The 57671-nt window shown below is 51.1% G+C and carries 44 protein-coding genes and 1 CRISPR repeat array (1 of these 45 running past the window's edge); of the genes, 19 read left to right on the plus strand and 25 right to left on the minus strand.

What is annotated here, in order from left to right:
• The first annotated feature begins 157 nt into the window (after window positions 1-157).
• A complete protein-coding gene (locus tag AC0IM9_RS18230; protein WP_482804931.1) occupies window positions 158-1177 on the plus strand; it encodes a hypothetical protein in 1020 nt (339 codons plus the stop codon).
• Between the two features lie 5 nt (window positions 1178-1182).
• A complete protein-coding gene (locus tag AC0IM9_RS18235; RefSeq protein ID WP_482804932.1) occupies window positions 1183-2133 on the plus strand; it encodes a S49 family peptidase in 951 nt (316 codons plus the stop codon).
• Window positions 2134-2266: 133 nt separating this feature from the next.
• On the opposite strand, the gene AC0IM9_RS18240 is transcribed toward AC0IM9_RS18235, so the two are convergent.
• Entirely contained in the window at window positions 2267-2794 is a 528-nt protein-coding gene (locus AC0IM9_RS18240) for a hypothetical protein (RefSeq protein ID WP_319961004.1), read from the minus strand.
• A 108-nt stretch (window positions 2795-2902) separates the two neighbouring features.
• Here AC0IM9_RS18240 and traF point away from each other — a divergent pair, with 108 nt between their 5' ends.
• Genes traF through AC0IM9_RS18255 form a run of 3 tightly spaced genes read left to right on the plus strand, consistent with a single transcriptional unit; the run spans window position 2903 to window position 8975 of the window.
• On the plus strand, window positions 2903-3850 hold the full coding sequence (gene traF, locus AC0IM9_RS18245; RefSeq protein WP_445369995.1) for a conjugal transfer protein TraF: 948 nt from the start codon (window positions 2903-2905) through the stop codon (window positions 3848-3850).
• Between the two features lie 32 nt (window positions 3851-3882).
• Complete coding sequence (locus AC0IM9_RS18250) at window positions 3883-5331, plus strand: conjugal transfer protein TraH (RefSeq protein WP_445369996.1); 1449 nt, start codon at window positions 3883-3885, stop codon at window positions 5329-5331.
• Window positions 5328-8975 carry a conjugal transfer protein TraG N-terminal domain-containing protein gene (locus AC0IM9_RS18255; protein ID WP_482804933.1) on the plus strand — a complete coding sequence of 1216 codons (3648 nt, stop codon included), beginning with the start codon at window positions 5328-5330 and terminating at the stop codon, window positions 8973-8975. Before AC0IM9_RS18250 ends, AC0IM9_RS18255 begins: the two co-directional genes overlap by 4 nt.
• A gap of 553 nt (window positions 8976-9528) precedes the next feature.
• Window positions 9529-9976: direct repeats of the CRISPR family, unit length 28 nt; unit sequence TTTCTAAGCCGCCTGTGCGGCGGCGGAC.
• A gap of 130 nt (window positions 9977-10106) precedes the next feature.
• On the opposite strand, the gene cas6f is transcribed toward AC0IM9_RS18255, so the two are convergent.
• The 4 genes from cas6f to csy1 are packed head-to-tail and all read right to left on the minus strand — an operon-like array spanning window position 10107 to window position 13884.
• Window positions 10107-10745: a type I-F CRISPR-associated endoribonuclease Cas6/Csy4 gene (cas6f, locus tag AC0IM9_RS18260; protein ID WP_482804934.1), complete on the minus strand. Its 639-nt coding sequence runs from the start codon at window positions 10743-10745 to the stop codon at window positions 10107-10109.
• Window positions 10746-10748: 3 nt separating this feature from the next.
• Window positions 10749-11786: a type I-F CRISPR-associated protein Csy3 gene (csy3, locus tag AC0IM9_RS18265; RefSeq protein ID WP_482804935.1), complete on the minus strand. Its 1038-nt coding sequence runs from the start codon at window positions 11784-11786 to the stop codon at window positions 10749-10751.
• A 17-nt stretch (window positions 11787-11803) separates the two neighbouring features.
• Entirely contained in the window at window positions 11804-12682 is an 879-nt protein-coding gene (gene csy2 / locus AC0IM9_RS18270; protein WP_482804936.1) for a type I-F CRISPR-associated protein Csy2, read from the minus strand.
• Window positions 12679-13884: a type I-F CRISPR-associated protein Csy1 gene (gene csy1 / locus AC0IM9_RS18275; RefSeq protein ID WP_482804937.1), complete on the minus strand. Its 1206-nt coding sequence runs from the start codon at window positions 13882-13884 to the stop codon at window positions 12679-12681. Before csy1 ends, csy2 begins: the two co-directional genes overlap by 4 nt.
• A 121-nt stretch (window positions 13885-14005) precedes the next feature.
• Between csy1 and AC0IM9_RS18280 the strand changes: the two genes are divergently transcribed.
• Both AC0IM9_RS18280 and AC0IM9_RS18285 read left to right on the plus strand, forming a co-directional pair.
• A complete protein-coding gene (locus tag AC0IM9_RS18280) occupies window positions 14006-14293 on the plus strand; it encodes a type II toxin-antitoxin system TacA family antitoxin (RefSeq protein ID WP_054759603.1) in 288 nt (95 codons plus the stop codon).
• Complete coding sequence (locus tag AC0IM9_RS18285; RefSeq protein WP_054759605.1) at window positions 14283-14768, plus strand: GNAT family N-acetyltransferase; 486 nt, start codon at window positions 14283-14285, stop codon at window positions 14766-14768. Before AC0IM9_RS18280 ends, AC0IM9_RS18285 begins: the two co-directional genes overlap by 11 nt.
• On the opposite strand, the gene cas3f is transcribed toward AC0IM9_RS18285, so the two are convergent.
• From cas3f to AC0IM9_RS18315, 6 genes are all read right to left on the minus strand, one after another.
• Window positions 14765-18049 carry a type I-F CRISPR-associated helicase Cas3f gene (cas3f, locus tag AC0IM9_RS18290; RefSeq protein ID WP_482804938.1) on the minus strand — a complete coding sequence of 1095 codons (3285 nt, stop codon included), beginning with the start codon at window positions 18047-18049 and terminating at the stop codon, window positions 14765-14767. The two genes, AC0IM9_RS18285 and cas3f, sit on opposite strands and share 4 nt — an antisense overlap.
• Window positions 18046-18984: a type I-F CRISPR-associated endonuclease Cas1f gene (gene cas1f, locus AC0IM9_RS18295; RefSeq protein WP_482804939.1), complete on the minus strand. Its 939-nt coding sequence runs from the start codon at window positions 18982-18984 to the stop codon at window positions 18046-18048. Before cas1f ends, cas3f begins: the two co-directional genes overlap by 4 nt.
• A gap of 597 nt (window positions 18985-19581) precedes the next feature.
• Window positions 19582-20085 (minus strand): FlhC family transcriptional regulator, encoded by a 504-nt coding sequence (locus tag AC0IM9_RS18300; RefSeq protein ID WP_082409681.1) that lies wholly within the window; start codon window positions 20083-20085, stop codon window positions 19582-19584.
• 6 nt (window positions 20086-20091) lie between these two features.
• Window positions 20092-20370 carry a flagellar transcriptional regulator FlhD gene (locus tag AC0IM9_RS18305; protein WP_444512417.1) on the minus strand — a complete coding sequence of 93 codons (279 nt, stop codon included), beginning with the start codon at window positions 20368-20370 and terminating at the stop codon, window positions 20092-20094.
• A 2-nt stretch (window positions 20371-20372) separates the two neighbouring features.
• Entirely contained in the window at window positions 20373-20924 is a 552-nt protein-coding gene (locus AC0IM9_RS18310) for a transglycosylase SLT domain-containing protein (protein WP_221054687.1), read from the minus strand.
• A 294-nt stretch (window positions 20925-21218) separates the two neighbouring features.
• A complete protein-coding gene (locus AC0IM9_RS18315) occupies window positions 21219-22187 on the minus strand; it encodes a ParM/StbA family protein (protein ID WP_482804940.1) in 969 nt (322 codons plus the stop codon).
• Between the two features lie 147 nt (window positions 22188-22334).
• On the opposite strand from AC0IM9_RS18315, the gene mobI reads away from it, so the two are divergent.
• Window positions 22335-23342: a conjugative transfer protein MobI(A/C) gene (gene mobI / locus AC0IM9_RS18320; RefSeq protein WP_482804941.1), complete on the plus strand. Its 1008-nt coding sequence runs from the start codon at window positions 22335-22337 to the stop codon at window positions 23340-23342.
• 246 nt (window positions 23343-23588) lie between these two features.
• On the opposite strand, the gene AC0IM9_RS18325 is transcribed toward mobI, so the two are convergent.
• The 7 genes from AC0IM9_RS18325 to AC0IM9_RS18355 form a co-directional block, all read right to left on the minus strand.
• Window positions 23589-24524 (minus strand): hypothetical protein, encoded by a 936-nt coding sequence (locus AC0IM9_RS18325; protein ID WP_482804942.1) that lies wholly within the window; start codon window positions 24522-24524, stop codon window positions 23589-23591.
• A 47-nt stretch (window positions 24525-24571) separates the two neighbouring features.
• Window positions 24572-24739: a four helix bundle protein gene (locus tag AC0IM9_RS18330; protein ID WP_482804943.1), complete on the minus strand. Its 168-nt coding sequence runs from the start codon at window positions 24737-24739 to the stop codon at window positions 24572-24574.
• Window positions 24740-24812: 73 nt separating this feature from the next.
• Entirely contained in the window at window positions 24813-27104 is a 2292-nt protein-coding gene (locus AC0IM9_RS18335) for a formylglycine-generating enzyme family protein (RefSeq protein WP_482804944.1), read from the minus strand.
• A 35-nt stretch (window positions 27105-27139) separates the two neighbouring features.
• Window positions 27140-27484 (minus strand): hypothetical protein, encoded by a 345-nt coding sequence (locus AC0IM9_RS18340; protein ID WP_482804946.1) that lies wholly within the window; start codon window positions 27482-27484, stop codon window positions 27140-27142.
• Window positions 27485-27549: 65 nt separating this feature from the next.
• Window positions 27550-28134 (minus strand): hypothetical protein, encoded by a 585-nt coding sequence (locus tag AC0IM9_RS18345; protein WP_482804947.1) that lies wholly within the window; start codon window positions 28132-28134, stop codon window positions 27550-27552.
• Window positions 28135-28602: 468 nt separating this feature from the next.
• Window positions 28603-29004, minus strand: coding sequence for an HNH endonuclease (locus AC0IM9_RS18350; RefSeq protein WP_482804948.1), 402 nt, complete (start codon window positions 29002-29004; stop codon window positions 28603-28605).
• A 93-nt stretch (window positions 29005-29097) separates the two neighbouring features.
• Window positions 29098-29841, minus strand: a complete 744-nt coding sequence (locus AC0IM9_RS18355) for a TraB/GumN family protein (RefSeq protein WP_444512299.1) — start codon at window positions 29839-29841, stop codon at window positions 29098-29100.
• A gap of 749 nt (window positions 29842-30590) precedes the next feature.
• On the opposite strand from AC0IM9_RS18355, the gene AC0IM9_RS18360 reads away from it, so the two are divergent.
• The 10 genes from AC0IM9_RS18360 (at window position 30591) to AC0IM9_RS18405 (ending at window position 41196) form a co-directional block, all read left to right on the plus strand.
• Window positions 30591-31292 carry a hypothetical protein gene (locus tag AC0IM9_RS18360; RefSeq protein WP_482804949.1) on the plus strand — a complete coding sequence of 234 codons (702 nt, stop codon included), beginning with the start codon at window positions 30591-30593 and terminating at the stop codon, window positions 31290-31292.
• 1196 nt (window positions 31293-32488) lie between these two features.
• Window positions 32489-32938 (plus strand): hypothetical protein, encoded by a 450-nt coding sequence (locus tag AC0IM9_RS18365; RefSeq protein WP_482804950.1) that lies wholly within the window; start codon window positions 32489-32491, stop codon window positions 32936-32938.
• Window positions 32939-32953: 15 nt separating this feature from the next.
• Entirely contained in the window at window positions 32954-35038 is a 2085-nt protein-coding gene (gene mobH, locus AC0IM9_RS18370) for a MobH family relaxase (protein ID WP_482804951.1), read from the plus strand.
• A gap of 158 nt (window positions 35039-35196) precedes the next feature.
• The gene (gene traD, locus AC0IM9_RS18375) at window positions 35197-36882 is read left to right on the plus strand and encodes a conjugative transfer system coupling protein TraD (RefSeq protein ID WP_482804952.1); all 1686 of its coding nucleotides are present in this window, start codon (window positions 35197-35199) and stop codon (window positions 36880-36882) included.
• Window positions 36860-37258, plus strand: a complete 399-nt coding sequence (locus tag AC0IM9_RS18380; protein ID WP_157199239.1) for a hypothetical protein — start codon at window positions 36860-36862, stop codon at window positions 37256-37258. The genes traD and AC0IM9_RS18380 overlap by 23 nt, the downstream gene beginning before the upstream one ends.
• A 2-nt stretch (window positions 37259-37260) precedes the next feature.
• Entirely contained in the window at window positions 37261-37893 is a 633-nt protein-coding gene (locus AC0IM9_RS18385; protein WP_444512304.1) for an IncC plasmid conjugative DNA transfer DtrJ family protein, read from the plus strand.
• 14 nt (window positions 37894-37907) lie between these two features.
• Window positions 37908-38399: a thermonuclease family protein gene (locus tag AC0IM9_RS18390; protein WP_482804953.1), complete on the plus strand. Its 492-nt coding sequence runs from the start codon at window positions 37908-37910 to the stop codon at window positions 38397-38399.
• A complete protein-coding gene (locus AC0IM9_RS18395) occupies window positions 38396-38758 on the plus strand; it encodes a hypothetical protein (RefSeq protein ID WP_482804954.1) in 363 nt (120 codons plus the stop codon). The genes AC0IM9_RS18390 and AC0IM9_RS18395 overlap by 4 nt, the downstream gene beginning before the upstream one ends.
• 16 nt (window positions 38759-38774) lie before the next feature.
• A complete protein-coding gene (locus AC0IM9_RS18400) occupies window positions 38775-40187 on the plus strand; it encodes an MBOAT family O-acyltransferase (protein ID WP_482804955.1) in 1413 nt (470 codons plus the stop codon).
• Window positions 40159-41196 (plus strand): hypothetical protein, encoded by a 1038-nt coding sequence (locus AC0IM9_RS18405; RefSeq protein ID WP_482804956.1) that lies wholly within the window; start codon window positions 40159-40161, stop codon window positions 41194-41196. Before AC0IM9_RS18400 ends, AC0IM9_RS18405 begins: the two co-directional genes overlap by 29 nt.
• Before the next feature lie 185 nt (window positions 41197-41381).
• Here AC0IM9_RS18405 and AC0IM9_RS18410 read toward each other — a convergent pair whose 3' ends face one another.
• Window positions 41382-41798, minus strand: a complete 417-nt coding sequence (locus AC0IM9_RS18410; RefSeq protein WP_096876862.1) for a PIN domain-containing protein — start codon at window positions 41796-41798, stop codon at window positions 41382-41384.
• A complete protein-coding gene (locus AC0IM9_RS18415; protein ID WP_096876861.1) occupies window positions 41785-42018 on the minus strand; it encodes an AbrB/MazE/SpoVT family DNA-binding domain-containing protein in 234 nt (77 codons plus the stop codon). Before AC0IM9_RS18415 ends, AC0IM9_RS18410 begins: the two co-directional genes overlap by 14 nt.
• Window positions 42019-43215: 1197 nt before the next feature.
• Here AC0IM9_RS18415 and AC0IM9_RS18420 point away from each other — a divergent pair.
• A complete protein-coding gene (locus tag AC0IM9_RS18420) occupies window positions 43216-49602 on the plus strand; it encodes an NACHT domain-containing protein (RefSeq protein ID WP_482804957.1) in 6387 nt (2128 codons plus the stop codon).
• Window positions 49603-49823: 221 nt separating this feature from the next.
• Here the strand turns inward: AC0IM9_RS18420 and AC0IM9_RS18425 are convergent, their stop codons facing one another.
• The 5 genes from AC0IM9_RS18425 to AC0IM9_RS18445 form a co-directional block, all read right to left on the minus strand.
• Window positions 49824-51002, minus strand: coding sequence for a 5-methylcytosine restriction system specificity protein McrC (locus AC0IM9_RS18425; RefSeq protein ID WP_482804958.1), 1179 nt, complete (start codon window positions 51000-51002; stop codon window positions 49824-49826).
• 110 nt (window positions 51003-51112) lie between these two features.
• Window positions 51113-52912 (minus strand): AAA family ATPase, encoded by a 1800-nt coding sequence (locus AC0IM9_RS18430; protein WP_482804959.1) that lies wholly within the window; start codon window positions 52910-52912, stop codon window positions 51113-51115.
• A gap of 308 nt (window positions 52913-53220) precedes the next feature.
• Complete coding sequence (locus tag AC0IM9_RS18435) at window positions 53221-56355, minus strand: type I restriction endonuclease subunit R (protein WP_482804960.1); 3135 nt, start codon at window positions 56353-56355, stop codon at window positions 53221-53223.
• Window positions 56356-56398: 43 nt separating this feature from the next.
• Entirely contained in the window at window positions 56399-57547 is a 1149-nt protein-coding gene (locus tag AC0IM9_RS18440; RefSeq protein WP_482804961.1) for a Fic family protein, read from the minus strand.
• A 101-nt stretch (window positions 57548-57648) separates the two neighbouring features.
• Window positions 57649-57671, minus strand: partial view of a restriction endonuclease subunit S gene (locus AC0IM9_RS18445; RefSeq protein ID WP_482804966.1) — the 3' end only. 979 nt of this gene lie beyond the right edge of the window; only the last 23 of its 1002 coding nucleotides appear in the window; its start codon lies beyond the right edge, outside the window — the gene reads right to left on this strand; the stop codon is at window positions 57649-57651.

The raw sequence follows: 57671 nt of genomic DNA on the forward strand, positions 1-57671 counted from the left end.
TAATACCTTGATCTCTTTATTTTTTGTTTCTTTCATGATCTGCGCTAATTCAACTGTCATTTTAAAATGACTATCTTGGCCCACTTGAGCCGGTTGGTGAAGTGGGGCGGACCATTCCATTAGGTCTCGCTCCATCTAAACCTTAAGGAAAACTGCCATGACATCAACCATCGTTCGCTCGCTAGCCGCCGCCATCGTGTTTTCCTTGACGGCGTGCGCTCCGGCCTCCCGGCCCATTGCGATTTCGGAGTCACACCGTAAAGTGCTGTCGACCGACGAAGCGCATCAAATTTCGTTTTTAATTCGCGATGTACTCGGTAGCCGGAGTAAAAGGCAAGATGTTCAGGATTTAATGTATCAACAATTCCAGGCCAAGCAGTTTAAGACCCGCAAAGAGGCAATGGCTGCGATACCAGCCGGTGGGTCCGATCCGATACGGAATATGGCCGAAGACGCCAGTTTCGTCGGGGCGGTGGCCACTGGCGCACCGTTGTCCCCGGCCGGAATGGACGTCAGCACGGGCATCGGAATGGCGGGATTGGCACTGAGCCTGTTAACACCCTCTGCAAAGCCGGCCGACTTGTACAAAGTGTATGGCCGCTTGTATATGGACGAGAGCTATGCCAATTCACTCAGCATCCCGGTCACTGCTCGCTTGGATATGATTCGCCGCTTCGAAACCGCTGTGCGGCAAGCCGGATTGACGGCGACGTGCCAGGATAACTGCGGTGATGACAAAAGCGTACGCTGGCGGGTGTATAGCCTGACGGGTGGCGGCGAACCGTTGTGGGCAGTATTGCGTCTCGCCGATATGGAGCCGGCGCCCCGCGATCCCGCGCGCGACGAAATCTTAGGTTATCCGGTAATTTTGCAAAGCGCCACGGACAAAGACGATAGCGTGGCCACCGCCCACAGCCTGGTAATCCGCCGGGCGCCACCGGTACCGGCCACCTTCGATCCGGCGAATCAGTTTCAGGATGCGGGACAAACCGCGTGGGATAACCCGAAAGCTCGTCAAGTCTTGCGCGGCATGACGGCCGACGGCCATTGGTTATTCGCTTGGTGTCTCAGTGAAGGACAACACCTCGCAGCCTGGAAAGGGCGATTATTCGCGATATCGCAGCCGAGCTATTGGGTGGATATCCGAAATTCCATTGACTATGAAATTCTGGAGTGAAAACAATGACCGAAAACTCGACTACCGTAAACGCCTTGCTAGAAATCGTCAAAAGCAACGCGGATGTCATGCGCAAAACCCAGCGCATCAATACCGCATTTAGAACGCTATCGCTATTGGCAGTATTGAGTTTTTTAGGACTGTCCGTCTACTCCAATTGGTCGTCTCTGACTAACCGGAATCAACCCCATGTCGCGATGGTGCGTATTAGCGGCGAAATCGCCCCGGACGGCCAAACCAATGCCGATAGCGTGATTGCCAGCTTGCGCACCGCCTTCGAGCAGAATCAGGCGAAAGCTGTGATGCTGGAAATTAATAGTCCCGGCGGGACGCCGGTACAAGCCGGCATGATCTTCGATGAAGTGCTACGCCTGAAAACAAAATTTCCGGATAAGAAAGTAGTGTCCGTGATCAGCGACCTTGGCGCTTCCGGCGGATACTACGTAGCAGTGGCCGGCGATGAAATCTATGCCAATCGGGCCAGCATAGTCGGATCGATCGGCGTGCGAATGGACTCGTTCGGATTTACCGGCATCATGCAAAAACTGGGCGTTGAGCGCCGATTGTATACGGCTGGAAAATTCAAGGGCGTCGGCGATATGTTCTCCGACCCGGAACCCGAAGCCGTCGAACAGCTGCAAACCATGTTGTCTCACGTACACCACCAATTCATCGAGGTGGTGAAAACGCACCGCGGGAATCGGTTGAAAGACGATCCGAATCTCTTTACGGGAATGGTCTGGAGCGGAGAAGACGCGTTAGGACTTGGCTTGGTCGACGGGATGGGCGATCGCCGCAGCGTGGCGGAACACATCCTGAAGTTCCAGAAAATCGTCGATTACACTCAGCCGGCCGATGTGTTCAGTAAATTGAGCCAGATTCAGGCCACCGCGACTTCGGCGATATCCACCGTGATGGGTCTGGTGTCAATGCTTGCCGCTATGCCGATGACCTAGGGGATGACAGAGAGATTGCCCAAATATTACACAGTTTTCTAACTGGTTGAATTGTGGGGGCGTTTGCCGATGATTGACTGATTTGTCACAAGCTTGTCCACAGATTTTGTGGATAAGTCGGTGATTGCCGCGCTTAATTGATGTCGGATCGGCCTTTTGGGCTCACCACGTCGAATGCCGTCGGAGCGCGTAACTCTAAGCGGCTGAGGCCGTTCCGGAGCAATTCGTTACGCCATTCGAGGAGTTTTTCGGCCAGCTTGAACAGGCGCATTTCATCCAATTCGGTTTGTCCGGGTGAGCTTTGGGGTTGAGCAGGAATCGCGCCTAATTCGGCGTCGACGTCTCTTACCGCCAGAGCATGGGCGAGTTTCAACCAGAATTGATCCTCATTTAACGACTCGCTGAAGATTTTGTAAATGAGTTTTGATTCTAAGGAGTCGGACACCATTCGGTGAGGGAGTCCGGGGATATCGACGACCAAATCGGCACATTGGAACCGTTCGGCGTAGCTCAAAAGTTTTTCGATCAGCGCGCGATAAGGCTCGGTGGACTTGAGGTTCTTCCGTTCTGCACTGAGCACGCACCTGTCGGCCAAGAACAAAAACTCCAGTAATAACCTGTATTCATCTTTCGAAATAGAAATTTCCATGTCATCGATCATCAGGGTACTCGTTGAAAGGGGATTGAAACGGCCAGGGGGCCTGAGTAGGTGAATTTCAGAGGCATTTAGCCAGCGGGTTTGAATTTTTAAAAACGAGATAATGAAACCATGAATCCATGTCTGCTCCTATTGCTGTGCCTGCTGCTCCCGTTGACGGCTCGATCCGATGAGGGAGAGCCGTCTTTTTTTCTGGACAAACAGCGGGGATGGTTTTGGCGTGAAACAACTCCTGACACTAGTATAGAGCAAACTGCCAGTCCGCCTCAGACAGAGGAAAAGATTTCATCAAATCCTAATCCTCCCTCTGAACCCCCTCGGCCGCCCGAATACCTCTCTGCTGAATGGTTTAGAAAAAATCTCGAACACTACAAGGACGCCGCCGTCGATAACCCCACTGAAAAGAACGTGGCGGCTTACTACTACTTGCAACGGGTAATGATGGATAAAGCCCAGAAGTTTGCCACTGTGGCGCAACGAGTAGTTATGAGCGATCCGCGGCTGGACGAGAATAACCGCCGGCCGATGGCCACGTTTGCATCCAATGCCGCCAATCAAATGGCGACACAGGCGAATGAACGGGCCATGTCGACGATATCCAGACAAGCTGCCCTTTTGTTTTTTTTTCGTTCGGATTGCCATTTTTGCGAAGCGCAAGCGCCCTTGTTAACGGTGTTGGAGCAGCGTTTCGGTTTCAAAATTTATCCGGTGTCTTTGGATGGCAAGCCGATGCCGTCGGGATTCTATAAGCAATTCAGATCGGATACTGGACAGGCAAAGGCGTTAGGCGTGATGTCTACTCCGGCTTTGTTCTTAATGAAGCCCCCAAACGAAATCTTGCCGATTGCTCAAGGCGTGGTCTCGCTTGACGACTTGACCACTCGGGTATTGGTGTCGGCCAAAAACGCCGGGTGGGTATCGGATCAACTGTTTAGCACGGCGCGCGGTGTTACGGATTCGAGTTATTTGATTCCGGAGGCAGGATCATTGACCGAGCCGGTAATGAACGATCCTGGCCGATTGGTCGAGGCATTGCGAGGGCAACCAGTACTGCCTTAACTGTTTTGTTAACTTGCCTACTGGGAGCTGCTATGAGGCACTTGCGTATTTCTCGAATGATCTTTCTGGCGTGGATGCTTGCGCTACCGGCCAGTGGGTTTGCCGACTTGCAAGAGGAATTGGATGCGATGTTCGGCACAATGACTAATGTCACAACACCTACCGCACACCTAGGTCAAAGGCGAGGAGTAATTACCGGTGGATCAATCGTCTCCCGTAATAAGATTGTGGAAACCAAGATGATCTCCTTGCAACCCCCTTCGTTTAGCGCCGGTTGCGGCGGGATTGATTTATTTGGTGGCAGTTTCTCGTTCATCAATAAAGACCAGTTCATCACCTTGATGCGAGCGGTCGCTGCTAACGCAACCGGTTATGCCTTTCAACTGGCGATTGATGCGATGTGTAATCAGTGCGGGGTTCTGATGTCCGGCTTGCAAAAACGGATCCAGGATCTCAATCAGATGTTCTCGAATTCCTGTCAATTGGCTCAAGGTATTGTGAATGATACCACCAGCCTGTTACCGGCATGGGCTACCGAGAACATGAAAAAGTCGGAACTCTCGTTTACCAGAGGAATTACCGACGTTTTTGGATCGAGAACAAATACCAGCACCCAAGGAGACCCGACACAACAAGTCAAAAACAATGCCGCTTCCGCAATGAAAACCAAAATTCAAGGCAATTTGGTTTGGCGGGCGCTGAACGAAAAGCAAGCGAGCAACTGGTTTCAATTTGGGGGGAATAGTTTACTGGAAGCGATGATGAGTATCAGCGGTACTGTCATTGTCAACGAACCGACTTCAGCACCGGACGGCAATGGCGAAAGCAATCCGGTTCAGACATTCAAAGGCATTCTTGGTCTTAAAGAACTCTTGAATGGCACCGGCACTGGCAATTACGCGAAAGTCAATATTTACGAATGCGATACCGACGATGCTGATGGTTGTTTAAATCCCACTCCCAAACCGGTGACTCTGGTCGGCTTGCGAAAAAGAGTTTCAGATTTACTAGTCGGCAATAATGTAAAGCCAGGCCTTGTATACAAATTCGGGACCAATAGTGGCGAGTTAACAGCGGAAGAAAAAGCCTTCATGGAACTAGTGCCAGGTGCCGTCTCAGCGATGATTCGCAACATGGCGAGGCAAGATTACGGCATGGCCCGTTTGTTTGCTGAGGACGCGTCACCGGCAATCGCCCTTGAACTGGCGCAACTGATTGTACAGGGACTTTATGATGCCGTCCGGCAAGCGGCTTCGCTTCAAGATGGCGCCTATGCCAGCAAGCTGGCCGAAACCCTAAATGCTGCTCGGCAACAAATTGAAGCGGAATCCACGGAATTGGCGATGCGATACGGCAATATCAAAGCTGTGGTCGACTTTTACTCGAATATCATGAAAGCCACCCCAACCCGTAACTACGCGTCATTCGATCAAACCGGCGCTAGCGCCGCCAATTATCCCACTCAGGAGGAAACCAGGTGATTTACGAAATATTTTCGATTGGAGACTCCCAGTTCCTCGCAGCGATACTGAATGCGATCGCGATGATTTCTTTAACCGACGATTACAAAGGAGCTGCTGCAGTCGGCGCATCACTGGGAGTGACGATGGTGATGCTGCGAGGTTTGACCCAATTCAATGCGAGTGGCATTCGCTATCAGGATGTCTTTGCCTCTATGCTGATTTATACCGCGCTCTTTGCGCCGGGTGTAGTCGTCAAGGTTGAAGACGCCTACTCGGGTAACGTGGTTGTGGTCAACAATGTGCCGTTTGGGCCGGCGGTAGCGGGTTCCATCCTGTCCAATATGGGTTATCGCATGACGCGCTTGTTCGAACAGGCGTTCGCGGTACCGAGTATGACCGAACACGGGTTCGCGGATCCGCTCAATACCTTAATTGCTGTCCGAAAAAACCTGTTATCGCGGATAACTCTGGGAAAAGCCAATTCACCGAGGGCCAAGGTCGATCTCGAAGCTTCGTTCGTCAATTACATAAAAGAATGTACGTTAACCGGGGTCGATTTAAATCAGACCACGTTAGACGCGATCATGCGCACGCAGAGCGTGATGGCGGCTATACGTTTCAATTCCAAAATCTACACCACAGAAGTCTACTTGGGCGCCGGTCCGACGGTATTGACCTGTACCGATGCCTATGTCGCGCTGGATGATTACATTACCAACAATGGCATCACAGGTTTAGAAGATTTACTGAAACAAACCTTGAATCTCGAAAGCTCGGAGGACGTGTCCACGCGGATCAGCGATGCGTTAACAGCCTTGTCCAATAGCACTATCAGTGCGAACGATTACATGCTGGCTAGCCTGATCGTGCCAATGTTCGAAAAAGGTATCGTCGGGCGCTACGAAGATGGCTTGAAGTGGAACAAAGCGGCCATGGTCCATCAATCCATCCAGCAACGCAACATGCAATGGGCCGCAGAACAGACGCTGTTTACCCGGATCGTCCGGCCGATGATGACCTGGATAGAGGGTCTCAGTTACGCCATTACCCCGCTCATGGTCTTCGCCGTCATGCTGGGGTCTGCCGGGATTTCGATGGTTGGCCAGTACTTCAAAATGCTGTTATGGATCCAACTGTGGATGCCGATCATGGCGGTCATCAATTTGTACATCACCATGTCGGCTCTCGGAAAAATGGACGCCCTGGATGCGCAAGGCTTCAATATTCCCTCGATCGAAGGGATTTACCAAATGGATATGGTGTTGCAAGATTGGGTGGCAATCGGCGGCATGCTGGCGTCTTCGACGCCGGCGATCGCCTTGATGCTGGTCTACGGCGGCTCGGTCACCGCCACGCATTTCATGGGCCGCATGCAGAGCGGAGATTATATCGACGAGCGTGCAGGATCGCCTGCCGTGTTGGCGACGGCCCCGGTGTTTGCCAATCAGTCGGCCTATCAACACTCTCCGCTGAAAGGCACCCACCGAACCGGCGCGGAAAATGTGCTGCCGACCTTCAATGTGTCTCGCGAGGCTTCCGAAGCCGTCTCGTCGTCATCGAACTATATGCGCCAGGCCGGTGCTCAATTTATGAGTTCACTGGCGAATTCGGCGGGCAACAGTTTTGCCTCGAATCGCGACGCCTCGACAGGACAATCATTTTCTCGCCGGCTAAACAGCAGTTCGTCGGAAACCGACAAGCTGATGCGCAGCGAAGGGTCATCATACGCACAGCGCTATAGCGATACCGATATGACCTCGGATCAAATGGCTTCCGTCTTGTCAGGCGCCGTGGCTCTGGGCAGCGGACTGGAAAGAAAAGAGGTTGATGGAAAAGATGGCGATGGAACCCAGAGTAATTCTAACGGTGGCTCCAGGAAGGACATGGTACAAGCCAATATCAGTGATCGACTCCAAAGCCAATTCGGCTTGAGCAGCCAACGTTCCAACGAAATCGCCCACGATATGGCGACGCGGCTCACCGAAGATGCGGGATTTCAAACTGACTTAGCGCGCAGCGTGGCAACCGATGCGCAGTCCGGTACCCGCGAAGTTGTGTCGCTGGGTCTTAACAACCAAACACTACAAAGTTTGCAATCGTCTGCCAATGATGTGTTGTCCGCTTCGGAAGCCTATAGCGCCACGGCGTCGATGCAAAGCCGCCTCGGCACGAACGCCCAATTCGGCGCATTGGAATCCGGACAGGCGATCAGTACAAAACCCGGTTTAATGAGCCGCCTGAATAATGAGTTAACGCGGTTTGGGTTAAGCGGCGATGCACAGACACTCGCCAGTGACTGGAGATCCTCTGGTTTAATTACCGATAAAAACCAGGCCTACGCGGCGGCCGGCATGTCGTTGTTGACAGGACATTCGCCGGCGAGATTCAGATCTATGAATCCAAGCGAATCGCAACAGGCAAAAACGGCCGGGTTCGAATTGCTGCGCGACTCGTTCGCAGCGAAAACCGGCGAGATAGCCGACCCGAACAAGAACGCGGGTCTTCGAGCCGATGCGCCCAAGCACGGCCAGGCACGTGCGGAATTTGATCGCGCCAGCGTGGTTGACCCACGCGCGGCGGCCGGCAATTTGCCGGATCAGGTGAATGCACGGATAAGCGAAATCGGGAATGAAGTGCACAACGGCGACGAAAGCGTCGACCGGTTTCACGACAAAGAAACAAGCGAACTCAATGCCGGTACCCGATCTGAATTTTCAGAAATGGCGGGGGCTAAGGCTGAATACTTTGCCAAAGAGATTGCGCATCTCGCCAGAGGCGAAAAATCGGTTGGTGAGATGAATTACGATGGAGTAGCTGGGACTCTTTATAGTGCTAGAAATTACGTTGAAAAAGTCGGTAGTTCGGCCTACGCAGGTGCGAATTCATTCTTTGAAAGCATGTCGGCGTACATAAATCAAGGCGATAGCTATTGGAATGCTGCTGAAAAGGCTTTCAATGAATCAGGCGAAGCGGGTGCTCAAGCGGTGGAAGCCTGGCGGGATATGAAGGGTAACGAGATTGCCCATCAGCTTACACCGAGCCAGCTCGAGTACTACAAAGCTGCTTTGACAGAAACATTCAGCGGCATACAAACAGCGGATTACGGCCTGAGCGACGGTTTCGGGACAACAGCCGCGCGAGAAAAATTAGTTGCTGAACATGGCCAGATAGTTGGTGATGACATCGCTAAATTGCTCAATCGCGCTGCGACACAGAATAGACCGGATCTCGCTCACTCGATTGGTAATTACAACGACGCCGTAAAAAAAAACAATAGTGCTGGATCAGTAGAGGTGCCGAAGCCGTTGCAGCCGATTTTCGATCAAGTGGAAAGCCGATACGGGCTGCCTGCCGGGATTTTAAGCAAGATGGCGTCCGCTGAGTCGGCGTTCGATAATGATGCACGGTCACGAAAGGGTGCGCAAGGCATCATGCAGTTGATGCCGGACACGGCGGAGCGGTTTGGTGTTAAAGATCCGAATAATCCAGAGCAAGCCATTGATGGCGCAGGGCAATATATGCGCTTTTTGCTTGACCGTTATGACGGCAATTTAGAACTAGCAGTAGCGGCGTATAACTCGGGGGAGGGCAATGTCGATAAACATAATGGTGTACCGCCATTTAAAGAGACGCAGAAATACGTGCGTGACGTGTTGGGCTAATATCCCGTAACTTTTGTCAGCCCTAAAACCGTGTAGAGGCTGGCGTTGTAGCGCTGGTACTATAGCGCTTAGCGTTTACCTGAGAATTTATGCATGAGTCAAGGGCCACTAACCCAGTGAGAAAGAGCAATATACGTAAGAGGAGCCCTGGTAATGACACCGATTTATGGACTTTGAAAACCTGAACAGTCCCTCCACACAACTTGCAGACTGAATGCATGGCCACGCCGTATGAAAAATACACATACGGCACAATTCTTCGATGGCAATGCGGGCAAGCAATGCGGCCGTCATCGATTTTACGTGTGCGAGTTCTTAGGGCAGCGGACTTATTCGTACTCAGTCTTAGCATATCAAATGAGTGAGGTTACGATAATTAAAATAGCTTTACTTAACGTCTTGCAGTATCAGCATACACCTTGGGCGGAGGTTAGCAAATATTGTCCGCCGACTATGCTCCCTGCCAGGTGTAACTATCTCTAACCGGGCCATTTTAAAAAGCCACCTGTAAGGCGGTGAACTCAATTATTTGGCCAGAGGAGAGAAATCAGTTTTTCTAAACCGCCTATACGGCGGCGGACGATTATTTGGCGCTGGTGTAGCGTCGAGTGTATTTCTAAGCCGCCTGTGCGGCGGCGGACATCCACACGTCGAATCGGAAAAAGGAGCGAAATTTCTAAGCCGCCTGTGCGGCGGCGGACGAAGAACGGCGCCTACGGTCCGGACAAAAAGTTTTCTAAGCCGCCTGTGCGGCGGCGGACCAGGACTGGGACAGCTATTGCCCGCCGGATACTTTCTAAGCCGCCTGTGCGGCGGCGGACGCAACAAGGAACCACGTCGAGCAAGCTTTGATTTTCTAAGCCGCCTGTGCGGCGGCGGACCCTGGAAAGAAGGAAACGAAATCCCGGAGTTTTTTCTAAGCCGCCTGTGCGGCGGCGGACGGGGATCCAGAACACCTCGTCGATGTACAGATTTTCTAAGCCGCCTGTGCGGCGGCGGACTGATTATAAATAAACGGGAAGCCGGTTGCGGCAAGGGTTGCGAATGGATAAAGCCATTATCACCATCCGCAAGAGCCCCGGCCGTAACCGGCTGATTTAGTTCACATTGTTAAAGAGCAAAAAAATTGGGTCAAAATTCAGGTATGGTGGCAACGCTGCTCAGGCCATAGGCACTAAAACTGCCTACCACCGGATCGGCGGTTGCGGTTTTGCTGATCCACAAACAAAAGGTTTGACCGCCGCTCAAGCTTTGCAAGCGAATGAAAGGCAAGGCCACAGAAGGCTTGAGCATGTCGCAATAGCGGAACGATAGCGGGTAAGCCGGGTTCCCGCCCGCCGCCCTCAGTTCCACCGTCATGTTCAACGCGGTCGCCAAATCGACGCCGTGACGCTTGGCGTAGCGCCGGGCCAGACGTTCGGGATTGGTTTTGGGCTGCACCCGCCGGTAAACCGCATACCCGACCAGCTTGTCCGGCACCGGTCGGATGCCGGTGCAATGCACGTAGTCGCTCAGCCGCGCCAAACGCTGCGGCGCGGCGAAGCGTTCCAGCGTAGTTTCATCCTCGGCGAACAGGCGGCATTTGTCGCCCAACCCCAGGCGCTTACCATCCGCGCTGTGTTTGGGAAAACCGACACCAATAGCGCCGCGTTTATCCGCATCCAGCATCTCTACAAAGCCCAGATGGAGCTGCTGGAATACTTTGGACCACAGAAAATTCAGCCCGACTTCGGGATTGGGCAGCAAGGTGATTTCCAAATAAAAGCGCATGGCTCAATCCTTGCCGCTTTCGCCGAACACGCCGCCGCGCACCAATACCGCCATCACGTAATGCTGTTCGGTCTGGCTTAGTGAACCGCCTCGGGCGAAACTATCGAACAAGGTGTAAAAATCGACCTTGGCTTTGGGGGTTCTAAAAGCCTTGCCCAAGTTGGTGACCGCGCCGTAGGGTTCGATGGCGATTGGCCCGATGTAAGGGCTGTCTTCATCCACCGGATACCAGGTGTCGATGCTGCGCAAAGCATTGCCGATTTTTTGCGAGTGCATGCCGGCGTGGCCGTCAATGTGATAGAGGATTTTGCTTTTCTTGGATTTGCTGTTGCTTTTGTCCAGCACCAGTTCTTCGCTGGGGTAAACATCTTGCGCCAAACCGACTTGGGCATAGGCCGTAACCGACAGCATCAAAAATTCGCGGCGGCCGCTCAACGCATCGGCGATCAGATCGGCAAGTTCCAACACGCCAGCCGGCAAGTTGTCGAAGTCGCGGACGCTGAAAGTTTTGGCATTGAAGGTCCAATCGCGCTGTTCGCCTTCGTTACAGACCCACACCCGTACTTCGATATTTTCCGCGCCAACCCGGTTACGCCATAGGAAGCGGCCGTTGGCGAGGTTGGCAGCGTAGCGCTTAGCCAGTTCTTTAAAACCTTCGGCTTGGATGTAAGCATCGGCGGCCTGCTTGTAGCTGGCGGCGAATTCCGCGCTGTTGCAGGCGGAAGGCTGTTGGACGCCACTCAGCACTTTCAGGGTAAAGCTGAGTATCAACGTGTCTTGTTCGCTACCTAAAGCACAACTGTCCACGGTTTGCAGGTTGGGCTTTTCGATTTTTGCATTCAACTTGATAGGATCTTTGTCAGCTTCTTTCGTAATTCGGTTGGAAATGGTGCCGCGCACCGATTTTTCTTGCAGCTTGAGCACTGTCGCCGATTCATCGCGCTTATCCCACTGGGTGCCGTAAAGCCGTCCATCCGAGGGCACCAGTTTTTTCTCGAAGGCCAGTACCGAAGCGGTGGCTAATTTGTCTGTTTTTGCCATGGTGATTTTCCTTGCTGCTAAGCGTTGTGGGAGTGTTGTTCGATGAGATACAGATAGTTCTCTGCATCGTAGCGGCTGCGCCAAAGCAGGTCGTCCAGGCGTTTCAGCCGATGCGGCATGACGAATTCGCCCAAAGTGACCAGGCTTTCGGCAAACCGATGCGGCGTAATTTGATCGCGCTGGTGTTCGGCGTGGCCCAATGCGCTGACGCCATGAAAACCGGCTGCAATCGGCACGATCCAGCCCTTGGCTTTACGCTCGGCCGTCCAGGACACATGGCCGTCATCGTCGGTGCGGCTTTGGTAGTGAACCGCCAGATAATCCAGCAACGCGTCGATGGCATCCTGGCCTTCGGCCATGGCTTGCGCCATCAGGTCGCGGCGCTGTTTCAACACGTAGCTCGGCATCAGTTTTCGGGTCAGATTGGCCAATTCACTGTCGCCGGCTAGTGCCAGCCACTGCGGCACTTTATAGCCGAGGCTGTCGCCGCCCGCCCATTTTAGTTTGGGTAGATGGCGGTTGACGGCGGCCAGGAATTCGTCTTCATCGGCTTTGCCTATGCCCTGAGTTTCTATCGCCAGACTGACGTCGAGGTGGCAGCGGGCTTCTTCTATGAACGACGGACGGTCGCCGCTTTTATCGAGCGGATTGCCGGTGCCGACGATGGAATACAGATAATCGCCGGCATGTTTGTAGGTCTGTAAATCGATGCGGTGGCAGGCAACCGCCGTGCGCGAAAAACTGAGCTGCGGCAAGCCGTCGGCATTAAGTTTGCGTTGCAAGGCATGCACGCCGCCCAACCAGGCCGTCAACGCCGGAAAACCGATGGTATACGGGCTGGACAAGGCATTGGCGTTGTGGATGCGCAAGCGCGGAATCAACAAAATGCGGTTCATCGCAAGACCTCCCGATGGTCGTCCAATAATTGCCGAAAATGTTTGAGCTCGGCATCTCCCAAGGCTTTGGCCTGGCGCTCGCCGATGGCGTGTTTATAGGTAATCGCCAACCAATCGGCCAAGGCGACGATTACGGCGTCCAGCCAATCGTCGGCTTGCTCGCGTTGTTCGGCATGGTCTTGATCCAGCCAGATTTTCTGCGTCGGAGGCAGTTGTCCCTGTTCCGACCAACCGCCAGGCAGTTCGCGCAACGCCCAAACGGTTTCCATCACCTGCTCGGCGATTTGCAACAACCAATAGTCGCGGCCTTCCCGCACGTGGATGTTGGCAGGTACGTTGTCTTGGAACAAGGCATGCAAGGCCTGAAACTTTTCCAGGAAATGCTTGGCGTATACGCTTTGGAGAAAAAAATCGGTCTTCGGTGGCTGCAGCTTGTTTAGCGTGAGCGGCGGCGGCAAAGACGGCAACAGATAGGCGGTTCCGCCGTTTTGGTTGTTCAGCACGCTGATGTTTTGCGGCTTGGTGCCGCCAAAGCCGATTTCGGTCAAGCCATAGAATTCCTGGTAACCCGTGTCGTGATGCTGTTGATTGCGTCGGGCTTCGCGAGCCTGCTTGGTGGTTTCGGCAAAGCGGATCGAGTTGATTCGTTCCTTGAGCTTAAACATCAGGCCGGACGGCGTCAGTAGCGATAGCAAATGGTAGCCGCCGTCCACCGGGAAATAGACTTGTTTGATCTTGTCCGAAGTGCTTGTCCTATCCGGTAATTGATTGATCTGCAATAGACCCTGCCGAATGTCCGTATAGGGTAGCGACGGCAGTTCGAGCTGTTGCTTGACCAGGTCGCTGTCGTTTTCGAGATGGGCCAAAATGGATAGGCCATCCGCCAATTTCAGACTCAAAAATTTCAAAATCGGAATGTTGGCGGCGGTATCGAACACCATGTCCGGCTCGACCGCGACATTGCCGCTGCGCAGAAAACCGTCTGGTTTGCGTTCGGCGCTTACACGAATTTCGCTGGTATTTTTGACGTCGGGATGGCTGAATTTGACGGGGTGGGTCACGCGAAACAGCTTATGGGTTTTAGTTACCGCCGTCGGTAACCAGTCATTCAGTTCTTGCTGTAATTCCGCTTCGTTTGGCGCAGATGAAGTTTTCTTCTTCAGCCGTTCGGATAAAAATTGTTGCAAAGCCGGGTCCATCATTTTTAATATCCTTGATGAGTTATGGCGCAGCAGAGTTTAAGCTAGAACCTATCAATATTCAATTTGTACCCTAAAGTTAATAAAATTGTGGGTACAATGAGTACTTTATCGGGAGAGGATTATGCCTATCGAAAACGGCAAACAAGACGTCTTAAAAGTTCGTATGGACTTGGCAACCCTGCAAATGCTGGAACAAGCGCGCCAATACGTTGGCCTGGACAAAAGCAAATTCATTCGGCAGAGCGTTCGGGAAAAGGCGGAAGCCATAATCGCAGAGCATCAACAAACCCGATTCAGCCAGGAGGACTGGCACATGTTTTTCGAGCTGTTGGACCACCCTCCGGAACCGACCGAGCGGATGAAAAAAGCGCTGCAAACCTATAACCGCATCGTCGGCGATGAAGTTTGAGTTATTGCAACCCAAGCTTCACGACCGGCAAAACTTCGATTGCGGCGACAGCGTTTTAAACCGCTATTTGCGCCAATTTGCGCAACAGGACCAAAGCCGCGACCTGAGCCGGGTCTATGTGTTGGCCGATACGCAACGCATCGTCGGCTATTACTCGATCAGCGCGTGTTCGGTGAACCGCGACGAATTGCCCGATGCAACCAGAGTTACGGCTTACCGGGAATTGCCGTTCATTTTGCTGGGCCGCCTGGCAGTAGATAAACAGTTTCAAGGCCAGGGGTATGGCGATGCACTGATCATGCATGCCTTTAAAACCACGAACGAGGCCGCCGAAAAAATCGGCATCTTCGGCATGATCGTCGACGCCAAACATGAACGCGCCGCCGAGTTTTACCAAAAGTTCGGTTTCAGACGCTTGAACGCCACGCCGAATCGTTTGGTGTTGCCGTTCTCGGCGATCAGAAAAGCAATTTAGTCGCCGCCATCCCGCCAAATCCCTAGTTGTTCGCAATAATTAAACTGCGTTTGCCGTTGCCGGTCGGTATCGCTGATCCGCACATTGATTTCGCCGTAATACAGCGCGGCATATTCACGACTCCAGCCGTGGCGTTCCGCCTGTTCCTCCAATAACTCGGAATAGTCATGCCATAGCCACCAACGCTGTTGCTCCAGTGAAGTTAGCGCAACGCGCTGGATTTTGTAACTATTCTCGATCGGATTGATACCACCTTGAGGAAGTTTTTCGACAAATCGAAACTCACCGTCTTGGTCCGGCACATCGAACAGGGTTTGTTGCGGGTCTTGCCGGCGAAACGGCTTCAGCCGTTGCGGCAAGGCCGTCAGCCACCAATGGCCGCTCAGCCAGCCTTGCAATGCTTCCGGCCCTGTCGCGGAATAATCGTTCAGCAATTGCCGGATGCAATGGTGTTCCAGATCGGCCAAATTGGCGGTTGGCTGTAATTCTTGGGATTGACGGATGCGCGGAATCGCGTTGATGGCCGCCAACTGCTCGGACGGAATCAGCCTGGATAAATCGTGGCTTTGCAGCATGTTTTCCGTGGATTCGAAGCCTGGCCGGCGAAACGCCGGCACATCGTCAGCCTGTTTCAGCGCCTTCAGGTTGTATTGCAACAAGCCAATATTCGGCGCATCCGGGAGCTGTTGGCGATGCCGCAATACTCGCCCGGCCAACTGGATGATGGAACGGTAGGACGACGGCTCGACCACCGCCCAATCAAAGTCGTGATCGCGCCCGACTTCCTCGACCGGTGTGGCAACCAGGATGAAAATCAAATTTTCGGCTTGGCACGCGCCGACATGCCGACGTATCGCTGGGTTTTCGTAAACCGCTGCCGGTTCAACGCGTTTGAGGACTTGATCCAGATGCTTCTCCTGGCTGTGTCGCAACAGCAACACTTGCTGACTGTGGTAGGCCATGATGCGGATGTCCACATCGGCCGGCCAGTCGGTCGAATGCGCCAAGTAGCGTGTCAGCGCGATGCACGGTGGAATATTGGCCATCCGCACCACGCCGAACGAAACACGCTTGCCGTTGTGAGGGGCCGCCGAGGCGTGGCGCCGATGTTGGCGGATGACAGCAGCCTGAATGTTCGAAAAATAAGCCGTCTCAATATCGTTGGCTCCGGCCTCTGGCTTGGCGAGTCCAATCAGTTCGCCTATGCGTCTGGGCGGATTAAGTTTGGTGTTTTGTAAAAACGTACAACGCTTGGCAATGAAGGCTTGATGCTCGGCGCGGTAGGTTTCGATAGCATCAAGCGGAAACGCGGCAACCCGGTTGTCGTTCTCGTCGAACCAAGCGCAACCGATAGCCGGTTTGGCTTCGCGAGCCGCGGCGAACAAGCGCCAGCCGGCTTGATAGGCATTGAAATAGCCTTCGGCCAAAGCCGGGGTAATGGTGGCCGACGAGATCATCACTTTACAACCCAGCATGGCGGCCAAATGAATCAAGCGGCCAATTGCCACCAGGTCGTCGCTATCGAAATCGTCGATTTCGTCGATCACCAAATCCGACGACAATAAACGCAAACTCGGCAGGATGTGCCGGCCGCCGCGCGCGGTTTCGGTAGCGGCCATCAAATGATCGATGGTGCAGGCAATTACCGGTGCATACAACAGCTTTTGTTTTCGGCTATCGACCTGGCCGGCGCGATTGGTCCACAAGGTGCCGAGCACACTGAGCGCCTGCTCGGGAATATCGAAATCGATGTCGTTATCCTCGCCTACCGATGCAGCCGATTCGGAACCCAGTGACGAATCTTCTTGTGTTTGGCGGTGCAAATCGCGGACCGCTTGCGAGCCGATCATCACAGCCAATTCGCCGTTATCCAGCCCGATGCGTTCGCGGTATTCATCGCCGGTTTGCAGGGTTAACGTGCGCAATCCCAAGGCAAGCACGTAACGCAGGCTATCGCCGTCCGGCGATAACGCCCGCATGATTTTGGCGTTGGCCAAGGTTTTGCCGGAACCGGTGCTTGCCATATTGACCGCAAAAAAGCCGAAGCGCGGCGCGGTTTGGACGCACCCCGTTCGCCAACGCTGAATCGCTGCAACGGCTTGATCCTGCCAACGAAAGCGCGAATCGCTGCTTTTTTGCTGAAGCTTTTTTAAGTCGTAAGCGGATGGCGGTTCGCTTTCAAGACGCGGCAGGCGCCGCGCCAACGTGGCCGAGCATTGCGCGACCTTGACCAGATGTTCGTCCAACCACTGTTTGGGCTGGCCGTCGGCATCGGTATTGGCATACAACGCAACCGTTTGCCGCCATTGCGGATCGGTGGCTTGCGAAGAATATTGATGATCGCCCAACATCAAACTGAGCCGGGCAAAATGCAACACCCAACGATAGCCACCATTTTGCATGACCTGTTCCAGCAACGGCAGGCACTTCAACAGCTTGTTGGCGGCGGTTTGCAGTTGATCAAGCCAGGGTTGCGATTGTTTTAGCAAGCCTTGCGGGAATTGAAAGCATTGTTGCAACCGGTCCGCTTCGCTGTCGTTGCGATAACCCCAGTCGGCGGTGATGATGTCCAGGGCTTGTTGTAATGTCTCAACCGGCTCGCCCCGCCACTTTTTGGCTTCATCCCAAGTCAAATCCGGCAATTTGTGATGCGTGACGATCAGCCAAGCCAACAATCCAGCACCATCCGGTAGTTTTTGCAACGGCTTTTTTACGTTTTGGCCGGCCGCCGACATGAGTGGTGTTTCATCCCAAACACCCTCGGCCAGCCTCTGCAACCAAGTAATGTCATTGTCGGCATCTTGAATCAACGCCCGAAACAACAGTAGCGATACCCACTCGTGGCGCAATGGGTCGGGCGGCTGCTTGGATTGCAATTTGTGCTGGAAACACTGCGTCGCCTTACCCCAGTCATGCAGCAGCCCCGCCATGACCGCCATCGCCTTGATCAACGGCAAGTAGATCCATTGGTGTTCTGGCTGGAACGCGTGCAAGGTCTTTTGGCTGCGATTCACCGGCACTATCCCTTCCGCATTAAAACACCGCCGATTCCCCACAATCCAAACCAATTCTCTCCGGCTCCGCGACCTGAGCCAATGGCAAGCCACGGCGGTGTTTTTAGTGGCGGTTTTGCGCAGCAGGGTTTTGACCGTGATCAGGCCTTCCTCGGTGATGACGGTTTGCCAGGTGTTGTCGCCGATGCGGTTAGCGAAGGCGTCGAGGACGCGACGGGTGCGGGCCAGGGCTTTTTTCTGGCATTGGCTGACGAAGGTGACCATCATAGTTGGGAACCCTCGGATTTATCGATGTTTTGTACTTTTCGTTCTCCCTCACCCCGGCCCTCTCCCTCAGGGAGAGGGTAATTAAGGGCTTGCTGTTTGACCTGTTCGAACATGAAGTCCAGGGACTTGTGGTCGGTAAATTTTTGCAGGATTTGCTGGCGAAACTCCTGTTCGCTCATCTTTTCCTTGGCGCAAACAAAAGCCCAGGGCAGGACGATGGCATCCTTGATCAAATCGGCGACGTCGAAAACCAAGGCGCCGCGTCGGGTTTTCCCGTGCATCACCGCGAAGCCGTGCGGGATGCCCAACACCCATAAAGTAGTCGCGGCCAATCCGTAAGCCAGATAGTTGCCGTGGTTTAGAAAGCCGTTGGCGAGGTCGCTGGCGTCGTGGTTACGGCTGAAGTCGTTGTGTTGAGTAGCCTTGGCGGCGTAGCGGTAGAGTTGTTTGGTCAATAGCGCTTCCCGTTGCAACAGGTCGCCGACTTTGCCGGCTTGCTCGATTTGCGTGCCGTAACCGTCCAGCGCCGCGGCTATGGCGCTGTCGTGGGCGAAGATGTTTTCGGCTTGCAGATCGCGGTCCTTGCTCCAGACCTTGCGGATATAGTCGATGCGAGCTTGCTGAAAGGTTTTGGCGACCGCCAAGCGTTGCGCGTCGTCGAACCAGAATTGCAGCCAGCCCTGCACGTATTCGGTGGGCCGGTATTCGCTTTGCGGCGTCAACCATTCGATTTCGCAGCCGCTAAACAAAGGTGTGCCTCCGCCGCCGCAAAAGCCGACCAACACGCCGGCACTGGCCAGCATGCGCATCGCCGCTTGGGTGATCGAGGTACCGGTGCCGAGCAGGATCACCGTGGTATTGGCAATCGGGATGTTCCAATACAGGTTCTCGTCTTTGGCCTCGGTTAGATACAACACCCGGCCATCTTTTTGCATGACCCGGCATTTTTCCAGGTAGTAGATGTTGGCGCGTTTAGAATGGAGGATTGTTTTTAATTCTGTAAGTTGCTGCATAGAAGGCTGGAGCAGGTTGGTGAAAAACCATATTTGAGACGCTAATTCTGCTCAATCGAACCAGTATTTAGTAGGAAAATAGCTTCATCGGCACTAAATATATAGTCATTCAACGCCAAAAAAGAGTTTTTCACCAACCTGGTAAGCGCCAAAATGATCGGGATTTGGGATATTACTGCTCTTAAAATATGAAATGTCACTTTTTGAAAAACTTAATCCATTTAATATCAGTGCCTTAAAATTTCACTTATTATGAAATTACATTCTAAAGGAGCAGTAATAAATTGCATTAGCTAGCCTTTGAGTAATTGGGCGCTTCATTTTATAGTGCTAATTAAATGAAAGATTGGAATTTAGATTATTCAGAAAACTTGATTTAAACACAGATTCCTTAGTGTTTTCAAAGTTCTTACAGCATGCCAACTAAAACACCAATAATTTATTCAAATTTAGCAACACCGTTAAGTATTATTCAGTTTTCAATTGTTTTGGCTATATTTTATTTAGTTGAGTTTATAATTAATTTGATGAATTGCAAAACGGGCATTTTTTCGCTAGTCGGCTGTCATCGCAGGCCAAATATTGCTGACTACATTTAGGACAGGTTTCAAAATAATTTGTCTCACATCGAAAGTCCCTTGTCAATGTCCACGCCTCATTGATCGATTTAGGATGTATATCGAGCTCATTATATTTTGGTACCAGCGTTTTAAAAATATCCCAGGAGTCGATCACAATCCGCACGTCCACAGAGTTTTTTTGTTGTCCATTCAATTCTGAGTATATTCGCATAAATAAGGTTGCGTAGAGCTGGTTCCTGCGATTGGACAGGACATAGGCTGATGATGACAGCAACCCAGAACTTGGTGATTTCAAATGCAATTCTTTGTAAAGTCTTCGCAGCAACAGTTTTGATAATTGTGTATGAATAAATACGATAGACGTCCGAAAACCCGCTCTAATCATTGTGAGAGCTAATTCATGTCTGTTGAAAACCGTAATCGCCTTGTCGTTGTGGCTCATAAATAACTATCCATTTCTATTTATAATATCTATTAGTGTTTTTGGATCAGGCTCTTTTGATTCCAATATTTTTCTAAATCCGTCACAGTTTATTCGAGGAGAGAACAACAAAAATCCTGATTTAGATAAAGTAATTACTTCTCCAATACTGATACTGCGTATTAGCCTTGCTGTTTCATTGTCTAATCCAAGTAAAATCTTCAATTTGTTAGATTGATCATCAGTCATGGACTCTCTAATGAACAATAAAAGCTTTAGGTTGAACGCCTCGATTTCCTCCGTCATTTTTAGTCTCCAAAATACTTCCTAAGCTTATTGGCAATTAACGATATTCTTCTTCCATAGGCATATGCGCGTGCCAGTCGATCGGGCTCGTTGCCATAACCTGCATGATAACGACCTAATCCGAGAGTTTTGTTATGCGGTTCCGAGCGAATGGCTTCAGCTAGTATGTCGGCGCCGACCCGAAGGTTAACTTCTGGATCGAATAGATTTCTAATATCGCTGACACGATAGCCGTTCCATTTAATATTTATCTGCATCAATCCGACATCAATCGATGTAATTCCTTTTTCGAGTTCACGTGCTAAGGTATTTAAAGCATCCCCACGGTTTCGCGGAAAAATAGCCGTTCCCGCTGCGTTGATGGCCAATGGCCATGGTGTTATGGTGTTATTTGCACTGTATTTCGATGACTCCATTAATGATACGGCATACAATTCAAAGGGGTCTAGCCCTTTTTCTGCGGCAATTTTTCCCCAATTCGAGTTTATCAGTGCATTCGAGTAAGCATTAGCTGACAAAGAAACTAGGTACAAGATAAGTAACAATTTCCGCATATGTTTGGCTTACTTATTAAGAAATCACAAAAATATAAAAATGCAATAGCAAAAGTTTTCAATCTTCGGTGGCTAAGCTCGATTTGAGTTTTGTTAAGGTTGACTCAGACGCTAAATCACTAGCTGATATATAAGAAACGGCGGACGAGTTTTGTAATCCGAGTTGTGAGATGACAACAGCCATGGTTGCTAGCGTCCGTACTCGTTCCGCCCGATCTCGGGAGTTTATTCTTTCGATATCGGCGTAAAGCTCTGGGTTGGCATTCGGATTGATTGTCACCAATACTTTCACCGTCACCCCCTCCCGAAATAGAAAAAGCCTAACGCGTTGGCAAGTGTTGGCTGCGATGGCGTAAAGATTGGGTTCAAGGGGAAAAATTCTTTAGTTGCGTTCTGATAAAGGGATGCGCCACCACCGGCCAGTAAGACGATATCAACAGAACCCTTCTCTCGGCGGAGAGATTGTTTCATGGCTTCTAATGCGATCATCGAGATCGATTGTGCAGCAGCGGCCAAATAATCCTGGAGAATGACCTCTTGGCCTAGCAAGAGCACATTGCTGCTTCCGGATCTTAAAGCATCCTCAATTTTTTCAGGGGTCAATTTGCCTCCATGGTCGTCGCAAATCAATTCACTTGTCTTGTCTAGCAACACTGACATAGCTTCTAAGCTGGTTCCGGACGACGAAGAAACAATTTCACCTTCGTTCAATAGCACCCAATCCACCGAAAAATAACCTGGGTCGATCACTAATACCCGGCCATCGCTTAAACGTCTGTCTTGCGTCGTAAATAGTTGTTCGACGAAGGCGCCGGTTGGCTGCGGAACGACGTGAACCTGTTCTACAGCGACTTGCCGTTTCGGGGTAATTTGGTGAACACCTTTGAGCTGATTGGCCAATGCTTGCCGCGCTGATCTGTCTTGCCATTGTGATACTGGGAGACCTGTAACCAAGACGTCGATAACAGAACGTTCGGATGATAGTAAGGCGGCATAAAACAGCGCTTTGTAAGAGGAGGTGTTTGTATAGTCCTGATGTAGAGCACGGTTCCAATTGCTCAGTTTGCTGACACTTATGCCAGCGCCCCACGCGACGCCGTCAAGCGTGACACGTAAAGTATCGCTCGCCCGATCGATTGCTTGGGGCAAGTGTTCAACGGGTGCAGCCCCGGCGGGAAATAATTTTGTGGTTGGTGGTGCAAGTTGATCACCGAATGCGAGCTTAACGTTCGAATAACCAATATCTAAACCGAGTACAAACATGAATATAGTCCTGATTACTTAATGGAAAGGTCTGGCGACTGATGATAGACGCGCGTCGATCTTACCAAGATCGATCAAAGGAACCCGCTGGCTAAATGCATCTAAAATGCACTTTGCCAACGGGTTTAGATTTTCAAATACGCTAGCATGGCAGTTTTCAACTCAGGCAAGGAAGGTGAGGCCATGGTCGAGACGGGATCCTGTAACTTGACCGGGACGGTTGCATACCATCATTATAAAACTCCGCCCGAAGTATGCGCGTGGATATTCAAGCAGCTTGACCAGTTGCGTGAACAGGCCAGTTTAATCATCGAACAATATACGGACAACTATTCTGGTTTGGTTAGAACAATTGTGGGCGTCGATCGTTATCCATTGGGTATTAAGCTAGAGCCAATGACAAACGATAGATTCGCTGTTACATGGGGTATCGGTAAGTGGGAACAAAACAAATTCGTTCAAACGAGAAAATTCAATCTACAAAGTAAGCGATTTCGTATTTATTATATAGATGATTATTTGGTCGAAGCACCCATAGAGTTAAAGAGCTTGGCGAATGAGACGGAAAATAAAATCGAGCGCATCAGAAAGCTGCAGCATTATTTGCTAAAAATTATTGCCCATATTGTTAGATATGAGTCAACCTCTTCTTATGGTAATGATGATATAACCCAGTCGATCTTAAAAGAGAGGGGGCAAGGTTCTGAAAATATATGCATGCCATTGAATCAAAGTGACAGGCAATCATGTAATGAAGTTAATAAATGGATTATCAATCAGAGAGCAATTCTTCATAAAGAGGCAGAATATTACGTGACTTATTATTGGAGCAACAATCGAAAGAGTGTCGCCTTAGAATATCCGTCAATTTCGCTTGGACTCAGGATAAAAATCAATCGCAGCAACTCAATCAGCATAGAGTGGTTTGAGGCCCAATTTGTTGGGAAAAAGGTATTTGAAAAAAAACGTTTCAAGAAGCCGCGAAACATTAACACTTATACAATTTTAGAAAAAATAATTATGTCTGAGCCGGAATGGTTTTCACAGCTTGTTCGGGACACAGAAGAAGAACTGGTTCGAATCAGGAAAATGATTTGTATTCTATCCAGCATAAAAGAAACATTATTGAATTACCAAAATATTGACTTCTCGTAAGCGATAGTTGATGCGTATTGGTGGGCGGTCGCCTGTCGACCCTAAGCTGACAGATCGATTTAAATTTTGGTGGCGGGAAAAGGCAAATAAGCGGCCGTTAAAATGGTGGGTGCGGTAAGCTTCCGTCATTGAATATTTCGAAGTCAACATTCCGCCGGTTACGCTATCGTTAGTCAGAGCGGGCTGAACGAGCATGCCCACACACCCCACCGCTAGTCGGCATAAGCTATCGGGATCTGCGCCTAATTACATTGAATATTCGTTTCGCTTGCCCATGCGGCTGCGGATGGGGGCGAGAAAAATGAAACCTAACAGGAATAGAACAGAGGCGGATGGTATTGGGGTGGCGATAGGGGCGCCTTGACAATACAGAAAACCTCCGTGATTTGTACAAAATCCATGATCGTCGCTTAAAAAGACCGGTCCGCCCAAGCCGCCGCCAAAAACCAGATTTCCATAGCTGCCATCGATTGAAGGCTTTCCTAAATCGTCCATTGCAATCCTCATCAAACCGGTTGGGGGATTATTTTGCAAATATCTGTCATTGGACAGATAAAGGTTATCATCGATAACCCACAAGTTATTACCTGCAAGAATTGCGTTGGTGTAAGTGATATCCATATTGATACGGCCCTGAATCGCGCCTGATTGCTTATCGTAATAATCCAGCGAGGCCGCACAGCCGCCGCTATAACATGGCGTCGTTGCGTAAATATAATTATCATCGACCGATACGGCTTTATTATTAGGGGTATTGATAAAAAGTTCCGGCGTCAGTGTCGCCATATTCCATTTGACAATCCAGGAACCGGAGTAACTGCCTAATTCATCTTTATTAAGGCGATTATCGATATAACTTCCCGATACGGTATACAGCGCGTTTTCTGCTTCATCCAGCCACAGATTTTTTATCGAGGCAAAACCCCATATTCGATAAGGCAGATTGATTTCTCCCAGAATATTGCCGCTGGTATCGTCAAACCGAACAAGTGTGGCAAGGCTTCTTTCCTTGACGCCCCAATATTCATTGGCGGTATTGTTATGCGTAATAATGGTGGCGGTCAGATTAAGGTCGATCACCGTCAAGGCGTCCAGCCGATTATCATGTGTCCATTGATAATTGGACGCCAGGGTTATTTGAGGCGAAAAAATCAAAGATAATATTAAAGCTATTCTGAACATAATCGATTGCCCTCTACATTGAATGACATAGGAAATGAATTTAAATGCTAGTGGTTGCCACGCGCTGCGGTACGACTGAAAACATCCAACAAGCTGCTTTCGATAAGCTCACCCGGGGTAAAACGCCGTGCCCGAGGAAAACGCTCGATGAGGGGGATGATCCACAGCAGCAATTCGTGGCAATCCTCCACGACTTTTGGCGTTAAATCGGCCATCTACCCCCCTCAAAAAAAATCGCGGACTACTCTGCGGCATCCGTTTTAAAAAATTAAGGCAACAGGATAAAGCTTAAAGGCAAATGTCCTGGACGAGACGGAAACCAATGCTGACGTAGCGATCACCGTGAGGATCCCAAAATCGAGTGCCCGTGTACCGGTAACCAGCGGTCTTAAAAGATCGACACGCCGAGCGCAAATCGGAAGGATTGTCGATCCAATTACCGCCGCGCACCACGCGAGAAACGTTGCCGGTGTTAGACCAAATGCTGCCATCGCTGGGGGCGCCTTCATAATTGTCATGCCAATCGTCCATACACCATTCCCTGACATTGCCGTGCATTTGATATAAGCCCCAGGGGTTTGGAGGAAATTCGCCAACCGGCATTGTTTTCTCCCGGTACTTGCCTTTGCTTCCACCGTGGTAGGAGTGATTGCCACAGTAGTTGGCTTGTGCGGTGGTAATGCTGTCACCCCACCAAAATTCGGTGGTTGTGCCTGCGCGACAGGCGTATTCCCACTCGCTTTCGCTGGGCAGGCGGTAACCGCCGCTGGTTTGCTGATTCAGCCAAGTGCAGTAAGCCACGACATCGTCCCAGGAAACGTTGATGACCGGGCGGTTATTTCGCCCCCAACCATAGTCGCCGGGTTTGTTGGTTTTAGTATGCTGACAGAATCGGTCGTAATCGTTAAAGGTAACGGCATGGCGGCCCATGCCAAACGGTTTGGCGAGGGTCACTAGGTGTTGCGGGCGCTCCCTATCGTAACGTTCCAATTTCCTGTATAGCGAACCCATGATAAAGCTGCCCGCGGGTATGATCACCATTTCCGGCCCACTACCGCCGGATTTCAAGGTGTCGCTGTAGGTGATGGGCCGATTCAAGGCCGAGGCAGTATGCCGCTGCAAGGTTTGCACTTGTTCGGTGCTCCAGCCGTGAATGTGTTGGATCGCAGGCAGCTCGCACCTGTCATTGACCGGATTTGCTAGTTCGTTCAGCTTTGGCCGATTAGTGGCTAGGCTAGCGAGTTCGGTCAGTTTCAGCGCCAGGGACGGCTCGTGGGTTTTAAAACATTGCGCCAAACGATACAGGTAATCGGCGTCATCGGCTGCCAGCTTGGCGGTTAGTGTGGCGTTATCGGCCAATAAGGTGTCAATTTGCCGCCAAGCTTGCCAGTGTTGCAGGGCGGTTTTGGCAAACTGATGATCGCGTAGCGAATTTGGCAGTTTGGCGAGGCCTTCGCTGAGTTCCAAAAACAGATTGGCGCCAAGTTCGGGCTGGTCTTGACAGAGGAATTGATAGACTTTGCCGTAGTCGTCGATGACGCTGTTGAACAGGTCATTGATCAGAGGATCATTACTGGCACTGAAGAATTCCGCCAGCAAGGCCGGGAAATATGGCAGGCTGTGATAGCGTTGCAGGTGGTACAGATCGGCAATCGCCGCCACCAGCATCTGCAAGCCGGGTACGATGTGCTGACCGGCTTCCTGCAATTGTGCCAAGGTGTATTGATAGTGCGCGGTTTGCGGTTTACCGAGTTTTTGTTCGGCTTCTAGGGTCTTACAGTTGTGGGCGAAGATTCTGAGTTCTTCAGCCGATCCCAGCGGCGCGTCCTTCTTTAGAGCATAGCTGTCTTTTGCCCAGGCCTGGGTCTGGCGGCGGACGACATCGCCTAAAAAATGGCTTAACGGCAAGGGGTGGTCGTGTAAAGTCAGGTAGTTCAATTGATTGTGTGGCCCCGCCGCAAAGCCCCAATAACTGATCGAGAGCTGAATATCGCGATGATTCAGATTCAGGTCGATCAGCAGGGTGGGATGGTTAGGTATAGCCACGTATAAGGCCTGAGCCATGGCACTGCCGCCGGCACGGTTTTCTCTCCAGGCTTTGGTGATGATTTGCACCGGGCGCTGCGGGTTGTGCATGGCGTAATGATTTTGCAACAGGTGCTCCAACTGCGATTCCAGTTGATTGCTGACCACTTCGTTAAACATGGCGGCCAGCTTGGGGTCGCTGCTGGTGGGCGGCGACAGGATCACGGTCAACGGCACTTTGCCGTGGTTGACCTTGGGGTGGGTCAAAACATCTGCGGAGAGTTTTAAAGGCCAGTGCGGCATGTCGATCGACCAAGCCCGGTCTTCCGCCCGATATTGCGCATGACGTTGTATATCTTCCTGGCGGTGCTGCTCGTCAATGGCGCGTTGTTGTTCGCGGAATTTGTGGTTTTCCTCGAATTCGGATTGGCGTTGCTTCAGGCTGTCTACGCTTACCGTGCTTTGTGTCGTTGTGTTCAGTGCGCGAATGGCCGGTTCGCACATTGCAATTAGCTTTAAGCCGCTGATTGCAGCAGCCGTAAATAGTTCTGCCATGGTTCAATTCCAAGGGTATTGGCGGTTTTAAAATTTTAAGTTGCTGGCTTGCTCCAATCGATACCGCTCGATTGGGGGGAAGGCTCGGGATTGCTGTCGTAGCTGTAGGCGGTTTCACCTAGGTTAGGGTCGGTAGACATTGTCGGGGGTTCTGTTTCCAAACCGGACAGCTGAGAATGCCCATAATAATCGTCATGCGTGGTTGCCGGGATGGCTGTGCCATCCGCGTCGGCAAACAGCGGGGGTAAAAAATCCGTGCCGTATTCTGCTAATACTGTTTTACCCAAATGCAGCAAGCAATCGTTTACGGATTCAGCGTGGTGAAGCGTGCAAGTGTCGTTGAGAATATCCTGGTCGTGATGGTTGTTATCGTTTTGCATCGTGGTGCCTCGTTCGGATAGTGTTCAAGTTGGCTTGTGAGCAGAAGCGATTTTTCAATGCTGCTTCAGGAATTCGGTTCGCTGGCGGGTACGCTTTGTGTGCTCCAGTCTATGCCGCTGCTGGGTTCCGGGCTGCTTACCGTCCAGGAAGAGGATTCTTCTTCAGCGGTATTTTCAGGTGCCGAGCCCCACCAAGAGCTGCTGGTGTCTTCCGGTTCGCTGTTGGAAGCACTCGATTCCGAGTCGTCCGGCGTTGGATCTTCAAAAATCGAAGGTTGAGGGGCATTGTCTTCAACACCGTTTCCCGACCAAAAATTGGATACTTCGGCCACGGCTTGATTGATGTCATCGGCCAAATGGTGGTAGTTATCGATTACTTGATGATAGCCGTCGGCAAGGTGGTCGAACACGGTTTCCGTGGTCTCGCAGACATGTTGCCAATTGTTTTCGACAAAACTGCCGGTCGCATCGGCTACTTTGTCATCAAGGCCGCTTTTATCAATGGCATAGGCTGCAACGGGCGCTAACCGCCCCGCCTCCAAAGCGGTTGCATAGGTGCCGTAGCCGAATAACGTACCGGTTGCATCGGCAACGGGTTCGGCGAGTGCGTTACAGGTATCGTGAAGCGTTGAGTGTTTGTCGGCGGTCATCTGGGTTACTCCTAAATTGGCGTGGGAGTCAATCGTATTCTAGCGGGCAAAAAAACTCACGACTTCTTTTGCGCTGAAACGGAGGAGCGTGCTGAAGGCTTTCAAGGTAGATCAGAAGCCACGAGGTGAGTATCTATATCTGGATTATGAGACAAACGAAATCAAGGTTAGCAAGCCTCAATGCAATGCAGAGTTCGAGGCCAATGCTCAATTGCTTTCCGATGTTATGGTGATGACCAAATGGCCGAAATCCTAGATTCCGCTGGCACTGCATCAAAGCTGCGAGAGACCAGCTCGTTGGTGTAATCGTAATACTGGCAGGCGGCTATCCATTCCACTGCGGACACTGAAGCCGAAGTGCGATGGTCAGCTAATGGCCGTCTGCCGCCGATGGTCAGCGGCATATATTTCAGTTGCAAATAAGGAATCTGGTATTGTCCGGTTGTCCGATCAATACCAGAGCAATGTCTAGTTTAATCTTATGCTGTGCCACCCTCCCTGGCTCATACGAGCCTGAATTAAGTCTCTGTACTGTTCAGGTTCAGGTGGGTTTTTCCGTTGGTGTCGCTTGTGATTACAATACCAGCAAGCCGCAACGATATTAGTCGGCTTGGTTGAACCACCTTCATGATGAGCTTTAAGATGCTCACCTGTGCATCTTAAGAGTTTGGCCTGGTTAGGCGTTATTTTGTATTTGGCGGAAAATTCAATGATATTCCCCGTCGCCATTGGTTGGTCGCAGTAGTAACAGCGGCCGCGTTGACGGGAAAAAGCGATAGAGCGGGGTTTTATAAGCGATTTGCGACGTTGTGCCATGAGAGTCTCCGAGTGAACAAAAGGTTGCCCCCTGTCGCTCACATGAGCATCCATGGGGAACCAGTCGAACGCTCGAACTGGCACAATAGGCAACCCAACGGGTAGTGCCCACAGAAAAATTATAGAGTTGACTAATCTGAAAAACAACTAGAGATTACATTCCCAAACCACAAAACCATCGATAACATCCTTCGTTGATCGATGACGCTTGGCGTTGATCAGCGACATGAGTGACTCATTCAGAATTGGTAATGCCTCCGGATCGAAGGCACTAACGTATCGGCTTGACCTGCCTTGCCCGTTCTCGCACCTCTCAGGTAGCCAACGTTGCGGGTAGGATTTAACTTGATAGCCATGGTCAACCAGAATCTCGGCAACAAATGGTCCTCCGCTTTTGACAGTCCACTTAACTTTTTTCAATGTGTGCAATCCACCCAGAAGGACCAGTATCGGCTCATCGCGTTGTAAATGTTCTAAGCGGTCAGCCATGTGTTCGTCGCGATCCTGATCCGCATCGATGGCCTCGATTCTCAAGCAGGGTGTTTTCGATTTTAGCTTGGCCAGATAATCAATCAGTTTTCGCATACCTGGATGATCGATGGCATACGGTATTTTAATCTCCGATACCCGTGTTTCGCCCTTCGTTACTGCATCGATGGCGGGTTGTTGATTGTGGTTAATTTCGAGCCCTACAGTCAGGCATTGATGTCTTTTAAGTGCTGAATCCACCAGAAGCGCAAACAGTTGTGCCGATTCCGGTTTCTGGTGGGTTTCACCGATGATGACAATGTTGCCGGGATTGATATTGTCCTGTATGGTCGAGAACTCATCCGACCATACAGGACCGGATAACAGCACCAAATAAATACTAAAAAAGTATCTTTCCAACACCTAAAAGGCTCCTAAACTGTACAAAATGGCGTTATTTATAGCATCTCGTACTGTAGCTCCTGCGCTAATTTCTGCATTAAAATTCAGCTTTGAATGGCCCGCTAACCGGCTACCAATGTCTAATTGTAACGGCTTGCAATCGAAAATTGCGCAAACCAGCAATCAGCGCAATTATCGAACGGAATTAGCTGTAACTGACGGGCGCGCAAACCGAGATTATTTGCAAGTGAACCTGCAATCATTCGCGCCGACCTGCAATCATCCGCAGCAAACCAGGATTATTTGTAACTGACACCAGTTCCAGAAACTCAGCGTCAAGGAAACAATATTGACGTTGATTCATTGACGAGATAGTTGGAATATCAAGGTAAGATTCGGCGTGAAGCGCATTTTGGCAAGACAAAAGTCCAGAAAACGGACGTATTCTGGACTGTATTTTTTTTCGAAGTAGGTGTCAGCAGCGACTTGGCCGACAAAAACCGACCCGTTGCGATCTATCGCCTAACATGATTCAATGGCGCCAAATGGATCATTACCAGTCCTTATTAACGGACACCGATGATATTCGGAAATAAAAGTTCTCTGCTAATCAATGAATTAGCATGCAACGTGGAATTTTAGCTATATATACATACTGTTAACAGCCAAATAACGTGTTGGGCGTCCTTATAATGGAAAGATCGTAATCCAGGTAGCATGTCCCTCGAGTTAATTTAACCTGATTAGCTGGATATATTAAAAAGGCGAGCATGAAAAACAACATCGATAACAATCCTAAATCTATAGTAGAGCGCTTAACTAAGTTTCGACTTATCTCTTACTTTGTCGCTCTCTCTACGGTTATGGGTGGGATCCTGTCTTTTTCAGAAACAACCAGTAAATTCATTGATTGGTCAAAAAGCATGCTTGCGATAGCACTACCTCCAAGTGAAAACGTGGAAACACGATCGTTCTGGATAATGCTAGACGGAGTAGAAGGCTACAAACTCGTCGATCGAACTGGGGTTGAAATATTCAAGGCTGAGGATTTAGGAAAAGGGGACCTAATAATCGTTCCACAAGAGCAGAGGCTACCAATACCTTTCGCCGAGGCTATAGACGATCCACTTCCCCTTGAGACTAAAACAGACGACGGAAAGTCTGTAGTTAGAATCCGCCCCGCTATCGGCTCAACAGAGGTAATCAAAGAAGCACTTATTTGGCCTGGCAATTACCTAATCCTTGATGCTTATATTGTTACTGAGAAGCAGCGCGGCGGATACAGTTTTCAGCAGGGACGCTGCCCAACTGTAGTTTATTTTGACTCAAATTTGAAAGAAGTTGGTTACGAAGGAGCTCCTTATAGAAAGCACGTATGGGTCAGAATCGAACGAACGAAAACGAGCTATTCATTCAAAAGGATTGACCCACAAAATCCACCCGAATTTTGCAAAGACGGAATGAATGCATAAGTTTTGAGTGACAGCTTATTGTGTTGCAGCCGCCATACGTTGAAATCGATGAATGACTCAAAATGGCCGCTTGGTTGAGGTCCCCAGTGGCTGCTTTGAGCCCTTCCGTTACAAAAATCTGGACTGGGCCGGCTAACCGGTTTAGAGAAACGCGGCAGATAAAATGGGCCTGTGTGCTTTTGGTCGGAATGCCTAGATTGTCAAGTCTTTGTGGTTCAGTGAGTAGACTGGTGAGCAACGAATGATCGACAAGTTGCCTCGACAGCATATGAATTACGAAAATAGCGAACTCAGTCGATCATTTGTCGACATACAGGCGAAATGAGTCGTGTATTCTGTTTTATTAATCTTTCGATAGGAAGTAAGGGCATTAACAGGTTGGTGAAAAACTCATTTTTGACCCTAACTCAGCCTGTATTTAGTTGAAGCATGATACTGCAGACACTATATATTGATTAAGCTGGCCAAAATTAGCGTCTGAAATATGGTTTTTCACCAACCTGTTACGGTTACCTTGAGTCCGTCGGCCGGTTTACGCTAGGCATTAGCAAAGCGCATCACATGAAACGAGATATTCGTGCAAACGACTGCCGATTTCAGGATGACGTAGTACCCATTGCTCAGATAGAGCTTGTTAGACGGCTCTGTTTAACGTCATTGCGTAGTGGGAAAAATACAATGTGGCATCGCCGCTAACCTATTGAATTGAAGGCGGAAAGAAAGGAACGACGTAAAAATTCGACGCGCGAAAAGCAATAATTAATCAACTGCGCTGCCACATTAATTGGTTCACAAGCGTGCACCATTAATAAATCCATCGATATATCAATCACTAAGCAAGAAATGACACCGACTTTGTGCCAATAATCTGGTGTTCTCCAAGACAGTACCATCGCAAATTTGATCTAAACCACCACACTGCACCATTATAGTTTTCCACCATGAAGACCCATATTTATAAAATGGGGCAAGCTCGTGGAAAAAAACAATGTGTCAATACCGCGGACAAATTGATAATGTGTATAGCCGGCTGAATTATGCCGGCGAGAATGGACCGCAACAGAAAATGTGGGCGCACTCCGTGCAATGGGTAGTGAGAACACCCGCTGGCAAAGTGCATTTCAGATGCATTTAGCCAGCGGGTTCAAAATTCGGAATGCGATATGCTGACCTGACCCTAACCAGAGGACAGGCCAATGCGGACATCCATAATCTTACTTTTACCTTTCATGGCCGGTTGCGCCCAGGCGCCGATCGATCCGGCCACTTCGCAGCAAGTCATCACATCGATAACCGGCGCCGGACCTCGCCACGACTGGCAGCTTGGAATGGACGCTTTTGCCTCCGAGACTGGTGGGGCGGCGGTACGACAATCGTCGGTGGAGCATGTGGTCACCCGTAAACCGCATGCCCCAGCCGGTACGGTGGCAGATGCGAGTGGATTCGTAACGCTGCCATTGGCCCAAGCGGACGCGGCCTCAGCCCAATCCGGTACTCAGCCGAGCGCAGACGAGATCGAAAGAGCTTGGCGGAAATATTGCCGGCATAAGCTGGACATGACCGATCGCGATCACGAGATTATTCGCACCACCACCATGCCGGCCAGACTGAAAGCGTCATGCAATCCAAAAAGCTTGAAGAAATAAACGGGTTTATCGGCGATGTTAGCGAAATTGCTCAATACGATATTGCGGATTACTGAACCTGATGAAGAGGTACCTCGATATCCACCATTCGCCAAAGGGCTTCCGGCCATCCCCGCAATTAAAATCCTAGAGTCTCAAGACGAATTAATTAAAAAAATCAAACACTATTTAGGTGTCACCGACCAGGAATATCAAGGGCGGGTATACCCCTTAATATTCAATTACGCGCGATTTGTGCATTTGTTACCTGCGTCGGAAAAGCATCACCACCGCGGCGCCGGCGGGTTATTCCGTCATGGCCTAGAGGTCGGTTTTGAAGCTGTTTATAAATCCCATGGCGTGCTGTACGGCATGGATGAAAACCCAGGTAGACGAAAACAACTGACGCCACGCTGGCGATTGGCGATATTCATTGCCGGTATGTTGCATGATTTAGGCAAGCCGGTCACCGACGTTGAAATTAAATCCGAGGATGGCGCTCATACCTGCAATATAGTGGGGGACGATATTGAAACCTGGGCGAGGAAGCGCAAAATCCAACGGTATTATCTGAGTTGGCGAGTCAACCGGAATGGCGACCATGAAATTGTTTCACCGACTTTAATCAATAAGGTCATCACACCCGAAGTTCAGGAGTATTTAAATGAATACGGGCCGACAATCTACAAAGAAATGCTGCTCACAATTGCCGGCACCTCACACTACTCAAAGATGTACTCACTGGTAATGGATGCCGACTACCTCAGCGTAGAGAAAGACCTTAAAAATAACTGCATACCCATTGACCCCTCGATAGGCGCACCGATTGAATGGTTCATATTAGACGCCATGCGGCAACAGATTAAAAACGGAGCGTGGACCGATAATGCCAAAGGGGCGGTGGTTTGGAGAATAAAAGAAGGCACCTTTATCGTGTGGAATGAAGCGGCCGATGATATTAGCCGCTTGATCACAAAAAGCAACATTCCTGGAATACCAAGACACCCGGATACGCTAGCCGATATTCTGATCGATCGCAAGCTTGCAGTCCCATACCGCTTGAATCCGCAAACCGTCAGCCGCTACTGGACCATAAAGCCTAGCAGCATGGACCGGCCGCTTAGGGGGCTCAGGTTGACGGATCCGATGAACGTGTACACCGACTCACTGCCGTTGATCGTCGACGGACACGTGATTCACATCGAGAACGAGACTGACGGTCAATCCGATGCGGTAGCACAGCATGGTGAGGCGGCCGTAACCCCAACAAATCACGATAGCGCGAACTCAACAGACCCTGATCTGACGAACGCGGAATCTGAACCAGAAATACCGTCCGGAGGTGTCGAGGAAATAGAGACCCCGATAAAGGCTCAACCGGCAACACCGCCCTCGGCGCCAACAAATCATTCCCAACCGAGTCCGGCCAGTCCTGCGCCGAACGCAGAGGACAATAGCAAGGTCAATACCGCGGAGGCCAAAGCCGCCAGACAGTGGTTGGCCTCAAAACACGCGGCCGGCGCCTTGTTGATGCAAAGTCTTGACGCGATATCCGCGGAATATTTTCAAATTCAACCGAATGGTCGGGTCTTGATGTTGCATCTCAATATCGCAGCGGCATTGGACCAAAAGCCCATCAATATCATCACGACAATAGACGCTGCCGGCATGATCGAAGTCGATCCGCGCAAACCCATGGTCAAGGTTACCGAACTGGGCGGCGTCAAGGGCGTATTGCTGAACAAAGAAACCAGCCGATACCTAACGGTATTGATCCAAAACGCGGAAACGCCGCCTGCTCCCCCTGCACCGCCGCAACTCGCCGTCACCGCTCCGGATGCCAGCCACCCAACACCAAGTCACGGACAATCCCAGGGAGCGCATACGGCGCAACGCAATGCGACCCATGAGATTGAGCAACTCATAAAAGCGATTAAAGCATTCGAACTGCCGCTCGCAGTCGATCAAACGGATGATAGCTTGATCGTCGATATGGTGTTACTGAGAGCTTATATCGAGGAACGGCAGTTATTCGAAATTAAGCAGTTATTGCGATATGCCTTCGACCGACCGGATATTTCGATCGATAGCACCAATAAAAAATTCATCGTTAAAAAGTAATGAAAGACGAATACGACTATCAATTACCCTGGCGGCCCAATTACGAAATTACGGCCATTGTGGTCTGGATCGCGTTTGGTCTTGTGGCGTATTTGATGTATCGGTTTTCGGGATTACCGAGCGAGCCTTTTACAGGTCTTATGGTGGCGTGCGTCTTCATGGCGGTCAAGCGCGCGCCGGCATCGGCCGGGGTGTGGTATCGAAAACACCGGCTGAATTACTTCAAATTTCAGCGGTTCAATGTCGCTAGTCTGGCCGGTATTGTTCGGCGCCACCCGGATCAATGGTGGTTGGGCTGGGGATTCGAGTGGAACCAAAAGCACGCCCAATTGGCTTACGACATCCAAAAGCGCGATTTAACCGGGTTAATCCCGGTCAATCATGATCGGATGGGGGCGACATGGATCCATGGGCTAGGGTTAACCGAGGATTACATTCGGCAAGCGATCTCGCACAGTGCCGGCCACACCTTGATCGTTGGTACCACTGGTGCCGGAAAGACCCGCTTGTTCGACATCTTGGTGACACAGGCGGTGCTGCGCAACGAAGCCGTGATTATCATCGATCCCAAAGGCGACAAAGATCTGAAATGGTGCGCCGAACGCGCGTGCCGACTTTCGCGGAACCCGGACCGGTTTGTCTATTTCCACCCGGCTTTTCCGGACGAAAGCGTCCGTATCGATCCGTTAAAGAATTTCAACCGCTCGTCCGAGTTGGCCAGCCGAATTGCCGCGGTCAGTCCTGGTGAATCCGGTTCGGATCCGTTCAAGGCCTTTGGGCAAAAAGCCTTGGATAACATCGTCCAAGGCCTGTTTGCGGCCGAAGAACAACCGTCCCTGGTGAAGTTACGGACTTACCTTGAAGGCGGTCCGGTGCCGTTGGTGATTAAGGCCTTGGTGCGATATTTCGACAAGGTGCTCCAATTCGATTGGCGCAGTAGTATCGGAATGAAAAGAATGGATCTGAACGACAAAACTGCGCAGTTGCTGGTCAAATTTTACCGGGAGCGAGTCCAGCAGGAACGGCAGAACACCGACCTGGAGGGGCTGATTTCCATGTTCGAACACGACCGCACGCATTTCAGCAAAATGATCGCCTCCTTATTGCCGCTGATGAATATGCTGACCTCCGGCAGCTTAGGCGCATTGCTGTCGCCGGACCAAAGCGACTCGAACGATACACGGGCAATTACCGACGCGGCCGAAATCATTAAAGGCGCTAAAGTCGCATACATCGGTCTGGATTCCTTATCGGACAGTATGGTCGGCAGTGCTATCGGCTCCATTCTGTTGGCCGATCTGGCGGCTGTCGCCGGCGACCGGTACAACCACGGCGTCGATAACCGGCCGGTCAATATTTTTGTCGACGAAGCGGCCGAAGTGATTAACGACCCGTGCATCCAGCTCTTGAATAAAGGCCGCGGCGCACAATTCCGGTTGTTTATTGCCACCCAAACCTTTGCGGACTTTTCGGCCCGACTGGGTTCCGAAGCCAAGGCCAGACAAATACTGGCCAACCTCAACAACTTGATCGCGCTCCGGGTGATGGACGCCGAGACCCAGACCTATATCACCGACAATCTGCCCAAAACCCGATTGAAGTACATCATGAGAACTCAGGGAGTTTCTACCCATTCAGCGAATCCAGCGGTATTTTCCGGAAATATCGGCGAGCGATTAATGGAGGAAGAGGGCGACTTATTCGCCCCGCAGTTATTAGGCCAATTGCCTGATCTACATTACATCGCCAAATTGTCTGGCGGCCGCATCGTCAAGGGCCGTCTGCCAATACTGATCTCTGACCTGGACAAGGAAAAAACCCATGCCTCGCAAAAAAATGCGTAAACCAAAACAAACCGCGGAAGAAATCATGCTGAATCGATGGCGCAAATTAAACCCCACCGAGAATCGAGATTTGCAAATACTGGAATTGGATTGGCCGGTTGCGATCGACATTCTCCAAGCGGCGATCAAGATCATGACCGATCATCACCATAAGGCAGATCAGTTGGAGGACGTGATCACGCAACTGATGTCTCAGGTACTGATCGCTTACGCGCAGGCATCCAGGCAGCATCATACGGACGATGCATATCGTCTGCTCCGGACGGTCGAATCGATTCAGCGCTTTTTGCTCCACAGGTATGTAATGGACGTATCGATTGAGGCCTTGGTGACCAACCCCAGAGTTGTCGCCTTGATCCAGCGAGCAGCGGCGTAATTATGACCAAGAGCCTCATTGTCACCTTGATCTTGTGGGCGGCCGAAGTATTTTTGATTGCGGTATTGGTGTCTGACCAATGGTTAACCAATATGCAAGATGCCGAAGACCGGATGATCATTGAATATCTGGGCGCTGACAACGATCGGCGGATTCGGGATGAAGCCAATGCGGTATTCAACGCCATGCTGGTGGAAACCGGGATTCAACGTAACGTGTACCATTTTTTCATCCCCACCGTTGCCGAGCGCGAGAAATCGGTTGGGTTTGAACATTTCGGGCAGACCGATTATTTCCCCCTCGTCCAAAGCAAATTGGACGTGCTATTCGGGACGTTTTACCAATCGTTGCGGCGCTTTTTCTTACTGTTGTCCTGGTGGCCGTTTTTAATCGCCGTCGCCATACCCAGTGCGGTGGACGGCTTGGTGCAACGCAAAATCAAGCAATCCAACTTCGATTATTCCAGCCCGTTGGCGCACCGGTATAGCTTCTACACCGTCATCGGCATTATCTACTTGCTGCTGCTCGGCTTGACCTTCCCATTTCCGATCCCGCCGCAGGCGATGCCGATGGCCTGTGTCGGCATCGCCTTTGCGATGAACGTCTATTTTGCTCACACCCAGAAACGGGTATAACCAGGAGAACCTGTATGAATCCATCCGGACAGACCGGCCGCTTAGTAGTCCTGTTAAGTCTGTTTCTTCTAGCAGGTACCGCTCAGGCACAGAGACTGGTTGGTGTCGTAATAGGCGTGCACGACGGCGACACGCTGACCTTGCTCACCGACGACCGGCAGACCTTAAAAGTGCGCTTGGCCAAGATCGATGCGCCTGAACTCAGTCAAGCCTATGGTCAGGCCGCCAAACACGGACTATCCGACACCACCTACCGCCGCCGAGTTACGGTCGAATATACCCAGCAAGACCGCTACGGCCGCATTATTGGCCACGTCGACATGGAAGGGCGGGACGTTAACTTGGCACAAGTGGCACGGGGCTTGGCCTGGGTGTATCGGCAATACAGCAATGATCCGGTATTTCTTCAAGCCGAGCGCACCGCTCAAGCTAGTCACCTCGGGTTATGGCAAGATCCAAATCCTATTGCCCCTTGGGAATTTAGACACGCCGAGGATGCAAGATGAAGATGGCGAAAGCGAATCCGGCAGACCTCGATATGGCCCTTGAACTGGTGTACGCGTTGGAGGCCATCAGTAGCCGATACGGCGCCACCATGCCCGAGAAAATCGCCAAACCACAAGACGATGAAGACGACGCCGAACCCTTTTCTGTTGATGACAGTGAGAATTGCCGGCGTGTGTGCGAATACCTGATTCGCGTGGCACGCAGCGCGTCCTTGTTCCGCGTCGTCATGGGAATGACCGTGTTGCTGGATCCGACAAACAAGGTCGTGGACCCCACCGCCAGCACATTGGAGCATCACCCCGACACGCTAGCCGCACTGGCGGCAATGGCCAAGTCTGCGTCGGACGGCACGGAATAACAGAGGAGACGTCGGCATGCTGTTTACTGCCCCTGAATTCATGTACCTGTTTCTGCCGGCGACCGTGCTGTTGTGGTGGTGGCTCATGTCGCGACACTACGGAGAGATCGCGCAATGTTTCATCGTCGGCTGCTCGGTGCTGTTCTATGCAGCATGGAGCGCCGAGTACGCCTTGCTCTTGGTCGTCAACGCCTTACTGAATTTCTATTGGGGCAAACGGATTGCCGTTACTCACTCCAAAATCAGGTTAGTCTTGGGCGTTGTGTACAACCTGGGGCTTCTGGCCTACTTCAAATACGCCGATTTTCTGATCGAGACCAGCAACGCGCTGACCGGCAGCCAATGGCCATTGCTGCAGGTGATCCTGCCGCTCGGAATCTCGTTTTTCACCTTTCAGGCGATTGCCTATTTAGTCGATTGTGCCAAAGGCCGGGTGGATGATTTCGATCTTGGCCGTTTTGCGTTTTCCATTTCGTTTTTTCCGCATCTGATTGCCGGTCCGATCCTGCATTATTCCGACATCATGCCGCAGCTCCGGCAAGGCATCCGCTTCGATCCGGAACGCATGACCAAAGGCTTGTTCCTGTTTGCGGCCGGACTGTCCAAAAAGACCGTGATCGCCGATCGCCTGGCGGCCGTGGTGGATCCCTTGTTTGGACTCAGCGATCAGCTCACCGTGTGCGAGGCCTGGGTAGCGGCCGTGGGGTATGGCTTGCAAATCTACTTCGACTTCTCGGGCTACTGCGACATGGCCATCGGCGTCGGATTGATGTTCGGACTCGTGCTCCCGCAAAACTTCGCTTCGCCGTATCAAGCCGGTACGATCGCCGACTTCTGGAAGCGCTGGCATATCACGCTCTCGCGGTTTCTGCGCGACTATCTTTACATCCCCTTGGGCGGTAACCGGCAAGGCTTTTATCGTGGATTGTGGGCCGCGGCCATCACGATGCTACTAGGCGGCTTATGGCATGGTGCCGCATGGACCTTCGTCGCCTGGGGAGCGATGCACGGCGCCATGATCGCGCTTTATCGGCTATGGACCAAGACCGGTTATACGATGCCGGGTTATCTGGCCAGAACCTTGACCTTGCTTGGAGTGTTTTTCGCCTGGGTGCTATTCCGGGCGGCGAGTATTGACCAGGCACTAGACATCTGGCGGGCGATGTTGGGACTCAACGGGATATCGGTGCCGGTCATGCTCGCCGGCTGGTTCGGGTCCGAGACGGTTCCGATATCGGGGCTGGTCAACGGCCTGGACATGCTCGCCATCGGCTTCCTACTGGCGATTTGTCTACGCTACCGCAATGCACAAGCGCAACTCGACACTTTCACCCCGGATCTGAAGGCGCTCGCGACGTTTGCCGGTTTAATCTTCGCCGGCACCTGGCTATCGGCAGCCCATGAAAGCTTCATCTACTGGTCGTTCTAATTTCGGCCATTTCTGGCGTGCTGCTTTGGCCGTGAGCGTGTTGATTGGCGGGGCGATGCCGGTGTGGAATTGGCTGGTGAATCCCTACCAAGTGTTCGATGTCGACCAAGGCATCGGCGAACCTTATACGTCGCCGGCGACCAACGAACGTTACCGCAAAGTGAGCCATCTGTTGAATCAGATATCGGCGCCGGACCCGGAGCAGCCGATTGATTGCCTTCTGGTCGGGTCATCGGTGATGGGCTTGCTCGACCCACGGCTCTTGGCGCAGTATTTCCCTCAAGGCCGGTGTTACAACCTGGCATTCTTGGCGGGGCGGCCGGGTGAGATCCTAGCCACGTTAAAAGCGCTGATCGCGCAAGGACTGCCGCTTAAGCACATCGTCTACGGATTGGAGCCGTTCGCCTTTTCCGACCCGGTAAACGACGGCCCAGCCAATCGATTGCATCCGGTCGTGACCGGCGAATCGCGCTGGAAATTCTATTTGAATTACCTGTTCGAACCCAGCCTTGGCGATGGGATAGGCTACCTGTTCGACGCCTTAAACCACACCATTTCCGTTAGATACGATATAGACCATACCGGCCGGTATCAGTTGGTCCGGTACGAGACGGAAATACAGAGAAACGAAACTAAATTCGTCAACAGACAATTCGAGCAGGGTAGGGGACCCAAGTCTGTTTCGCCTTGGATAATGACGCGATTCGACGAGTTTAAATCGCTGGTGGAGTTTTTAAATAGCCAACAGATCGAAGCTTATTATTATTTGAACCCGCTACATCCGAGTATTGCGAAAGTCTACGGGACATCGGGATTGGAGGAGTTCAAAACCCGGATTTCGAGTAGAACAGGTGGCCGGACTATTCCCGACTGCTCACTCTTGCTGAGTGAAAACGCGAATATCCGATTTTACGATTACAAGCATTTTCGGACGACGGAATCGACAACGGTGTTGGACTGTGCGTTAGGAAATGGCTCAAGTCAAAGTCGACAGCAGAGTGGCAGGTGATCGACAGACGTATTTGCACACTTGAAATGATACAGGATATCGAGTGGAACACGACAGACCAACGGAGCGAAAAACGCGTCATTTGGGGCTGGGGACGTGCGGCTGCTTTTACAGAAACCTCGCTTGCGGTTGAAGCCTAGGAACCCACCGAATCATCTTCCTTTGGGGGAGGCTGCGAAAGCTCTTTAGTTAGGAAGTGAAGGTAAAAATGGATTGTTAATGACTAACGAGCCAATAGCTTGACCATGTTGCATGTCTTCCGAATACAATATTGAGCACCCGGCGTCCAGCGCCGCGCTGACAATCATGCTGTCATACAACGAAAAACCAAATTGTTCGGCAATCGCCAAACCTTGTTCGTGGATGCTGACGCTCAAAGCTTGAGTTTCACAGATACTTCGGATAACCGACAAGGTTTCGCGGATTTCGACATACGTCATCTTCAGCTTGCGCGACGCTACCGACGCAAATTCATTCAACACCTGCACATTGATTACTCCGCCGAAGGCGATAATCTCTTCGGCGCGGTCTGCTTTTTGATTGTCCTCAGACAGTAAATACAGCAAGACGTTGGTATCGAGAAACGGCTTAGCGGTTTTCATTCGCTTCCAGGCGGTCAAACTTAAAATCAGCGGGTAGGCGCCCACGAAATTGATGCAATTTGGCTAACAACGTCTGTGCCGAAGGTTTTTTATCTAGTTCAAATACCCGTTCGCCGACGATATGTACTTCAATGTCATCGCCTTCCTTTAACTCTAACGCTTCTACCACCGTGGCGGGCAAACGAATAGCTAAACTATTACCCCATTTTGCGACTTGCATGTGCCTCTCTCGACTCATTAAAAGATATACATAGCACATTGTATATCCATGAGGCGATGAATGCTATTGCCTCTCATGTTTAACCCTAAGCCGATGATCGAAGTCTGCGGAAACCCCGCCGTTCTGGCGCAAACCAGCCACACATTCCGATTAAAACCGCCACCGGTGTTAACCGGCGTGTAAATTATTCCAATTTTTGATCAAAATGAGCGTCCAACTCTTTCTAGGATGACAAAGGCTTTGGTTTCATTGAACAAATCGCGGTAGAGATGACTTTGCACTCTTTGGTGTGATTCAAGGCAGCGGTCGGAAAAGCCCGAAGGAAGTCCTGCGCGTGGTCATGGAAGTGACTTCGAGGCCCAAAGGTCCGCAAGCCGAAAACGTGACCCCTTTATACTTGTCGAAGCAGTGGCTCAGCAAGGCGCGAAACCAAATCCTAACTAAGCTATCGTTTTTATTATAGGGAATGCCTTGAAATTGCTATTATTTAACATAATCCATCTTATGCGAAGTCACACACACTGTTAATGCAATAGAGTCATGTCCTATCTTGGGCGACGTTGAAATGTCCTATTCAGAGTCACTTAACCACGGGTTTGGCCTCCATCGGCGCTGCTGAGAATGGCGCCTCTAGTTCCCACTGTCCAGCCGCGATTGTTATCGATGAAAGAAATACTGTTTAGTCTCGGCCGAGCCGATGAGTTCGCTTGAAAAGATAAGCGTGACTGACAAAGCTATAAAAAAATTGATCGCTGGCAGTAGCTAACGCGGGAAATGCGGCTTGGTTTGATCGGATGCTAGCATAGCAACAGAGTTCTAATGTGAAATGCAACTGACGGGCGCTCATTACAGCTGAACCTGCATTCATCCGCCGAAAACCAGGATTATTTGCAATTGACACCAGTTCCAGAAACTCAGCGTCGAGAAAACTGCGCCTTCCCAATTTTTGTCATAAAAAATTAGTGTTTTTTGGGGAAATAAAAAGTGGTTCAAAGCCGCGCTATCTGTAGCGTGGCAAAAATTTCTGTGAAACAATTTTGTCGTTTGTTTAAACGTACCCAAAGTTAAGAACCCAAGCATAGTGACTAAATTATCAAAATGATAAGAACTCGAAAGGGAATAGATAAAGTACGAGCCTCCAGGGACGGCCATGAGTTTCATGAGGCCTGGGCCGCACGCGAGGCGCTTAAGCTCGTAATGCGGACTAACGACTTGGTGGGAATTGCCGTTGAGGGTCTTGCGCCCGCTGACCAAGCAGGAGCTTCGGCAGAAACGGTAGAAGTTGCCGACCTTGTCTTGTACTACGGGAAGACCCCGACATTTGATCGTGCGCGTTTTGTCGTCATTGTCCAGATGAAATATTCAATTAGCTCGGAGCACGTCCCATACCGTGCAAGCGATGCAAAAAAAACGATTGAAAAATTTGCCGCCGCTTTTCGGGATCATAAAAGTAAGCACGAGGCGGAAGATGTTAAAAAGAAGCTCTCCTTTGAGCTGATAACGAACAGGCCTATATACCCTGAATTTGTCAAAGCAATAGATGGTCTAGTGTCCGGCATCCCATTGAAAGGGGAAGCAAAGAAGCAAGCCGATCAGTTCACGTCCGCATGTGGGCTTACGGGTGATGAACTCACTCAATTTGCACAAAAGGTCAAGGTTACTGCGGTAGCTGGAAACCTCAGACAAAATAAGCAACACCTATTCCGTGTTCTGGCCGACTGGTCAGTTGCTCCTGACGCTATGGCACGTGCAAGACTCCTTAACATTAGGCAATTGCTTCGGGAAAAAGCCGGTTCAGCGGGTGAAAGGAAAAACGTCATTACGCGGACGGACATTCTCGACGCGCTGGAGCTCCAACGCCCTGAAGACCTTCTACCTTGCCCAGCCTGCTTTCCGGAAGTCGGCAATGTCGTCGATCGCGAACAGTTGTCAGTCGTCGCCTGCAGAATTCCCGACATAGACAAGCCCTTCCTGATTCACGCAGATGGTGGTGTCGGGAAAACAGTCTTTATGCAAAGCCTCGCGAAGATTCTTGGCGACACTCACGAAACCGTTCTTTTTGACTGCTTTGGTGGTGGCGCTTACCGCGCGCCAGAAGATGCGAGGCATCTGCCTAAGCGGGGTTTGATTCACATCATTAACAAACTTGCATGTGATGGCCTGTGCGATCCTCTCCTGCCAATCAACGAGAACATCGAGGAGCTTGTCAAAGCCTTCCGGATCCGACTCGCTCAGGCGGTGGCGACATTGCAAAGAGGATCGCTAGGAAAACAGCTCCTGCTGTTCATTGATGCGATTGATAACGCCGCCGAACATGCGATAGACAAAAGGGAGTTAGCGTTTCCGAAACTTCTACTTGAGAGCTTTCACCATAACGGCAACGTCTCTGGGGTTAAACTCATCGTAAGTTGCCGAACATATCGCCGCGATATCTCCATAGGGAATATTCCTCGTGAAGCTTGTGAGGAATTCAAGCTGGAACCATTCAGCTCCGCAGAAGCGAAGAAGTATCTTCGCAACCGCATTCCTTTGGTAACCGACACCCAAATACAAGTCGCGTACTCTCGTTCGGAAGGTAATCCGCGGATACTAGAACATCTTGCGCTCAGCGACAGAGGACTGCTTGAACCATCGGAAATTAATAACGTAATAAAGCTCGACGACCTCTTAAAGGGACGCATCCAGAAGGCCCTTGGGCATGCACTGAAGCAAGGCTACAAAGAAACTGACATCAACGCGTTTCTTGCCGGCATGGCGGTTTTACCGCCTCCCGTGCCGCTTGACGAATATGCAGATGCACACAGCATGCATCTCAGCGCCGTGAAAAGTTTCGCTGCTGATCTGGCTCCTCTACTGGAGCAGACAAGACATGGATTGATGTTCCGTGATGAACCCACCGAAACGCTTGTTCGCGAAGTTTACTCGACCAATGCTGAAACGCTGGGAGCCCTTGCCGAGAATCTCTTCAAGAAGCAAGAAACCTCGGTATATGCGGCGAGTGCACTTCCCGGCCTTCTTCAGAAGCTTGATGACTGGAAACTGTTGTTCGATCTGGCATTCGATGAGCGCTTTCCAAAGGCAATTACGAGCACCGTGGGCAAGCAGAACATACGCTACGCAAGGCTGAAAGCTGCCGTTCTTCATGCGGCGCGGAAAGAGGATTTCGACCACCTAGTTCACTTGTTGGTGGAGTTATCGACTCTCGCTGCTGTCAATCAGCGTGGTACGGACTATGTGCTGGAAAATCCCGATCTGGTTATTGCCTCACACGATGTCGATGCAACCAGACGGCTTTTCGAGACACGTACCCGATGGCCAGGAACCCGTCACGCGATGCTTGCGATAGCAAGTACCTTGTCAGGCGACTCAAGCGACGCATCCCGGCACACAGTAAACGCCGACGAATGGATTCGGCATTTCTATCGTAAGGACGAAGAATACCGCATAAACAGAGGCGGACCGAAAAGGCTCGACATCGCATCTATTCCCCTGTGCCTTATTGCCCAAGGTCGCGAACGCGATGCTGCTCAATTCATGAAGGGATGGATGGATTGGTATGCATACGAAGTCGCTGAGCATATCTTCGCGTTGCTGCATCAAGCCGAGAATATGGGAACCATCCCTGCAGCCAACATTCATCGCTTTCTGGATTCGGTGAAATCGCAGCCCGGCGTCCTTGCAGGCGCTCTCTCTTACCTGGAACTCGATAATGCAACGCGTTGCCGTCTACTTGGTGAGCTTGCGAAAGCCTGCAAAAAAAAGAAGATCATTGAAACGAGTAATGACTTCCATCGGAAAAGGAACTATCTCGTTCAAGACGGTCTTCTGAAGGCGGCAGCCATAGCAATGGCCATGGAGATGCAGGCTGAGGCGCTGGCGATCACGGCTATCGTTCCATACAAAAGACCAAGCCTCTGGTCTTTCACGGATCGATTCTCCAACCAGGATGTGTTTCCATTTATCACCTACTCGGCCCTCCGCGCCGCAGCGGAATGCCAATCCGTAACCGACCAAGGACTTCTGCCTAAGGAACTCAGCGATTTTGGTGCGCGCATACCGAACGGTATACAGGGTGATGCTTTTAGGAAGATGCTCAAGGCTATGTTGGAGGAGCACTTCAAGTCACAACAAGGATTGTCCGACGAGAAGAAGTCCATGACCTATGACACCAAGAATGACGCAGAACGCTTTATTGATGAGCGGCTTGAGCCACTTCTTGAGATGTCTCATGCATTCACAGCAATGCTTTCTTCCAGCGCCGAAAAGGGCGACAAATCATTTCTGGAGCTGATTGATGTGTGGATGAGGCTCAGAAAGAAACGGGAGCGCTACTTAGCGATTCATGAAAAGAACTTGTTCTTCGATCTGCTGGGCTGCCAGTGCCTCATCTTTTCGCTTTGGGCACGTAACGATCTAAAAGCTTCTTCGATAGAAGCATTTGTGTCGACGGTAAGCCAAGAAGGCATCGCACCGGCTTCAACACTTATCCAGATCATTGCGATTCTATCGAAGAGACCTGATCTTCAAGAATTGGCCGGAAAGACGGCGATAAATGCCAAAGCCCTGATTGAGCGCGAGGATGAAGTTAGCTATCGGGCTTCTCTATTTGCACAGTTGTCCAGGGCAATCATGCCGGCAAGCTTCGAGGAGGCAGCGTTCTATTTTCGCTCCGGCCTTGAGCAGATGGACGCCATAGGTTCAGGCGATTATCAGTTCACGAATGAACTGCTGCTTTTTGCTGCGGAGCTACGAGGCAATGAGTTAGAAGAAAGCGACTTCCATACCCTTTCCAATATTTGCGAACTTAATATGTCATCGGACGAAGAGAAATTTCCATGGGCGGCGTTCGCAAGGGGGCTAGCTCGGACGTCAGGGTGCAGAACGCTAGCAAAGCTCGGGAGGTGGGATGATCGCGACAAGATATCGCTGGACTACACGTTGCTGCCTTATCTCACTGTGCTCATTGAACAGGATAAGATAGACCCATCCACGGCTCTCGGGTTGCTTCGCTTATCTGACCCTGCAGAGCTGTGGACGTGCGGCACCGAGCAATTGGCAGAAGTAATCGAGGGAAAAAAGTATCCGAATTCGAAGGAGTTATTGACCGAGCTGATCTTACAGTTCGAGCAAAATAATCCCGGCGTCTTCATGCCAAGAACTCTTGCAACGCTTCATAAGATAGCAGAACGAGAATTCGGCAAAAATTCTGAGCAGAGTACCTATCTAGCACTCGCTACGCCGAAGTTTGAAAAGCTTTGTGCCGAAGGGAACGAAAATCGAAACTATCACGGTGTTCAAGATACCCGACAAGCAACTAAATCAATTGATAACGAAGAAGATATCAGGTGCGCCCTGAAGAAGATTGAGGATGAAACGGATCCCGCCGACGAAGCGTCAATGTCGCTGGCAACCGATGCTCTGAATGGCATGCTACATGTTTTTGACTTGAAGAGCGGGTTTTTCGAGAACCTGCGGCGAAAGCTCAAGTTTGCTGAACGATCGAAATATATTCAGCTCATCGCACGGCTTCAGACTCTCGATATTTACACAAAGTTGCATGAGCTGAAAGAGTGCAAAGCAAAATGGGGTATATCCTCTGCGGCCCTCGACACAGTATTCCGCGATATTGGGGTGCCCCTTGTTCAGATTCACGCTGAGGATTTTGTGGATCATGGCTATCTGTCTGGCTCCTATCTGCAGGGGATAGTCGAGTTGTCCGGTATCCCGCGGCCAAAGTTGGCACTTGAGTTGATTTCGATATTTGCAGCACCTGATGCACACCTGCCCGCATCCATCTGGATGGATTTTGCGGCAATCGTCACTGAGAATACCAAGCATGGCGAGGGGCAAACCGCTCTCAAAAGATTGCTGAACAGCAACTCCGCAAAACTCACTTCCACGGTTGTAGATGGTGTTTGGAAAGACGACCTCTATCCAAAAAGTGGCGAGACAGACATTGCTGCCGGGCTGGTGTGGCTCAAGCTTGGGTCGCCTTCCGCGGCCTATCGATGGAGGGCTGCCCACAGCATCCGATGCTTCGCTCGTTTCGGAAAGTGGGACATCATTGACGAACTCATCGGAAAATACCATTCCACGGATGCCCATCCTTATCAGGCTCCAGAGCTTCCCTTCTACTTTCTGCACGCTCGGCTCTGGCTGTTGATCGCAATTGCTCGAGTCGCAATCGACTACCCGCAGAATATAGTGAAGCATGTGGAAGCACTGAAAGGCATTGCATTTGACAAAAATTTTCCGCATATTTTGTTGCGCCACTTCGCGGCGCAAGCTCTCTTGGCCTGCGTGAACAGCGGCTGCATTATCTTATCAGAGGACGATGCTAAGGCGCTGAAGACGGTCAACGAGTCATCCTTCCCGAAAGAAAAAACGAAAAAGTACCCTTTCAATTCATTTTACCAAGGCCGTCCAGACTCCATGCCGGAACCAAAGCCGGAATTCCACCTGGACTATGATTTTGACAAGACTGATGTGACCAGAATGAGCGCCCTCTTCGATCGATCAAGATGGGAAACGAAGGATGCCATGACAGCATGGGTGCGTAGGTTTGATCCCCACATAACAAGTATGTACGAAAGTGGCGGGCATTCCGTAAGCCACCGAAACCCCATCAGAGGAATGACGGCTCGGTATCATGTCTATGGGCAACAACTGGGATGGCACGCGCTCTACCTGGTGGCAGGAGAGTTCCTAATGAAGTATCCGGTGGTACAGCGCCCATACGATGACGTCGATTCATTACGTGAGTGGCTGAGACGCGAATTGCTCACGAAGAACGACGGCCTGTGGCTTGCTGACGGCGTCGATAGGCCGCCCGTGGACGTGCAAGTAAACCTCTATGAGAAAGGAGAGAAAGCGCTTGTGCTTACCTGCGACAAAGCAAAACTTCTCTCTCTCTTGAATATCGAACCGGTTATAGCTGAGAAATTGGTTGTCGCTGGTGACTGGCGCTCGGCGGATGGCATCGAAATTCATATTACGTCGGCCTTGGCATCTCCTCTCCAGGCTGAGCAACTGGCGCTCCAGTTATCGCGGGAAGACCCATTTCAAGCGTGGCTGCCGCGAGTCGAAGAGTCCGACGGTGGCGATGAATATTCACACGCCGAGAGCGAACCTTACGAGCCATGGATCGTCTGGCGTTCCACCGAAATGAGCCTCGATGAAACCGACCCTTTAGGTGCGAATTCCGCGGTGCGAAGACTTCACTTTACGAAGTCTATTAATGATATCAGCTCTCTGAAGGCAGTGGACTCTTTCAATCGAACATGGACCGATGCGATGGGTCGAGTAGTAGTACACTCGGAAGCATGGGGGCGCAACCGAACTAACGATGAAGACAAAGCAATTAGCGCCGAACGACTTGTTTGCAGATCAGACTTTCTGAAAAAGGTATTACTGGAACGAAATGCAGAGCTGCTGTTGCTAATAATACTTCGCCGATACGAAACAGGACATGGCAGCCGAGATAGTCAGTTTTGGCATACGACGGCGGTAGTCAGGGTTAAGCAATCACTGAATTTGGAGTATTACCCAGGCTTTGGTAACGAGTTGCATGTATCTACCTTCTAGGATGCTTGGCATTAATTAAATTAGACTCAGAAAATCAGATTCAAACCATCCCAGGAGTACAGCGAATGTATACAAGGATTCGTGCGAAATTGGGCAATAGCGGCTAAGCTAATGTGATTAGATTCTAGAATGCCATTTTTCGTTATCCGTTTTTATGTGATATTTAGGAGGGGGAAGCCTAAACCGACAAAATTAGGAGTGGCCCAGTTTAGCCTTTTCGCCTACTGCAGATGTTCAAGCCAACCTTGCAGTTTATGCGTCGCCATTGTAATGTTATGAGGGATGGCCAAGAACGCAATGCGCTTGTCGCTATCGAAGCGCCAAGGGCTGTTCGCCTCCGCTGGTGCGAGGCCATCCATTTCTGGATTCTCCGGGTAAGCCAAAATGCCCCAAGTCTTTTGGTTCTCACTGCCGTGATAGCTGCTAAGATAGGCTACCATCTGATAGAGATCTTCACGCTGCGGCCCCCACGGTGTATAGGCGGTTGGATGGATCGACTTGTACTTGGCATCCACAATCCCTTTGATGACATCATCTTGAAACAACAGTGCATCCGGTATAAGTGTACCCAACTCTTGCCCGCTAACTTCGCTGGTCAACAGTTTCCGCGACATATGTAACTCGCGAGTACCATGTTTCACAATCCAAGGTAAACCTAGATGTCTAAGCGAGCGTAGCACATGCAGTTCCCACAGCTCTGCGACATCGAGTAACACTCCCTTGGCTTGACCAGAGGTATTGACTTCAGCTGACAAACCGCGGCGGTTCGCTATCTGACGCGATAACTCGGCAATCTGAGCGAAGCCAGCGGTAATCGGGGTGTAACGAATACGATCCAATTCTGCTTTGGTTGGGACTCGTGGCCGAGCTCCAGTGACAGCCCTTAGTTGTGGTAAAAGTTCCTTCGCTCGTGGCGGTAACCAGCTCTCGTCTGGTAACCAGCGATGCAGCACATCGTATGCCGCAACAATAGCCTCGCTAGCAGCATGATGCAGCGACTTCGCTGAGCGTACAGAGATGACTTCCGGACTTTTTCTCGCAAATAAATGCATTGAGGCCGCTACACCCAACCGGCCCCTGATTACTGCACCTTGGCTTGATAGTTCATAGCGTAAAGCAGGTAATCCATGACGGGCTGCATTGATGAAACCGTGCGCCCACACAGAAGCCAGTAATTGTGCAATGAAGGTTTCGTCTTCACGCAGCTGACCTGGAGTATCGACCAGCACCACCGACGTGGCTTCGAATAACCAATGACGCAATGAAGCTAGGCCGAAGCGTGGCAAAATGGTCAACCGCTTCCCTTCGAACTCTATGGTACCGACATAACGGCCAGCCCACCAAGTCCCATCCCGCTCGCAATAAACAATGGGCTGGTCATCTTCCCGATGGAATGACATCGGTATGACTAGATCGTTATGACAAACACTTGCCGCTAACTGCCGTAGCCATGCAGCTTGGGCTAAATCCGGCTGAGGACTTAAAGGTGAGCAATCATATACGGAACAGCTCATACCTTTACAGAAGGGTTCAAGAACACTTTTTCTATGTGATTAAGTTCGGTATTTCGTGTCGTTGCATCCAGTCCAGCAAGGTACTGTTCCAGAAGTGGGCGTAAAGAAAATTTCCATACCTGTACAACGGGCTCAAGTGCATCGCCTTTGCGTGTCCATAGGAAGTTCTGGACACGCTTCCCTTTATTTTGGATCGCATTGTGCAGAAAGGTCACGACATCAAGCAGGTAGGTATGACCGATTTCATACTGAGCACCCAGCAATGGACTGTCGTGAATACGCTGGTTTAGGGCTGTGGCAACATCAGCTAGGCGCCGGAAATCCACCTCGATTTTTTCCCATTTGATACCGCTATTTAGGGTATTCCATTTCGATTCAGCCGCTTTCATCAATGCATCCGCGCTGTATGGGCACTCTTGCCATAAAAACCGGCGACGTAAAGCAAAGTCGATCTGTTCAATGGATTGATCGATCAAGTTCATGGTGCCGATCACAAATAAATCGTCAGGCAAGACAAGCGTCAAGGCTTTCCCTTCAAGCGTACGCCCAGGGAGTTCAATAGCCTGCTCCCTGTCTTCCAACAGAGAAAAACATTCTCCTAACAGGCGACTTAGATCGGTTCGATTCATCTCATCAAGAATCAGCACATGCGGCAACCGTTGATCATCTAAACAATTCTCAATTTCTTCTATCAATCGAGGCAAATAACCTAATCGATATTCTGTCCCTCCCTTATCATTAAGGTGTAGGGCCCGGATGAAGTCCTCGTAACTGTAGGCCGGATGTAGCTGCAATCGATGAACGTTTTTTTTGAGTGCTTTCTGGATTTCTTGCTCAGACTTAAAATAACGTGCGGGTTTCCACTTACGCAACGCGGCCGACCTGATAACGCTTTCGGCCAGGTGTTTGGCTGTATAAGTTTTGCCTGTTCCAGGTGGACCATACAACACGATCTGCTTTTTATGCTCGATTAACTCCAGAGCAGAACCACCAGTAGCCGTTTCATCGCTGTTGTCAAACCATGCTTGCACCAGGGGCGGCCAGTAGAAATCCAGATTTTTATCTGGTAGTAGGGCTTTCAAATTGCCACGTATGGCGTAAATCCGTTGATCTACATTATCAGTCTCACTTAGATCTCCGGCCAACTCGCCAAAAGCTTTGACGATAAGCCGCTTATGGGTATTGCTGGCTATGCGCTCAAAGTAGTCAGGGTAAAATAGGTAAAGCAGCATATGGCGCAACTGGCGAGAATCAGCATCCTCGATACTATCGGCAAAGATCTGGAATCGCCATGGATCGTCCGCTATCTGTTTCCGTTCCTCTTCCTGTAACTTTTTCCATTCCAGCGCAAGATTGATCAAGTATGTAAGCTCAAAGGGTCGGTGGGTGTTGTAGCCTTGACCACCACTGCCGATGCCTGACGAGAAGGCCTTTGACACATGATGACTTTCAGGCAGACTATCCTCGCACCAACCAAGGACCTCATTTACCAACTCTCTCTTGCGTACACCACCGACATTCGACGGAAATAGGAAGTACACACACAGCACCTCCGCCGCGAGTCGAATCACCTCTTTGCCCTGTGATCGAATCTGATCGCGGAATTTGTCGGTGAACTGTCGATCCCCTTCGTCCGGCGCCGCTACAAAGGCGCTATGGAAACGCAGTAAAACGTCTGTTGACCACAGCGTTTCCGTTTCAAATAACAAAGAGCCATCCTGTTGAAGGCATTTGGAAAAGAATATCTTGGCGACTTGAAGGATCTGGCTTGAATCATTTTCAGTGTAACGTGCCATTGAATAGCTCTCTAAAAGGTGTCAGCACTTGAATGCTATTGACTTGAATTTTCCGTGAGGCCGCCAACTGCAAGCGACATCTGCACGGTCATGCAGACGTTCTTCATCTGATTGGTTCCAATGTGTCGTAAAACACTTGCTTTCCGGCGGGTTAGATAAATCACAATTAATGCCACTCAAATCGCCACAAAAAATACCGTAAACAGTGTCGCTATGGCATACCTACGCATATTACGTGCTCAGGGCTTCTCGCACACGGGAAAGGCAGCTATTTGCCCGTTTTCTCACGAATCCCTACGGTCACCCATCTACATCCATGCTTCACCTAACGCCTGTGCCTGCTGCAAAACCAGCTCAATCGCTGCCTCCTGCTGATCTGGCGGATACTTGTACTTACGGAGTATACGTTTGACCATCAAGCGTAACTTGGCTCTGACGCTTTCCCGTTGCGACCAATCCACCGTAATGTTCTGGCGTAGATTCTCTGTAAGCTCATGGGCGATAAGCTTCAGGGTTTCATCGGTCAGTTCGCGGACGGCTGATTCATTATCGGCCAGGGCATCGTAAAAGCGGATTTCATCTTCACTCAACCCCAGAGACTCCCCTCGTCCGGCGGCTTCCCTAAACTTCTTCGCCATCTGAATCAGCTCTTCAATGACCTGAGCTGTTTCAATGGCTCGGTTCTGATAACGCTTGATCACGTTGACCAATAGCTCGGAGAATTTCTTCTCCTGTACCACGTTGCCGCCAAAGCGGGATTTGATTTCGCCTTCCAATAGCCGTTCCAGCAATTCCACAGCAAGATTGCGTTCCGGCAGGTTGCGTACATCTGCCAGGAAGTCGTCGTCGAGGATACCGATATTGGGTTTGTCCAGACCAACGGCTTCGAAGATGTCCACCACGTCTTCCGAGACCACGGCGGAATTGATGATTTGCCGGATCGCCAGATCACGTTCCTCGTCGCTGCGTTTTTTCCGGCTGATGTCCGGCTTGGTGAGAATGACTTTCACCGCCTGAAAAAACGCTACTCCCTCCCTTACCGCCTTGGCTTCGTCCAGCGTACAGCACAAGGTAAAGGCCTTGCTCATCGCCAGCGCGGTATCGGCAAAACGCTTCTTACCGTCCTTCTGGCCCAGCACATGGTTGGCTGCGCCGGCCAGTCGTTTATGGCCGGTGGTTAAAAAGTCACTGTAGTCATAGCCGTGCAGCATACCCCGCAGAATATCGAGCTTTTCTTCCAGCACGGCATAGGCTTCGGCCGCATCGACGGTGGGCCGACCACGGCCTTGGCTGGCGGTGTAATCCTTCAATGCCGACTTCAATTCGTTGGTGATGCCGATGTAATCCACCACCAGCCCGCCTTGCTTGTCCTTGAATACCCGGTTGACGCGGGCGATGGCCTGCATCAGGTTGTGGCCCTTCATCGGTTTATCGACATACAGCGTATGCACACACGGCGCATCAAAGCCGGTCAGCCACATATCCCGCACGATCACCAAACGCAACGGATCGGCCGGGTCTTTAAAGCGCTTTTCCAGGCGTTTTTTCTGCTGTTTGCTGTAGATATGCGGACGCAATAAGGCTTTGTCACTGGCGGAACCCGTCATCACGATCTTGATCTCGCCTTGCTCCGGGTCATCGCTGTGCCAATCAGGCCGCAGCTTGATAATCTCGTTATACAAATGCACGCAGATTTCCCGACTCATCGCCACCACCATGGCCTTGCCGTCCTGGGCTTTGTTGCGTTCTTCGAAATGGGCCACCAAATCCGCCGCCACGCTGGCGATACGGGGTTCGGCGCCGACCACCTTTTCCAAGGCCGCCCAACGACTTTTCAAATTGGCTTTTTGATCGTCTTCCTCATCCTCGGCCAGTTCGTCGACTTCATCATCAATCTGCGGCAACTGCTCGGGCTTCAGGGCTAACTTGGCCAGCCGCGATTCAAAGTAAATCGCTACCGTCGCACCGTCTTCCTTGGCCTGCTGCATGTCATAGACGTGAATGTACTCGCCAAACACCGCCCGCGTATCTCGATCTTCCAGTGACACAGGGGTGCCGGTAAAAGCGACAAAGGTGGCATTGGGCAAAGCATCGCGTAAATGCTGGGCGTAACCGACTTGATACATGCCTCGGTATTCGGCGGCCATGTCCGCCCTACCCTCGTTGGCAGCGGTTTGTTGGGTTTTGACGGTTTTGAGCTTGGCTTCAAAACCATACTGGGTACGATGCGCCTCGTCGGCAATCACCACGATATTGCTCCGGTCGGACAGCACCGGAAAACTGTCTTCATCGGCACCCGGCATAAATTTCTGGATGGTGGCGAAGACAATACCGCCGGATGGCCGATTGGCCAACTTGGCGCGCAAGTCTTGCCGGGTTTCGGCTTGTACCGGCTGCTCGCGCAATAAATCCTGCCCCAACGAGAATACCCCGAACAATTGCCCATCCAGGTCGTTGCGGTCGGTGATCACCACAATGGTTGGGTTTTCCATTGCCGCTTCCTGCATCACTCGCGCGGCAAAGCAGGTCATGGTGATGCTCTTGCCACTGCCTTGGGTGTGCCAGACCACGCCGCCTTTGTGGTTGCCATCCGGTCGGGAGGCGGGCACCACCTGTTGAATGGCAGCTCGCACTGCATGGTACTGATGATAGCCCGCGACTTTCTTGACCAGGCCGCCGTCATCCTCGAACAGCACGAAAAAACGCAAGTAATCGAGTAAGGTCGCCGGGCTCAACAAACCGCGTATCAGCGTTTCCAGTTCGTTGAATTGGCCTAACGGGTCCAGACTGATGCCGTCGATGGTACGCCACTGCATGAAACGTTCGGCATCGCTGGACAACGAACCCAGCCGCGCCTCGCTGCCATCGGAAATCACCAGCACCTCGTTGTACTGAAATACATCCGGGATTTGTTCTTTGTAGGTTTGAATCTGATCGAAAGCCTTCCAGATGTCGGCATTCTCATCGGCCGGATTTTTCAGTTCCAGCAACACTAACGGCAGACCATTGATGAACAGGATGATGTCCGGCCGGCGTGAATGTTTCTGTCCCTTGATGGCAAATTGATTGATCGCCAGCCATTCATTACTGGAAGGTTCGGTAAAGTCGATCAATCGCACCAAATCGCCACGGGTATCGCCATCCTTTTGATACTCCACCGGCACGCCGTTGACTAACAAACGGTGAAAGTGGCGATTGGCTGCCAACAGTCCCGGCACTTCCAGATTCAACACCTGCTGCAAGGCATCTTCTCGCGCCGCCAACGAAATGGCCGGGTTTAGCTTGGCAATCGCCGATCGCAACCGTTCTACCAACATTACTTGCACATAATTATTGCGCTCGGGATTTTCGCCATCCGGTGCCAGGTTAGGGCCGTACAGCGAGGCATAACCAACCTCGGCCAGCCAGCCGAGTGCTTCCTGTTCCAGTTGGTCTTCGGTCATGGCCTGACTCCGATAGGCTAATGGTGTGTGTTGCTAATTTTCATTAGCGCGTCAGCAGCTCGATGTACGAATGATAACTGTAGCTACGGTTTTTTTTCTGCCCGGTAAATTCCACCACAATGCTCAACTCCTCCAGGACTTTGACTGCTGCCGTCGCGGTTGGGAAGGTGGTGTTTAGTTTTTTTCGCACCTGCTCGATGCTGAAGCGCGGCATCATCGGCAGCATCTCAAACAAACGGTAACTGGCGGGACCGACTTTCGCGGCGCCGAGCAGACGCCGACGGTCCGCCGCCACCAAGCTGGCTATCGCCACAATGCTACGCTCGGCATCGGTAGCCGCCACTGCCACCGCTTCTAAAAAGAAAGACACCCAGCCTTCCCAATCGCCATCGGTGCGGATGGCCGACAAGCGGCGGTAGTACTCGCTTTGGAATTGTTTCAAGTAACCGCTTAGATACATCAAGGGTTCGGGCAATAAGCCCCAATGTTCCATCAACGCGGCAATCAACAAGCGGCCAATCCGGCCGTTGCCATCCAGAAACGGGTGGATGGTTTCAAATTGGGCATGCACCAGGGCAATTTTCACCAACGGCGGCAAATCATCCGACGGCGTGGTGTGAATAAAGCGTTCCACATCGGCCAACAAATCCGCGACCCGTTCCGCCGGTGGCGGCACAAACGCCGCATTGCCGGGCCGGGTGCCGCCAATCCAGTTTTGCGACCGGCGCAATTCGCCGGGTTGTTTGCCCGTGCCTCTCGCTCCATCCAGCAGCAGATGGTGGGCATTGCACAACAAGCGGACGCTGATCGGTAAGCCATCGGCGGCACGCAAGTTATCCTGCACCAATCGGAAGGCACGTAGATAGTTGGTCACTTCCTCCACATCGTCGGTATTGCTGACTGCAAAACCGGCTTCCTCATCGAACAAGTCGGTCAGGGTCGCTTGCGTGCCCTCTATCTGAGAGGTCAGCAACGCTTCTTTGCGGATCGCGCTATACAGCAACCAATCCACCGACGGCACCAGTCCGGACACCCCCGACAACCGCGCCAACGCCAACTCAGCGGCATGATTGAGCGCGGCATAACTTTCGACGGCCAAAATTGGATCGCTGGGCGGCAACGGATGCGGGATAAACGCCCTCACGGGCTCGCCCAAGGTCGTAGAAATGAAGTAGTCGCCGGTGCTGCGCATGGAATGCAAATTTTCTTTAATAGAGACTTGCCATATTAAAGCACTCTTTAATATTTGGCGCGAATATCAAAGAAAACTTTAATAAACGTAGGGGCGGCATCTCAAGTCGTCTCCAGCATGGATT

This window comes from Methylomonas sp. Uni0011, from assembly GCF_056850255.1.

What these genes read in the sequence shown, in the direction of transcription:
- AC0IM9_RS18325 (WP_482804942.1), bottom strand. Translation starts at nt 24,524, where the DNA reads ATGTTCAGAATAGCTTTAATATTATCTTTGATTTTTTCGCCTCAAATA.
- AC0IM9_RS18235 (WP_482804932.1), top strand. Translation starts at nt 1,183, where the DNA reads ATGACCGAAAACTCGACTACCGTAAACGCCTTGCTAGAAATCGTCAAA.
- AC0IM9_RS18440 (WP_482804961.1), bottom strand. Translation starts at nt 57,547, where the DNA reads ATGCGCAGCACCGGCGACTACTTCATTTCTACGACCTTGGGCGAGCCC.
- AC0IM9_RS18250 (WP_445369996.1), top strand. Translation starts at nt 3,883, where the DNA reads ATGAGGCACTTGCGTATTTCTCGAATGATCTTTCTGGCGTGGATGCTT.
- AC0IM9_RS18405 (WP_482804956.1), top strand. Translation starts at nt 40,159, where the DNA reads ATGAAAGCTTCATCTACTGGTCGTTCTAATTTCGGCCATTTCTGGCGT.
- AC0IM9_RS18240 (WP_319961004.1), bottom strand. Translation starts at nt 2,794, where the DNA reads ATGATCGATGACATGGAAATTTCTATTTCGAAAGATGAATACAGGTTA.
- mobH (WP_482804951.1), top strand. Translation starts at nt 32,954, where the DNA reads ATGTTAGCGAAATTGCTCAATACGATATTGCGGATTACTGAACCTGAT.
- AC0IM9_RS18285 (WP_054759605.1), top strand. Translation starts at nt 14,283, where the DNA reads ATGAAGTTTGAGTTATTGCAACCCAAGCTTCACGACCGGCAAAACTTC.
- AC0IM9_RS18340 (WP_482804946.1), bottom strand. Translation starts at nt 27,484, where the DNA reads ATGCAAAACGATAACAACCATCACGACCAGGATATTCTCAACGACACT.
- AC0IM9_RS18425 (WP_482804958.1), bottom strand. Translation starts at nt 51,002, where the DNA reads ATGTCATTCCATCGGGAAGATGACCAGCCCATTGTTTATTGCGAGCGG.
- AC0IM9_RS18310 (WP_221054687.1), bottom strand. Translation starts at nt 20,924, where the DNA reads ATGCGGAAATTGTTACTTATCTTGTACCTAGTTTCTTTGTCAGCTAAT.
- AC0IM9_RS18315 (WP_482804940.1), bottom strand. Translation starts at nt 22,187, where the DNA reads ATGTTTGTACTCGGTTTAGATATTGGTTATTCGAACGTTAAGCTCGCA.
- AC0IM9_RS18330 (WP_482804943.1), bottom strand. Translation starts at nt 24,739, where the DNA reads ATGGCCGATTTAACGCCAAAAGTCGTGGAGGATTGCCACGAATTGCTG.
- AC0IM9_RS18430 (WP_482804959.1), bottom strand. Translation starts at nt 52,912, where the DNA reads ATGGCACGTTACACTGAAAATGATTCAAGCCAGATCCTTCAAGTCGCC.
- cas6f (WP_482804934.1), bottom strand. Translation starts at nt 10,745, where the DNA reads ATGCGCTTTTATTTGGAAATCACCTTGCTGCCCAATCCCGAAGTCGGG.
- csy1 (WP_482804937.1), bottom strand. Translation starts at nt 13,884, where the DNA reads ATGATGGACCCGGCTTTGCAACAATTTTTATCCGAACGGCTGAAGAAG.
- AC0IM9_RS18360 (WP_482804949.1), top strand. Translation starts at nt 30,591, where the DNA reads ATGAAAAACAACATCGATAACAATCCTAAATCTATAGTAGAGCGCTTA.
- AC0IM9_RS18280 (WP_054759603.1), top strand. Translation starts at nt 14,006, where the DNA reads ATGCCTATCGAAAACGGCAAACAAGACGTCTTAAAAGTTCGTATGGAC.
- AC0IM9_RS18345 (WP_482804947.1), bottom strand. Translation starts at nt 28,134, where the DNA reads ATGACCGCCGACAAACACTCAACGCTTCACGATACCTGTAACGCACTC.
- AC0IM9_RS18415 (WP_096876861.1), bottom strand. Translation starts at nt 42,018, where the DNA reads ATGCAAGTCGCAAAATGGGGTAATAGTTTAGCTATTCGTTTGCCCGCC.
- AC0IM9_RS18305 (WP_444512417.1), bottom strand. Translation starts at nt 20,370, where the DNA reads ATGACGGAGGAAATCGAGGCGTTCAACCTAAAGCTTTTATTGTTCATT.
- AC0IM9_RS18400 (WP_482804955.1), top strand. Translation starts at nt 38,775, where the DNA reads ATGCTGTTTACTGCCCCTGAATTCATGTACCTGTTTCTGCCGGCGACC.
- AC0IM9_RS18350 (WP_482804948.1), bottom strand. Translation starts at nt 29,004, where the DNA reads ATGGATGCTCATGTGAGCGACAGGGGGCAACCTTTTGTTCACTCGGAG.
- AC0IM9_RS18395 (WP_482804954.1), top strand. Translation starts at nt 38,396, where the DNA reads ATGAAGATGGCGAAAGCGAATCCGGCAGACCTCGATATGGCCCTTGAA.
- traD (WP_482804952.1), top strand. Translation starts at nt 35,197, where the DNA reads ATGGCGGTCAAGCGCGCGCCGGCATCGGCCGGGGTGTGGTATCGAAAA.
- cas1f (WP_482804939.1), bottom strand. Translation starts at nt 18,984, where the DNA reads ATGCAAAAAGATGGCCGGGTGTTGTATCTAACCGAGGCCAAAGACGAG.
- AC0IM9_RS18410 (WP_096876862.1), bottom strand. Translation starts at nt 41,798, where the DNA reads ATGAAAACCGCTAAGCCGTTTCTCGATACCAACGTCTTGCTGTATTTA.
- AC0IM9_RS18380 (WP_157199239.1), top strand. Translation starts at nt 36,860, where the DNA reads ATGCCTCGCAAAAAAATGCGTAAACCAAAACAAACCGCGGAAGAAATC.
- AC0IM9_RS18420 (WP_482804957.1), top strand. Translation starts at nt 43,216, where the DNA reads ATGCGGACTAACGACTTGGTGGGAATTGCCGTTGAGGGTCTTGCGCCC.
- mobI (WP_482804941.1), top strand. Translation starts at nt 22,335, where the DNA reads ATGGCAGTTTTCAACTCAGGCAAGGAAGGTGAGGCCATGGTCGAGACG.
- csy3 (WP_482804935.1), bottom strand. Translation starts at nt 11,786, where the DNA reads ATGGCAAAAACAGACAAATTAGCCACCGCTTCGGTACTGGCCTTCGAG.
- AC0IM9_RS18365 (WP_482804950.1), top strand. Translation starts at nt 32,489, where the DNA reads ATGCGGACATCCATAATCTTACTTTTACCTTTCATGGCCGGTTGCGCC.
- csy2 (WP_482804936.1), bottom strand. Translation starts at nt 12,682, where the DNA reads ATGAACCGCATTTTGTTGATTCCGCGCTTGCGCATCCACAACGCCAAT.
- AC0IM9_RS18390 (WP_482804953.1), top strand. Translation starts at nt 37,908, where the DNA reads ATGAATCCATCCGGACAGACCGGCCGCTTAGTAGTCCTGTTAAGTCTG.
- traF (WP_445369995.1), top strand. Translation starts at nt 2,903, where the DNA reads ATGAATCCATGTCTGCTCCTATTGCTGTGCCTGCTGCTCCCGTTGACG.
- AC0IM9_RS18230 (WP_482804931.1), top strand. Translation starts at nt 158, where the DNA reads ATGACATCAACCATCGTTCGCTCGCTAGCCGCCGCCATCGTGTTTTCC.
- AC0IM9_RS18335 (WP_482804944.1), bottom strand. Translation starts at nt 27,104, where the DNA reads ATGGCAGAACTATTTACGGCTGCTGCAATCAGCGGCTTAAAGCTAATT.
- AC0IM9_RS18435 (WP_482804960.1), bottom strand. Translation starts at nt 56,355, where the DNA reads ATGACCGAAGACCAACTGGAACAGGAAGCACTCGGCTGGCTGGCCGAG.
- AC0IM9_RS18300 (WP_082409681.1), bottom strand. Translation starts at nt 20,085, where the DNA reads ATGAGCCACAACGACAAGGCGATTACGGTTTTCAACAGACATGAATTA.
- cas3f (WP_482804938.1), bottom strand. Translation starts at nt 18,049, where the DNA reads ATGATGGTCACCTTCGTCAGCCAATGCCAGAAAAAAGCCCTGGCCCGC.
- AC0IM9_RS18385 (WP_444512304.1), top strand. Translation starts at nt 37,261, where the DNA reads ATGACCAAGAGCCTCATTGTCACCTTGATCTTGTGGGCGGCCGAAGTA.